This is a genomic window from Gammaproteobacteria bacterium (genome assembly GCA_029881255.1).
Taxonomy (GTDB): domain Bacteria; phylum Pseudomonadota; class Gammaproteobacteria; order S012-40; family S012-40; genus JAOUMY01.
Map to the genome: position 1 here is coordinate 1 of JAOUMY010000011.1, position 57,671 is coordinate 57,671.

The 57,671-nt window shown below is 45.9% G+C and carries 46 protein-coding genes, 1 tRNA gene and 1 riboswitch (1 of these 48 running past the window's edge); of the genes, 7 read left to right on the forward strand and 40 right to left on the reverse strand.

The window, feature by feature from the left end:
• Positions 1 to 360: 360 nt before the first annotated feature.
• The 10 genes from OEZ43_17045 to OEZ43_17090 all read right to left on the reverse strand — a co-directional run bounded on the left by OEZ43_17045 (position 361) and on the right by OEZ43_17090 (position 11,943).
• Positions 361 to 624, reverse strand: a complete 264-nt coding sequence (locus OEZ43_17045) for a hypothetical protein (protein MDH5547294.1) — start codon at positions 622 to 624, stop codon at positions 361 to 363.
• Between the two features lie 338 nt (positions 625 to 962).
• Positions 963 to 2,273 carry a HAMP domain-containing histidine kinase gene (locus tag OEZ43_17050; GenBank protein ID MDH5547295.1) on the reverse strand — a complete coding sequence of 437 codons (1,311 nt, stop codon included), beginning with the start codon at positions 2,271 to 2,273 and terminating at the stop codon, positions 963 to 965.
• Positions 2,273 to 2,962 carry a response regulator transcription factor gene (locus OEZ43_17055; protein ID MDH5547296.1) on the reverse strand — a complete coding sequence of 230 codons (690 nt, stop codon included), beginning with the start codon at positions 2,960 to 2,962 and terminating at the stop codon, positions 2,273 to 2,275. The genes OEZ43_17050 and OEZ43_17055 overlap by 1 nt, the downstream gene beginning before the upstream one ends.
• A 26-nt stretch (positions 2,963 to 2,988) precedes the next feature.
• Positions 2,989 to 3,432, reverse strand: coding sequence for a Spy/CpxP family protein refolding chaperone (locus OEZ43_17060; protein ID MDH5547297.1), 444 nt, complete (start codon positions 3,430 to 3,432; stop codon positions 2,989 to 2,991).
• A gap of 535 nt (positions 3,433 to 3,967) precedes the next feature.
• Complete coding sequence (gene fba, locus OEZ43_17065; protein MDH5547298.1) at positions 3,968 to 5,005, reverse strand: fructose-bisphosphate aldolase class II; 1,038 nt, start codon at positions 5,003 to 5,005, stop codon at positions 3,968 to 3,970.
• A gap of 45 nt (positions 5,006 to 5,050) precedes the next feature.
• Positions 5,051 to 6,499, reverse strand: a complete 1,449-nt coding sequence (gene pyk / locus OEZ43_17070) for a pyruvate kinase (protein MDH5547299.1) — start codon at positions 6,497 to 6,499, stop codon at positions 5,051 to 5,053.
• A 51-nt stretch (positions 6,500 to 6,550) separates the two neighbouring features.
• Complete coding sequence (locus OEZ43_17075; protein MDH5547300.1) at positions 6,551 to 7,732, reverse strand: phosphoglycerate kinase; 1,182 nt, start codon at positions 7,730 to 7,732, stop codon at positions 6,551 to 6,553.
• A gap of 241 nt (positions 7,733 to 7,973) precedes the next feature.
• On the reverse strand, positions 7,974 to 8,978 hold the full coding sequence (gap, locus tag OEZ43_17080; GenBank protein ID MDH5547301.1) for a type I glyceraldehyde-3-phosphate dehydrogenase: 1,005 nt from the start codon (positions 8,976 to 8,978) through the stop codon (positions 7,974 to 7,976).
• Between the two features lie 143 nt (positions 8,979 to 9,121).
• On the reverse strand, positions 9,122 to 11,116 hold the full coding sequence (gene tkt, locus OEZ43_17085) for a transketolase (protein ID MDH5547302.1): 1,995 nt from the start codon (positions 11,114 to 11,116) through the stop codon (positions 9,122 to 9,124).
• 266 nt (positions 11,117 to 11,382) lie between these two features.
• Positions 11,383 to 11,943, reverse strand: a complete 561-nt coding sequence (locus OEZ43_17090; protein MDH5547303.1) for a thioredoxin family protein — start codon at positions 11,941 to 11,943, stop codon at positions 11,383 to 11,385.
• A 104-nt stretch (positions 11,944 to 12,047) separates the two neighbouring features.
• Between OEZ43_17090 and metK the strand changes: the two genes are divergently transcribed.
• From metK to metF, 3 genes are all read left to right on the forward strand, one after another.
• Positions 12,048 to 13,208 (forward strand): methionine adenosyltransferase, encoded by a 1,161-nt coding sequence (gene metK, locus OEZ43_17095; GenBank protein MDH5547304.1) that lies wholly within the window; start codon positions 12,048 to 12,050, stop codon positions 13,206 to 13,208.
• 123 nt (positions 13,209 to 13,331) lie between these two features.
• A riboswitch (S-adenosyl-L-homocysteine riboswitch) is annotated at positions 13,332 to 13,448 on the forward strand.
• Between the two features lie 31 nt (positions 13,449 to 13,479).
• Positions 13,480 to 14,898: an adenosylhomocysteinase gene (gene ahcY / locus OEZ43_17100; protein ID MDH5547305.1), complete on the forward strand. Its 1,419-nt coding sequence runs from the start codon at positions 13,480 to 13,482 to the stop codon at positions 14,896 to 14,898.
• A 189-nt stretch (positions 14,899 to 15,087) separates the two neighbouring features.
• Positions 15,088 to 15,942 carry a methylenetetrahydrofolate reductase [NAD(P)H] gene (gene metF / locus OEZ43_17105; protein ID MDH5547306.1) on the forward strand — a complete coding sequence of 285 codons (855 nt, stop codon included), beginning with the start codon at positions 15,088 to 15,090 and terminating at the stop codon, positions 15,940 to 15,942.
• A 27-nt stretch (positions 15,943 to 15,969) separates the two neighbouring features.
• Here metF and OEZ43_17110 read toward each other — a convergent pair whose 3' ends face one another.
• Together OEZ43_17110 and OEZ43_17115 are read right to left on the reverse strand one after the other, a co-directional pair.
• The gene (locus OEZ43_17110) at positions 15,970 to 16,584 is read right to left on the reverse strand and encodes a DUF1566 domain-containing protein (GenBank protein MDH5547307.1); all 615 of its coding nucleotides are present in this window, start codon (positions 16,582 to 16,584) and stop codon (positions 15,970 to 15,972) included.
• Positions 16,585 to 16,597: 13 nt separating this feature from the next.
• Positions 16,598 to 18,223, reverse strand: a complete 1,626-nt coding sequence (locus OEZ43_17115) for a DUF1566 domain-containing protein (protein MDH5547308.1) — start codon at positions 18,221 to 18,223, stop codon at positions 16,598 to 16,600.
• Between the two features lie 303 nt (positions 18,224 to 18,526).
• Between OEZ43_17115 and OEZ43_17120 the strand changes: the two genes are divergently transcribed.
• From OEZ43_17120 to OEZ43_17130, 3 genes are all read left to right on the forward strand, one after another.
• Positions 18,527 to 19,873, forward strand: a complete 1,347-nt coding sequence (locus tag OEZ43_17120) for an adenosylmethionine--8-amino-7-oxononanoate transaminase (protein MDH5547309.1) — start codon at positions 18,527 to 18,529, stop codon at positions 19,871 to 19,873.
• The gene (locus OEZ43_17125) at positions 19,870 to 20,538 is read left to right on the forward strand and encodes an ACP phosphodiesterase (GenBank protein MDH5547310.1); all 669 of its coding nucleotides are present in this window, start codon (positions 19,870 to 19,872) and stop codon (positions 20,536 to 20,538) included. The genes OEZ43_17120 and OEZ43_17125 overlap by 4 nt, the downstream gene beginning before the upstream one ends.
• An 85-nt stretch (positions 20,539 to 20,623) precedes the next feature.
• Positions 20,624 to 23,509 carry an Ig-like domain-containing protein gene (locus OEZ43_17130; GenBank protein ID MDH5547311.1) on the forward strand — a complete coding sequence of 962 codons (2,886 nt, stop codon included), beginning with the start codon at positions 20,624 to 20,626 and terminating at the stop codon, positions 23,507 to 23,509.
• A gap of 182 nt (positions 23,510 to 23,691) precedes the next feature.
• On the opposite strand, the gene OEZ43_17135 is transcribed toward OEZ43_17130, so the two are convergent.
• The 18 genes from OEZ43_17135 to OEZ43_17220 form a co-directional block, all read right to left on the reverse strand.
• A complete protein-coding gene (locus tag OEZ43_17135; protein ID MDH5547312.1) occupies positions 23,692 to 27,723 on the reverse strand; it encodes a S8 family serine peptidase in 4,032 nt (1,343 codons plus the stop codon).
• Positions 27,724 to 28,066: 343 nt separating this feature from the next.
• Positions 28,067 to 28,142: transfer RNA gene (locus OEZ43_17140), tRNA-Thr, on the reverse strand.
• A 48-nt stretch (positions 28,143 to 28,190) separates the two neighbouring features.
• Entirely contained in the window at positions 28,191 to 29,186 is a 996-nt protein-coding gene (locus tag OEZ43_17145; GenBank protein MDH5547313.1) for a hypothetical protein, read from the reverse strand.
• Entirely contained in the window at positions 29,183 to 29,929 is a 747-nt protein-coding gene (locus OEZ43_17150; GenBank protein ID MDH5547314.1) for a type III pantothenate kinase, read from the reverse strand. Before OEZ43_17150 ends, OEZ43_17145 begins: the two co-directional genes overlap by 4 nt.
• A 73-nt stretch (positions 29,930 to 30,002) precedes the next feature.
• Entirely contained in the window at positions 30,003 to 30,962 is a 960-nt protein-coding gene (birA, locus tag OEZ43_17155; protein ID MDH5547315.1) for a bifunctional biotin--[acetyl-CoA-carboxylase] ligase/biotin operon repressor BirA, read from the reverse strand.
• Positions 30,963 to 30,966: 4 nt separating this feature from the next.
• Positions 30,967 to 31,305: a hypothetical protein gene (locus OEZ43_17160; protein ID MDH5547316.1), complete on the reverse strand. Its 339-nt coding sequence runs from the start codon at positions 31,303 to 31,305 to the stop codon at positions 30,967 to 30,969.
• A 276-nt stretch (positions 31,306 to 31,581) separates the two neighbouring features.
• A complete protein-coding gene (locus OEZ43_17165; GenBank protein ID MDH5547317.1) occupies positions 31,582 to 33,411 on the reverse strand; it encodes a PDZ domain-containing protein in 1,830 nt (609 codons plus the stop codon).
• 21 nt (positions 33,412 to 33,432) lie between these two features.
• Positions 33,433 to 34,176: an ankyrin repeat domain-containing protein gene (locus OEZ43_17170; GenBank protein ID MDH5547318.1), complete on the reverse strand. Its 744-nt coding sequence runs from the start codon at positions 34,174 to 34,176 to the stop codon at positions 33,433 to 33,435.
• Between the two features lie 88 nt (positions 34,177 to 34,264).
• Positions 34,265 to 34,690: a universal stress protein gene (locus tag OEZ43_17175; protein MDH5547319.1), complete on the reverse strand. Its 426-nt coding sequence runs from the start codon at positions 34,688 to 34,690 to the stop codon at positions 34,265 to 34,267.
• A gap of 120 nt (positions 34,691 to 34,810) precedes the next feature.
• Complete coding sequence (locus tag OEZ43_17180; protein MDH5547320.1) at positions 34,811 to 37,285, reverse strand: EAL domain-containing protein; 2,475 nt, start codon at positions 37,283 to 37,285, stop codon at positions 34,811 to 34,813.
• Between the two features lie 50 nt (positions 37,286 to 37,335).
• Positions 37,336 to 38,634, reverse strand: coding sequence for a hypothetical protein (locus OEZ43_17185; GenBank protein ID MDH5547321.1), 1,299 nt, complete (start codon positions 38,632 to 38,634; stop codon positions 37,336 to 37,338).
• Between the two features lie 15 nt (positions 38,635 to 38,649).
• Positions 38,650 to 39,897, reverse strand: a complete 1,248-nt coding sequence (locus tag OEZ43_17190; GenBank protein MDH5547322.1) for a regulator — start codon at positions 39,895 to 39,897, stop codon at positions 38,650 to 38,652.
• A 15-nt stretch (positions 39,898 to 39,912) separates the two neighbouring features.
• Positions 39,913 to 41,004 carry a regulator gene (locus OEZ43_17195; protein MDH5547323.1) on the reverse strand — a complete coding sequence of 364 codons (1,092 nt, stop codon included), beginning with the start codon at positions 41,002 to 41,004 and terminating at the stop codon, positions 39,913 to 39,915.
• Entirely contained in the window at positions 41,001 to 41,309 is a 309-nt protein-coding gene (locus tag OEZ43_17200; GenBank protein ID MDH5547324.1) for a cytochrome c, read from the reverse strand. The genes OEZ43_17195 and OEZ43_17200 overlap by 4 nt, the downstream gene beginning before the upstream one ends.
• Positions 41,310 to 41,409: 100 nt before the next feature.
• Positions 41,410 to 42,258, reverse strand: coding sequence for an outer membrane lipoprotein-sorting protein (locus tag OEZ43_17205; GenBank protein MDH5547325.1), 849 nt, complete (start codon positions 42,256 to 42,258; stop codon positions 41,410 to 41,412).
• Positions 42,259 to 42,461: 203 nt separating this feature from the next.
• A complete protein-coding gene (locus OEZ43_17210) occupies positions 42,462 to 43,607 on the reverse strand; it encodes a hypothetical protein (GenBank protein ID MDH5547326.1) in 1,146 nt (381 codons plus the stop codon).
• A gap of 345 nt (positions 43,608 to 43,952) precedes the next feature.
• Positions 43,953 to 44,573, reverse strand: a complete 621-nt coding sequence (locus OEZ43_17215; GenBank protein MDH5547327.1) for a histidine phosphatase family protein — start codon at positions 44,571 to 44,573, stop codon at positions 43,953 to 43,955.
• Between the two features lie 10 nt (positions 44,574 to 44,583).
• The gene (locus tag OEZ43_17220; protein ID MDH5547328.1) at positions 44,584 to 45,333 is read right to left on the reverse strand and encodes a 1-acyl-sn-glycerol-3-phosphate acyltransferase; all 750 of its coding nucleotides are present in this window, start codon (positions 45,331 to 45,333) and stop codon (positions 44,584 to 44,586) included.
• Positions 45,334 to 45,462: 129 nt separating this feature from the next.
• Between OEZ43_17220 and OEZ43_17225 the strand changes: the two genes are divergently transcribed.
• Complete coding sequence (locus tag OEZ43_17225) at positions 45,463 to 45,627, forward strand: rubredoxin (protein ID MDH5547329.1); 165 nt, start codon at positions 45,463 to 45,465, stop codon at positions 45,625 to 45,627.
• A 28-nt stretch (positions 45,628 to 45,655) separates the two neighbouring features.
• Here OEZ43_17225 and OEZ43_17230 read toward each other — a convergent pair whose 3' ends face one another.
• The 10 genes from OEZ43_17230 to OEZ43_17275 form a co-directional block, all read right to left on the reverse strand.
• The gene (locus OEZ43_17230) at positions 45,656 to 46,054 is read right to left on the reverse strand and encodes a response regulator (protein MDH5547330.1); all 399 of its coding nucleotides are present in this window, start codon (positions 46,052 to 46,054) and stop codon (positions 45,656 to 45,658) included.
• A 270-nt stretch (positions 46,055 to 46,324) separates the two neighbouring features.
• Positions 46,325 to 50,218: a phosphoribosylformylglycinamidine synthase gene (gene purL, locus OEZ43_17235; GenBank protein MDH5547331.1), complete on the reverse strand. Its 3,894-nt coding sequence runs from the start codon at positions 50,216 to 50,218 to the stop codon at positions 46,325 to 46,327.
• Positions 50,219 to 50,355: 137 nt separating this feature from the next.
• Positions 50,356 to 52,383, reverse strand: coding sequence for a methyl-accepting chemotaxis protein (locus OEZ43_17240; protein ID MDH5547332.1), 2,028 nt, complete (start codon positions 52,381 to 52,383; stop codon positions 50,356 to 50,358).
• 72 nt (positions 52,384 to 52,455) lie between these two features.
• Complete coding sequence (locus tag OEZ43_17245) at positions 52,456 to 52,980, reverse strand: cell wall hydrolase (protein ID MDH5547333.1); 525 nt, start codon at positions 52,978 to 52,980, stop codon at positions 52,456 to 52,458.
• 128 nt (positions 52,981 to 53,108) lie between these two features.
• Entirely contained in the window at positions 53,109 to 54,782 is a 1,674-nt protein-coding gene (gene ggt / locus OEZ43_17250; GenBank protein MDH5547334.1) for a gamma-glutamyltransferase, read from the reverse strand.
• A gap of 60 nt (positions 54,783 to 54,842) precedes the next feature.
• Positions 54,843 to 55,097, reverse strand: coding sequence for a YfhL family 4Fe-4S dicluster ferredoxin (locus OEZ43_17255; GenBank protein ID MDH5547335.1), 255 nt, complete (start codon positions 55,095 to 55,097; stop codon positions 54,843 to 54,845).
• A 42-nt stretch (positions 55,098 to 55,139) separates the two neighbouring features.
• Complete coding sequence (coaD, locus tag OEZ43_17260) at positions 55,140 to 55,619, reverse strand: pantetheine-phosphate adenylyltransferase (protein MDH5547336.1); 480 nt, start codon at positions 55,617 to 55,619, stop codon at positions 55,140 to 55,142.
• Between the two features lie 116 nt (positions 55,620 to 55,735).
• A complete protein-coding gene (gene rsmD, locus OEZ43_17265) occupies positions 55,736 to 56,338 on the reverse strand; it encodes a 16S rRNA (guanine(966)-N(2))-methyltransferase RsmD (protein MDH5547337.1) in 603 nt (200 codons plus the stop codon).
• Positions 56,307 to 57,632 (reverse strand): insulinase family protein, encoded by a 1,326-nt coding sequence (locus OEZ43_17270; GenBank protein MDH5547338.1) that lies wholly within the window; start codon positions 57,630 to 57,632, stop codon positions 56,307 to 56,309. Before OEZ43_17270 ends, rsmD begins: the two co-directional genes overlap by 32 nt.
• Positions 57,628 to 57,671: the 3' portion of an insulinase family protein gene (locus tag OEZ43_17275; GenBank protein MDH5547339.1), read on the reverse strand. The gene runs 1,273 nt beyond the window's last position; 44 of the gene's 1,317 nt are visible here — the last part of the coding sequence; its start codon lies beyond the right edge, outside the window — the gene reads right to left on this strand; the stop codon is at positions 57,628 to 57,630. The genes OEZ43_17270 and OEZ43_17275 overlap by 5 nt, the downstream gene beginning before the upstream one ends.

Below are 57,671 nucleotides of genomic sequence, written 5' to 3' on the forward strand. Positions count from 1 at the left end.
ATCATCAAAATGGACAATGCCAATTAGAAATTGGAAATCGGCGCTGAATCGGTTTACGATTGAGTTCGAAGATCGGTTGATCAACTATGTTTAACAACTGCAGTTACACAGAATGGTTTACAGTCTCGTCAGATCAGCAGCTCCATGAGCCATTTAGATGCCTCTGCGCAAAAAACCGCGTCTTCATCCGAAAAACTAAACACGCTTTCTAGTGAATTGCTTGTCTATGCTCGACAACTAAAACAATCTCTGGAATATTTTAGACAAACAGGAACTGATGAGTAGGATAATTACTAATTTCTTATGCGAACGGTTAATCTTGGACGCATTGCAAGAATATACGCCGTCCTTGGAGCACATCTATTCGAAGCTAATCGTAACGTCAGTTTTTCCAAGAATGAGTGTGCCGTCCAGCGAGGTATTGGCGAATTGACTGCCTTTATTAGTTTCTACAGATAAGGCCTGTGAGTGACCAGTCTTAAAAGTAGTCGCCCCGTCTTCTGCATTAAAAATAAACTTCGCCGTGTCAGCAACAATTACCGCACCGATCACAGCACGAGCCGTCGCGGCCTGAGCGCTTCCCATAACGGCAACTAAAACAACCAAAAATACTACAATACGCACAGTGGATTTCCTCATTCTTTGTTCTTTTAGCGTCCTATAAAAACTAATCCACGTTAAGAAAGGTTTCATGCGAGTAACGAAGTGTTTCTTACATAAGAGAAACCGAATTAACGACTGGTAGATTTTTCTTCTAGTGAGGAAATGATAAGTGATAACAACGCATTTTCAAAGTCATACTTCTTCTGTTGGAAAATTTATGTTGCCACTGCTTTTTTCAGCGATAAATACATTCTCATCCGAATTTCCTCATTATTTCCCTTAATATTTCAGCTAAATAAATGACTTCAACGTTATATGTTACATTGCGTTACAAAGCAATTCTTTCTAATACTCGGTGATTATTCATTTACTATTGGAAGCTCAACCGTAAATCGCGTGTATTGCTCACCGTCACTTTCCAGTGAAATCGTACCTCCATGAAGCTCGATAATATTTTTCGCAATATTTAGGCCCAAACCATATCCGGGAATCGCATGATTGCGCGATGGATCAAGACGTGTAAAGGCGTTAAATATTCTCGACTGATCTGCGACCTTTATCCCTTGACCATAATCTATTATATCTATACATACGATTTTCGAATCACCGTGCAACTTGATCTCTACATGTCTTGTCTGGTGCATGGAGTATTTCAAGGCATTTTCAATTACATTTTGCAATGCCGTACGAATGCGCTTGATATCAGCATCTATGTAAATAGGTTCTTGCGGCAAAGACAATTCTATCCCTGGGATTACATTACCATTGCGTCGAACAATAGACTCTAGCAAATCCCCAAGATCGAACTTAGAAAAGTACAATTCAATTCTTCCGCTTTGCAACCGTGACGACAACAATATATCTTCGATCAACTCATTTAAGATCCTGACTTCTTCATTGATGGAGTCCTTTAAACGTTGATCATCTAACATTTCACTCGCTAGCTTGATACGCGTAAGTGGTGAACGTAATTCATGGCTAATGTCTCTCAGTAGCTGTGTTTTAGCAGAAAACAAGGCATTCAGTTCACGCGTCATGTCATTAAAAGAGTGTGTCAGCCGCCCAAGTTCATCGCTGGAGGTAGGCGTGATTTCATACCCCAAATTTCCCGCGGCGGCATTCGCGAAACCTTGATTCAACGCCTTAATAGGACGAAACAAACGACGCACCAGTAGATAACTAAACGCGATAACAATGCTGATAACACTGCTGACTACAATTAGCACCAAGAGACTATTTCCGGCCAATCGACGATGGTTAACAATAAATATATAGGTATGATGACCGACCACCATTTTTGCCCCACTAGATCCGCGATAATGAGCTATAGCAAGAGGCTGACTTTTGATGTCATGAAAGTCATAATTGGATACATCGGTGTTACCCGAATTCTTGCTTTTGTATTGGGCTTCTTTGGAATAGACGAATACTTTTAATCCTGTCTTCTCTGCCACTTGATCAATATTTTCCTGTTGAGGAGGATTGCCTATATCACTAATCAAGTAGCCGATATATTGATTCACATTTGCCATCAACTGAACATGAAACTGGGACTCTTCTTCAGCGGCCCACCGCAGCCCCATCGCCAAGAGAACGATAAGCAGTATTCCGGTTAGAACAAAAATTGCCAGCAGTTTTACAAATAGAGATTGACGAATACGTGAGAACATTATTGAATCTCAGCGATAAATTGATAGCCACGACCAAACACAGTTTTGATAAAGCGCGGTTGCTTCGGTGGGTCTCCGAGCTTTGCACGCAATCGACTGACGGTGACATCAATACTACGATTAAATGCATCCCAATCGAGGCCTCTGCTAGCCTCGAAAAGATCGTCACGACTCACAACAGCTCCCGGGCGCGTCACTAAAATACGTAACATGTCAAACTCCGCGCTGGTAAGTACGACGTCGATACCATCGACCTTGACTTGTCCTTTTTCCAGACTTATCTCTATATTTTCAAATTCTAAACTTGAGTCAGTAGAATGATTTTTCCCGCTACGTTTGATAATACTGTTGATCCGCGCAAGCAATTCCCGTGGTTCGAAGGGTTTGGGAAGATAGTCGTCGGCACCTAGCTCCAGACCAACAATTCGATCAGTAGTGTCTCCACGTGCGGTCAACATGATTACAGGTATTTGTTTTTGGCGACGTATGCGACGTAGAGTTTCAAAACCGTCAATCTCAGGTAACATTACATCAAGAATAATCAAGTCGAATACCTGTTGCGATATAAGCTCCAGCCCCTGAATAGGATTCACCGATCTTACAAGCTTGAAGTTAAACCGGGAGAGATACTCCTCAAGCAACTCTCCCAGTTTAACGTCGTCATCGATTAGTAATAATTGCTTAGTCATGGAACGCGTCAGAAAATAATTGAGACTTAGTCCTCATCGTGATGGTATTTCATGAACTTTTCCAGCTTTTTCGCCAGTTTCCTCTTTTGCTCCTCATTCAGCGAAGCATGAAAAACACTAAGCTTGGAAAAAAACTCTGGCGCAGCTGCTGCCATAGACTGCTGATGATCATCAAAAATATCCTGAAACGCTTGAGGCTCAATCTGCTCCTGAGTCACTAGGCCTAAAAGCGTATCCATGTGTTGTTTACGTGTAGATTTTCGTTCTTTATGATGTTTTACAAATACGTCAGTTACATCCTTGAGCTTTGCTTGTTGATCCGCACCCAAATCAAGTTTGCGTGTAATCTTCTTATTTAACCATTCAGCCTTTTCTTCCGGGTCATGTCGATGATGTCCGCAGGCAGACAGAATCAAAATCAAGGCCCCTGTGATAAAGGTTAAGGCGGAAAAACCAAATATCTTCTTCATGTCAAATCTCCAATAGTTCAAATAACAGTATCAATACTGCCATGTTGACCCCTGGGAGTCTTTTCTGATTCCTTAAATGTTGTTACAACTTGTAACAGGTGCCCACCCAATTTCCCTCGTGACGATTTAGACACAGACTTTAATTCCTAAACTATCGAATACCCGCCGGTCTTAAATCATCTGATAAAGACTGAGCATACACCTTATCCTTAAACGGTTGTCGTCTAAGCCAGATGTCTAGGTAGAATTCAGGGTGCAGACTAAACAACTCTTCAACTTGAAATTCTGCCTCTCCTATATTACCCATACGTTGCAGCACTATAATCTTGAACACATTTGCCTGTAAACGCGATGGGTTAATTAACGAGGACTGATGCGTGAACCACGGCGTCCGAGCATAGCTTGGCCTCTTAAAAAAACAATCGTAGGCATCAAAAGACTGGGTATAGCATCGCTGCTCACGGCGAGAACGAAAATCTTAGCGCAAAAAAAAGCCCGCCATTCGGCGGGCTTTTGACATCAATTTCAAGTAAAACTACTTGTAGAAACCAATCATGGTTTCCAGTGACTTAGCATTGATTTTAGAAGCATGACCAGCACATCCAAAGGCTTCGTAGCGAGCCTTACAGATTTGCATCATCGCTTTTGTCGATTCCTTCAGGAATTTACGCGGGTCGAAATTGGATTTGTTTTCAGCCAGGTGCTTACGTATTGCGCCCGTAGAAGCCATACGCAAGTCTGTATCGATATTTACCTTACGAACGCCAGACTTAATACCTTCAACGATTTCTTCGACCGGTACGCCGTAAGTTGTACCCATGTCACCACCGTAGTTGTTGATGATTTCCAACCAGTCCTGAGGCACTGAAGAAGAACCATGCATAACCAGGTGAGTGTTAGGAATCACTGCGTGAATTTCTTTGATACGGTCGATACGCAGAACCTTACCTGTAGGTGGCTTGGTGAATTTGTATGCGCCGTGAGAAGTACCGATGGCGATAGCTAGCGCGTCAACTCCAGTCTTCTCTACGAAATCTTTGGCTTCTTGAGGGTCAGTTAACAACTGAGAATGATCCAGAACGCCTTCAGCGCCATGTCCATCTTCTTCACCCATCATGCCGGTTTCAAGCGAACCCAAGCAACCCAGTTCACCTTCAACCGAAACACCACCTGCATGTGCCATTTCACAAACTTTCTTGGTGACTTCTACGTTGTACTCGTAAGAAGACGGTGTCTTCATGTCAGGCATGAGTGAGCCATCCATCATTACTGATGAGAAGCCAGACTGGATCGAGCGCAAGCATACCGCTGGCTCAGAGCCGTGATCCTGGTGCATAACGATAGGAATGTGTGGATACATTTCGATCGCAGCAGAGATCAGGTGACGCAGGAAAGGCTCGCCCGCGTATGAACGCGCGCCAGCAGAACCCTGCATGATGACAGGTGAGTCAACTGCGTCAGCAGCCTGCATAATTGCATGAACCTGTTCCATATTATTTACGTTGAATGCTGGCAAACCGAAGCTGTTTTCAGCCGCGTAGTCCAACAATTGACGCATTGAGATAAGTGCCATTTCAGTCTCCTGTATATTACCTAATTACTAAAAATTTCTTCCAAACTAGTCTGCATCGGCAGGGGCCAGATCACCAACTCGTACAACCTTCAGTGCATTTGTGCCACCGTGCACACCCATAAAATCACCCTTGGTGATGACGACAAGATCGCCATCACGTACCGCGCCTCTTTGCACAAGTTCGTCAATAGCGCGCTTATTTACCGTCGCGTGATCCTTGGTTTTGGTATCAAACGCAATCGGATAAACACCTCGATACAAGGTTACCTTGCGACGTGTTTTTTCATGCCGGGTCAGGGCATAAATCGGACGATCCGAGCTGATACGTGACATCCACAATGCTGTCGCACCAGATTCGGTCAAAGAGGCAAGTGCTTTCACACCCAAGTGGTTAGCGGTGTACATCGCAGCCATTGCGATTGCTTCATCGATGCGTGAAAACTGTTCATCTATTCGGTGATCGGAAACACGCGCGAGATGTTGTTTTTCCGCTTCACGACATACACGATCCATAGCAGCGATCGCTTTATCGGGATACTTTCCTGTCGCTGTTTCCGCAGACAACATTACGGCATCTGTTCCATCAAGCACGGCATTAGCAACATCGAAAACCTCCGCACGGGTTGGAATCGGGTTATATATCATTGATTCCATCATTTGCGTGGCGGTGATTACGATGCGATTCAATTCACGCGCGCGGGAAATCAGCTGCTTTTGTACAGCTGGCAGTTCCGCGTCGCCGATCTCTACACCAAGATCTCCACGCGCAACCATCACTGCATCAGAGGCAAGAATAATTTCATCTAACACATGTAGCGCTTCCGCTCGTTCAACCTTGGCGATCAAACCAGCATCGCCACCAGCATCTAGCATTAACTGACGTGCTTCATGCATATCCGCCGCTGAACGTGGAAAAGAAACCGCTATATAATCCGCCTGAAGCTTTGCCGCAGTCTTGATGTCTTTGCGATCTTTTTCGGTCAAGGCCGGCGCCGACAACCCACCACCTTGTAAATTAATACCTTTTCGATCAGACAAAGTGCCACCGTGCACCACACGACACTGAACGGCGGTATCAACAACTTCTTCCACCCACAATACTATGCGGCCATCGTCCAGCAACAACGTGTCACCACGTTTTACGTCGTTAGGTAATGCCTTGTAAGCAATACCAACGCGCTCCTCGTTACCCGCGTCAGAACCTAGCTCACCGTCGAGGATGAAAATACTGCCTTCAACAAGTTCAATCTTTCCATTTTTAAAGCGTTCAATTCGAATCTTCGGTCCCTGAAGATCGACAAGCACGCCAATTTCACGACCATGCGCTCGCGCACGATCTCGTACCATATCCACCCGGGCCGTGTGTTCTTCCACACTACCATGAGAAAAATTGATACGCACAACATCAAGACCCGCCTCAATCAGCTTGTCCAAAACCTTTGGATCATCTGTTGCCGGCCCCAGGGTTGCCAATATCTTTGTACGTCTGAGCATAAACTCTCTTAGAAAAAGTTGGCCCATGATCTACATGGGCCGTGAATCCAGTTAACCGTTGGCGCGTTGCTCCAAAATTTCAACTGCTGGCAATTTCTTGCCTTCAAGAAACTCTAAAAAGGCGCCACCGCCCGTGGAGATATAGGAAACCTTGTCAGCAATCTTGTACTTGTCGACCGCTGCCAATGTGTCACCGCCACCCGCAATGGAAAACGCAGAAGATTCCGCAATCGCCATAGAAAGCGCTTTCGTTCCTTCACCAAACTGATCAAATTCAAAAACACCTACAGGACCATTCCACACGATCGTGCCTGCGTTTTTCAGAATCTCTGCCAGTTGCTTGGAAGTTTCCGGACCTACATCAAAAATCATATCGTCGTCAGTAACATCTGCGACATTCTTAAGTTCTGCTGGCGCAGACTCTGAGAATTCCTTGCCGCACACAACATCAACAGGAACAGGAATAGAACCACCGCGTGACTTAGCGTCGTTAGACAGCTTGGTTGCCGTTTCGATCAGATCAGCTTCATAAAGAGATTTACCAACATTATTTCCGGCCGCCGCGATAAAGGTATTGGCAATACCACCACCGACAATAAGCTGATCAACTATTTTTGACAATGACTCAAGAACCGTAAGCTTAGTCGAAACCTTGGAACCGCCAACTATGGCAACCATGGGACGGGCTGGATTGTTCAGCGCCTTACCAAGTGCATCTAATTCGGCCGCAAGCAAAGGACCTGCACACGCAGTCGTTGCATACTTAGCAACACCGTGTGTAGATGCTTGTGCACGGTGAGCTGTACCAAATGCATCCATCACGTACACATCACAAAGTGACGCATATTTTTTAGACAAATCGTCGGCGTTTTTCTTCTCGCCAGCGTTGAAACGAACATTCTCGAGAATAACTACGTCACCATTGGCTAGATCAGGCTCACCTGTTAAATAATTTTTCACCAATTTAACTTCTTTGCCCAACAGATCAGAAAGATAGGTTGCAACCGGTTGTAAAGAGAATTCGTCAGCAGGCTCTCCTTCCGTAGGACGTCCCAGGTGAGACATCAACATTACCTTGGCACCAGCTTCCATCGCGTGCTTGATAGTTGGCAGAGACGCCTTAATTCTAGCGTCAGAAGTAACCTTGCCATTTTTTATGGGGACATTCAGATCTTCACGAATCAGTACTCGCTTTCCCGCAAGATCCAGATCAGTCATTTTAATAACAGACATGTATGACTCCTAGTTTGAAAGTTAAAAATTATTTGGCAAGTGCCCACACTTGACGAATAACTCTTCTCTTAAAGTATTGGACGGATTGTCGAAAACAATCCGTCTACACATACAGCAATTTTAGAGAGATTTTGTTCGAGGGGTAGGCACACGTTGATTTTCAAAGCGGAGTTTACAATTAGTAAATGAGCATTTGAAAATCGACGCGCAACACCCCCCTCGGGCAAAAGATCCTGAAATTTTAATTGGCGGCAACGTGGCGGACAAACCGCATCATATTACAGGTATAACCATACTCATTGTCATACCAGGCAACCAACTTAACGAAAGTACCATCGAGAGCGATACCCGCTTCTGCGTCGAAAATTGAAGAATAGCCAACGCCACGGAAATCAGTAGAAACAACTTTCTCATCGGTATATGCCAATGTTTCGCTGATCGCACCAGACTCAGAAGCTGCTTTCATTGCCTTACAAATGTCATCGTAAGAAGCTTCTTTTTCCAACTCGACAGTCAGGTCGACAACAGATACGTCAGAAGTAGGCACACGGAAGGCCATACCAGTCAGCTTGCCATTCAAATCAGGAAGTACTTTGCCAACGGCTTTGGCTGCACCAGTGGAAGAAGGAATGATGTTTTCCAAAATTCCACGGCCACCACGCCAGTCTTTCGCAGAAGGACCGTCAACAGTCTTCTGAGTAGCAGTCGCTGCGTGAACAGTAGACATCAAACCGCGCTTGATACCAAAGTTTTCGTGGATAACCTTAGCCATAGGCGCCAAACAGTTTGTAGTACAAGAAGCCGCAGAAACAATCTTCTGGCCTTTATATTTTTCATGGTTTACGCCATAAACGAACATTGGCGTGTTGTCTTTGGAAGGAGCAGATTGAACGACTTTCTTTGCACCAGCATCAATGTGCTTTTGGCAAGTTTCTTCGGTCAGGAAGAAACCTGTACATTCCAGAACAACATCAACTTCCACGTCGCCCCAAGCCAGGTTCGAAGGATCGCGTTCAGCGGTCAGACGAATCTTCTTTCCGTTAACAATCAGGCTGCCATTATCAGTAGAAACGTCACCATTGAAACGACCGTGAACAGAGTCAAATTTCAGCATGTATGCCAAGTAGTCTGCGTCTAACAAATCATTGATCGCAACAACTTCCATATCAGGAAAGTCTTTAGCGATAGCACGGAAAGCCATACGACCGATGCGGCCGAAACCATTAATACCGACTTTAATAGCCATTTTCTTTCTCCAAAAGTTTATAAAAAAATCTTTTTACTTTTTTCAACGAAAACATCTCTCACCCAAAGTATTCGCTGACTCGATTCACCAGCGCATTCAGGAATCCATTTCCAGGTTTAGGTGTATGTTCGCTGAGCTATGCCTTACATGACTTCTTCAATCGTTTTCACAACGTTTTCAACGGTGAATCCGAAGTGTTTGAAGAGTACTTTATCAGGTGCTGATTCACCGAAGCTTGTCATACCAACAACTTTACCGCTCAGGCCAACGTATCGATACCATCCTTGCGTGACACCGGCTTCGACCGCTACCCGCGCAGTTACGCCGGAAGGTAAAACAGCCTCTTTATAGGCAGCGTCCTGTGACTCAAACACTTCTACAGAAGGGATGGAAACCACACGGATATTCTTGCCTTTGCTAGTCAATTCAGCCGCAGCCTGGATAGCAAGATCGACTTCAGAACCGGTAGCAATCACGATTGCATCCGGGGAACCTGCGCAATCCTTCAGGATGTAACCACCACGCGCGATATTGGCAATTTGAGCCGCATCGCGGTTTTGGTGAGCGAGTCCCTGACGGCTAAAAATCAGACAGCTTGGGCCGGTGTTCTTTTCAATCGCAGTTTTCCAGGCAACCGCTGTTTCAACCGCATCACATGGACGCCAAACACTCATGTTCGGGATCATTCGTAATGTCGCTGTTTGCTCGACAGGCTGGTGAGTCGGGCCATCTTCGCCCAGACCGATGGAGTCGTGGGTATAGACAAAGATCGAACGCTGTTTCATCAATGCCGCCATGCGCAATGCATTACGAGCATACTCAGAAAACATCAGGAAGGTGCCGCCAAAAGGAATGAATCCACCATGCAAGGCGATACCATTCATGATGGCTGACATACCGAATTCACGCACACCGTAGGAAATGTAGTTGCCATCGGCGACGGTATTGTTAATAACCTTGCAATCCGGCCACGACGTCAGATTCGAAGGTGTCAGGTCAGCCGACCCCCCGAGGAACTCCGGCAATGCAGCAGCATAAGCAGTGATTGATCTCTGCGATGCTAGACGAGTAGCAGGGCTCTCGGCCTTGGTGTTAACCGCGTTGACATAATCTTCGGCAACCTGTGCCCAGTTTGCAGGTAGCTCGCCATTCATACGGCGGACAAATTCTGCCGCCAATTCAGGATATGCAGCCTTGTATGCACCAAACTTAGCGTTCCAGTCGGATTCGGACTTAGCGCCCTTTTCCTTTGCATCCCAACCCGCATAGACTTCAGATGGAATTTCAAAAGGTGCATGACTCCAACCCAGGTTGTCACGAGTCGCCGCTATTTCATCATCGCCCAGTGGTGCGCCGTGGCAATCATGACTGCCACACTTGTTCGGTGCGCCATAACCAATAACGGTTTTGGTACAGACCAGTGTCGGCTTGTTGTTTACAGACTTGGCTTCGTGGATAGCCTTGTTGATCGCATCGGCATTATGGCCATCGACGTCACGAATGACATGCCAGCCATAGGCTTCAAAACGCTTGGGGGTATCATCGGCGAACCAGCTTTCAACGTGCCCATCGATTGAGATGCCGTTGTCATCCCAGAAGGCAATCAGCTTGCCCAGACCCAATGTTCCAGCTAACGAGCATGCCTCGTGGGATATGCCTTCCATCATACAGCCGTCACCCAGGAACACATAAGTGTGGTGATCAACGATGTGGTGACCGTCGCGATTGAACTGGCCTGCAAGCGTACGCTCAGCTAATGCCATACCTACGCCATTGGTAATACCTTGTCCCAACGGGCCGGTAGTAGTTTCAACACCAGGCGTATAGCCATACTCTGGATGTCCAGGCGTTTTGGAATGTAGCTGACGGAAATTCTTCAGCTCATCCATAGGCAAGTCGTAGCCTGACAGGTGCAGCAAAGAATAAATCAGCATGGAACCGTGACCGTTGGAAAGCACGAAACGATCGCGATCCGCCCACTTGGGGTTAGCCGGGTTGTGTTTCAGATGGTCGTTCCACAGAACTTCCGCAATATCGGCCATCCCCATAGGTGCCCCAGGGTGTCCGGACTTGGCCTTTTGCACAGCATCCATACTAAGAGCACGGACCGCATTGGCGAGGTCTCTACGTGTTGGCATGAATCATTTCCTCTCTATAAAGGTTTTAAAACAGAAATCGTTACGTACTTCTTCTAGTGAGCGATATCGGTCGCGATATTGGTTGCTAAGTTTACAGCTGAGAATGGAGGTATCTCGTAGATACCTGCGCCCTGTGGGCGTGCGCTAGCGACCTTCCCTCTTCGGAAAAAGGCCGTATTTTCTCTTAGTTACCGTTCTCGGGCAATAGGCAAATCACGACACACCAATTCACTCTCTAATAATTCTTTTATAATCAATATATTAAATTATTCTTCCTTCCACTTAATAGAACATCCCATGCTTGGGATTTGCTCTTCCGGCCCCTGTCCAGTTTCCGCAACCTGCTTCATCGCCAGAAATAAGTCGCGACGAGCATCCACCGGCGCCGTTTCCTTCCGGCTAGCGTCCAGCCTACCGCGATATTGCAACTCACCACTACTGTTATACCCAAAAAAATCAGGGGTGCAAACTGCCCCGTAGTCCTTAGCCACCGTTTGACTCTCGTCCATCAGATAAGGAAATGGAAAATCAAATTCCTGTGCGATCTTCTGCATATTCTCAAACGAATCCTCTTCCCTGAGTGACGGATCATTCGACATGATCGCCACGGAATTGACACCGAATTTTTCCTTTAGCTCACGAGTATCACGCACCAGTCGTTCACGTATCGCCTTCACGTACGGGCAATGGTTACAGATAAACATTACCAATAGTCCGTTCTTACCCATGCAATCCTGAACGGTGTATGTCTTACCATCAACTCCAGGCAAACTAAAATCGATGATAGGCTTTCCGAATTCACATACAGGCGTTTCAAGGCTGACCATTCACATACACTCCAAGGCTAAAATATCGAAAAATTGGGCCGCCTAGTGTACACTTGCGCGTCAAATATCCAAAGCCCATGATTTTTAGCAGAAAAGGAAGGGAAATGAATAGAGATTTCGTCTTTACCTCGGAATCAGTATCTGAAGGCCACCCTGATAAGGTTGCAGATCAGATTTCCGATGGCGTACTGGATGCCATTCTGGCACAAGATCCTCGTGCACGCGTCGCGTGTGAAACACTGGTCAATACCGGTATGGTGATATTGTCAGGTGAAATCACCACTTCCGCATGGGTCGACATGCAGGACATCGTACGTAAAACGGTAAAGGAAATCGGCTATAACTCTTCCGAAATGGGTTTCGATTATGCGTCTTGCGCGGTCATTACTTCGATTGACAAACAGTCAGCGGATATTGCCATGGGTGTGGACGAATTTGACAACCACGAACAAGGCGCCGGCGACCAGGGATTGATGTTTGGTTATGCCTCAAATGAAACCGATGTATTAATGCCCGCACCAATTACTTATGCACATCGCCTGGTCAAGAGACAGGCGGAAGTACGTAAAAATGGAGAACTTCCATGGTTACGCCCCGATGCTAAAAGCCAGGTGACATTCCGGTACGAAGACGGCAAACCTGTCGCGATCGATGCGGTGGTATTGTCAACACAGCACCAGGATGGTATCGCGCAAAAAGACCTCGTCGAAGCCATTATGGATAGCATTGTAAAGCCGGTACTGCCTGCTGAATGGTTGCACAAAGACACCAATTATTTCATCAATCCCACAGGTCGCTTTGTTATCGGTGGCCCGGTAGGTGACTGCGGTCTGACCGGGCGCAAGATTATTGTCGATACCTATGGCGGCATGGCTCGTCACGGTGGCGGCGCATTTTCGGGTAAGGATCCATCCAAGGTCGATCGTTCCGCAGCATATGCCGGTCGTTACGTTGCTAAGAACATCGTTGCGGCAGGACTGGCGGATCGTTGCGAAATACAGGTTTCCTATGCAATAGGCGTGGCCCAACCAACTTCGATTTCTATCGACACCTTTGGTACAGGCAAAATTAGTGACAAGCGAATTATAGAACTCGTTCGTGAGCACTTTGATCTGCGTCCGAAGGGCATCGTTACCATGTTGGACCTGCTTCGTCCGATTTATCAGCAGACAGCTGCCTATGGTCACTTCGGTCGCACCGAGAGCGATTTGACCTGGGAGAGAACAGATAGAGCTGAAGCGCTAAAAGCGGCAGCGGGACTGTAATCTATATTAAATGCACAGTGTATTCACAACTGTGTTTGGGTGAATGCGGCCATTTCAGTCTATTTACGGCGAAATGGTCGCATCTCATAAGTTAATTCTTACTCTAATATCAGTTTTTCATCCGCCTGTGAGGGGCGCTGCAGCAGGTTCAATCCTGTCAGGCTCAGAGGGGATGACTAACGCAGCTGCTTTCTTTTCTTGTTTGCAAACAGCTGTCTGGAACAACGGCGCTCACCCTGTATTTAGTCAACACATATATAGGAGTTGAGACATGAGTAAAGTACCTGCGGGTTTTACTGACTATAAAGTTGCCGACATCAATCTCGCCGATTGGGGTCGCAAAGAAATCGCTATTGCCGAAACCGAAATGCCTGGTCTGATGGCCCTACGGGAGGAATACGGCGCATCTAAACCACTCAAAGGCGCCCGCATCATGGGCAGCTTGCACATGACCATTCAAACAGCCGTACTGATTGAAACACTGGTCGATCTCGGTGCCGAAGTTCGTTGGGTATCGTGTAACATTTTTTCCACACAGGATCATGCAGCAGCGGCTATCGCAGCCCAGGGAATCCCCGTATTCGCGTGGAAAGGTGAAACCATTGAAGAATACTGGTGGTGTACCGAACAAGCGTTCAACTGGCCCGGCGGTCAATTGCCTAACATGATACTGGACGATGGCGGCGACGCGACGCTGTTAGTACACAAAGGCGCAGAATTTGAAAAAGCCGGTGCGGTACCCAATGCTAAACCCGGCGACAATGAAGAATGGAAAGCCATCCTTGACGTGCTCAAACGCAATCTGACAAGCAATCCCGGTAAATGGAGTGCGATTGCCGAAAGCATCAAGGGTGTTACCGAAGAAACCACAACAGGCGTACACCGCCTGTACGAGATGGAAAAAAACGGCAGCTTGCGTTTTCCCGCTATGAACGTCAATGACTCGGTAACGAAATCCAAATTCGATAATCTCTATGGCTGCCGTGAGTCGCTCATAGACGGCATCAAACGCGCAACCGACGTCATGATCGCAGGAAAGATCTGTGTCGTTCTCGGATATGGTGATGTAGGCAAGGGCTGCGCACAAGCGTTTCGCGGTATGGGTGCAACTGTTTGGGTTACTGAAATCGATCCCATCTGTGCGCTACAAGCAGCGATGGAAGGCTATCGCGTTGTTGATATGGACGATGCCTGCAAGCATGGTGATATCTTCGTTACCACAACAGGTAACGTCAATGTCATCGATCATCACCACATGCAGGCGATGAAAAATGAAGCCATCGTCAGCAACATTGGACACTTCGATTCTGAAATTAATATCGCCTCTCTTGAAAAATATGAATGGGAAGAAATCAAACCACAAGTCGATCATGTTATCTTTCCAGATGGTAAGAAGATTATCGTATTGGCGAAAGGTCGCCTGGTAAACCTCGGGTGCGCCACCGGACATCCAAGCTTCGTTATGTCGGCTTCTTTCACTAATCAGGTAATGGCGCAAATCGAGTTTTTTAATCATGCCGAAAAGTACGATAACAAGGTCTATGTGCTACCTAAGATCCTTGACGAAAAAGTCGCTCGACTGCACCTGCAAAAGATAGGCGCTTTCCTCACGCCGCTTTCCAAGGAACAGGCAGACTATATCGGCGTACCAGTGGACGGACCATATAAACCGAACCACTACCGCTATTGATTTAGTAATGCATAGAACACCGGCGTCGACTTGCGGCGCCGGTGTTTTTGTTTGCCAGATACGGAGCTAGTCTTTCGGTAACCGAGCAGAGCTCATTGTGCATTTCTAGCATTTACGTGTTCGAAAGCCAGTCGTTATATCTTCTTAATTGCCGAATTACTCCTGTTCAATTCAAATTGGAATACTCGAATGAAAACGCAAAAGTTGACTGATAAAACTTTCAGCATGGAATTCTTTCCTCCGAAAACAACCGAAGGCGCATTCAAGCTGCGTGAGACAACAAAGGCTTTAGCGAAATTAAGCCCTGCCTATATCTCGGTGACTTTTGGCGCAGGCGGAAGCACCCAGGATGGTACATTGGAGACCGTCATAGACATTCAGCGAGAAGGAATTGATGCGGCACCTCACCTATCCTGCATTAGCTCCACAAAAAACCAGATCCGTAAATTGCTGCAAACCTATCACGCAAATGGAATTAAACGCCTAGTCGCTTTACGTGGCGACATGCCCTCAGGGACCGGCGGGGTTACCGGGGAATTACGTTACGCCAACGAATTGGTAGCGTTTATTCGTGAAGAGACAGGTGACTATTTCAAAATCGAGGTCGCAGCCTATCCGGAATTTCACCCTCAGGCGGCATCTGCGTCTAACGATCTGAAAAATTTTAAACGTAAGGTCGATGCAGGCGCTGATTCGGCCATCACCCAGTACTTTTTTAATATCGATGCCTATCTACGCTTCATCGACAGTATCGAGAAAATGGGCATTTCGATACCGATTATTCCAGGCATTATGCCAATCACAAATTATAAACAACTCGCTCGTTTTTCCGATACCTGTGGCGCAGAGATTCCTCGCTGGCTACGCTGGCGACTCCAGGATTTTGCGGACGATACTGTTGGGTTAAAAGCGTTTGGACAGGAAGTGACTACGAGATTGTGCGAAACATTGCTGGAAGCTGGCGCGCCCGGATTACATTTTTACACCATGAATCAAGTCCACCCAACGATGGCAATCTACAAGGCCCTATCACTAGGTGAGTGAAAGATTCACATTGAGAGAGTGACCAAATCAGGGAAGTGGGTGCTCTCTCACAAGACGTAGATAGACAACATCGCTATCAGGCGCCAGAGGCATATTTAATACATTTGCATCGCTAAAATCGACCACTCTTGCCTGCGTCTCATTGGGCAAGTTACCCCCTGGCGTATGAATGAAAGGCGTATTGGTCCATACTTTGGCAGACATCGCGCCGGCAAAAATTTCATGGTTAATTGTGGCTACTGGCGGAGAGCAGGAATACTCCAGCAACGATGCAAGTTCCTTTACATTTGGCATTCGCCAATCTGTATATCCTTGATTTACAGCGGGGGAAGCATTAAAGGTGGCTATGTGGGAAAGCGCACTACTCCAACTAAACGGCGTTGCAAGCGTTGTATCAAAACAGGCAGACCCATCGGCACTATCAAAATAGGAACCTACCAAACAACGAGTCCACATCAAGCCGGTTTTCTTATCAATTACTACATCGTGGCTAGCAATACCGCCGCTACCATCTCGTAGAAACTCAAAATTCTCTGTCGGCGTACTAGGATTGAGGGCAGGTTGGCCAGAACAAACACCTTCCGCACTTACATACGTAATCGGAAAAATGCTCAGTAACGAAATCCAAATTATTTTTTTCATCGTATTTACAAGTTTATTGCTGGTCATTGACGAGCCTCGCAATGGGAACACTTCTCGATTTATTGCTATGGTCAACTACAGGATTGTCACCAAATGTCATCGTATATGCGTCTGTCTTCCATTCCACCGACGTGGTCGAGCTCCAGAACTTCATTCCAACTTTTTCAACCGTCGGAAAATAGCGATAATCAATAGCGACTGGATCCGAGTTTCCCGTTGAAATGGCATACGATCCATAATCACCGAGAGAACGCAATTCCTCTATCGTAGGCAATCGCCATCCCGTCATGCCGCACAGTTTCATCAAATTGATTTGCGCAGCATAGAACAGGGTATTACAGTCCCTGGTCTCGCAATCTTCTTGCAGGCTAAAAGACGAGGCGCCACTAATAGAGCCATTGGTCTTGTTATCGCTGTCATACCAGTAAACGTTATTGCGCGCATACTGCAAAGTTCTAAAACTGTCTTTCACTTCCCAAATCAACCCAGTGACTTCGTCACGAACACAAGACCATTCCTTTTCGGGCGTAGTACTATCCCATGGAGTATTTTGGTCCGCTAGCGCTTGTCCATTTTGATTGAGCTTAGTATATGAGAAACCCGCTCTACCATCAGCGTCGGAATTGGCTGAGCTATCCCGTCCAAAAGCTTGGTCCTGCTGAGCTTCAACTACAGATCCCAACGATGGCTCAGCACGCGTAGACCCCGTATCATTCAAGGTCATCATCCCATGCCCAGACTCACTGTTTGCCAGAATTTTAAGAGACAATTTTTGTGATTCGTTGACCAATTTCAGGTCTTCGCTATCCGTGGAAAACAGAGTTAGTTCCAAGGTTTCATCTTTTTCATCGATACCATCATCGATAATTTCCAAAGTTAAATCAGCACTTATGGTTTTGGGAGGAACAACGAAACTATCGCCTGTAAAAACCTGACGCCCGTCCAAGTCAAACAAGGTATAGTCCGCGCGAAAAATCGCAAACGCATCGGAACCATCGAATTGCTCGAAAGATACCCAGCCAAGCCGGAACGGTGAGTCAATACCACTCGGCTTATCAAGAACCACCCTGATTGTGCGCTTCTCATTTGCTCGTTCTTCAATATTCTTTTCGCCAACAACGCTAAGTGTCGCATTTGGCGCATCATCATCATTATCTATAAGAACGACATTGTATGGATTATCCAGTTCGACACTGGTATTAGATAACTTCAATATGATGAACTCACGTCTCTCGTAAAGCTCGTCACCTTTGATAGACAACGTAATAAAAGCGTCTTTTTCACCCGCTTCAAACTTAAGCGTGCCCTTAGGTAAGCTGACATAGTCGTCGTCAGCTGTGGCTTCCTGAACCCTATTCAAATCCAATGTTTCTTGTGGTGACAGACTTTCGCTTTCCTTTAGCTGTGCAAGTGCTGACTCTAGAGAAACAATCTCATAGTCGACCTCAATATCACGCTTACGGACGGGGACTAGCGTTACTTTGACTTTTACCTCAGTCAGATCGCTATCACCCTCAATGACTTCTGCCTTATCTATGTAAATTCCGGGAACTTCGGGGGGAAGAGGTATGCGCGTACAGTCGAGCAAGCAAAAACTTATTAAAGCGAATATGCTTATCTTTATGGTTGTTCTGATCACAAAAGACCTCGCGCTGTATCGACTTCACCACTCGGGGTGGCTTGTAAAACTTATTGTTATAAATCCAAAAGGCCGGAAACTATACCATAATTAACTTGTTATTGCCTAATCACCGTTTTACCCTGGACAAACTCGGAAACTTACCATGTTTCAATAGCTTGGGTATAAACAGCAACTGAATAAAACTAACCATCAAGCACATTTCAACCTAAATTATGAGGATTAAAACAAGCTTTTCAGATACCCCAATAGCCGGATTTTTTTATATCCTATACACGTTTTTTTTTCAATCGCATATACATAATGAAAAACAATGACTTAAATAATAGAGACCTGCGCCATTTATGGCATCCGTGTACTCAGATGAAAGACCACGAGTGGCTGCCTGTTGTCCCTATCCGCTCAGGCAAAGGGGTATGGCTAGAGGATTTTGATGGCAAGCGCTATCTGGATGCCATTAGTTCCTGGTGGGTAAACCTGTTTGGTCACAGTAATCCGCGAATAAATGCCGCCATTAGGCATCAACTGGAAACGTTGGAGCATGTCTTACTCGCAGGTTTTTCCCATGAACCTGCAATAGCTCTTTCAGAAAGACTGGTTGAAGTATGCCCCCCAGGGTTAAACCGAGTTTTCTATGCCGACAATGGGTCCTCCGCCGTTGAAGTCGCTCTGAAAATGAGCTTTCACTATTGGAAAAACCTCGGTAGGAAGAAAACGCGCTTTGTCACCTTGAGTAACAGCTACCATGGCGAGACACTGGGTGCCCTTTCGGTCGGCGATGTCGCATTATATAAACAAACATACGAACCTCTTCTACTGCAAACTATTACCGTTCCCAGCCCTGATTGTTTCCTGCGCAAAGAAGGTATCGACTGGAAAGAACACAGTACAAACATGTTTTCGCACATGGAACAGACTCTGACGAAACACGCTAATGAGATATGTGCGGTCATCGTTGAGCCGCTAGTTCAATGTGCTGGTAATATGCGCATGTACCATCCGGTGTATTTATCGCTCTTGCGCGAAGCTTGTGATCGGTATGACGTGCACTTAATCGCGGATGAAATAGCGGTCGGCTTCGGTCGAACAGGTACGATGTTCGCCTGCGAACAGGCACAAATCACTCCCGATTTTATGTGTCTATCCAAAGGCTTAACCGCTGGTTATTTACCGTTATCAGCGGTAATAACTAGCGAGCAAGTCTATGAAGCTTTCTATGATGAGTATGAGAATCTCAACGCCTTTCTCCATTCACATAGTTACACCGGTAACCCATTAGGTTGTACCGCCGCGTTAGCCAGCCTCGATATCTTTGAACAAGACAAGGTAATCTCCAACAATCAGCATCTTGCAGCGTATATTGATAAAAGTACGCGCCACCTTCACGAGCATCCTAACGTAGCCGAAGTCCGTCATTGCGGCATGGTAACCGCCATTGAGATGGTTAAAAACAAAGCCACTCGTGAAGCATATGATTGGCGGGAACGCCGGGGACTCAAAGTTTACTCTCACGGGCTGGAGCGTGGAGTATTATTAAGGCCGCTTGGTAATGTTGTCTATTTCATGCCACCCTATGTGATAGGCAAAGAAGAAATCGACTTCATGGTTGAGGTTGCCAGCGAAGGAATAGAGATAGCGACACGTTCATGAACTTTCTGGCCCATTTCCATCTTAGCCACGACAATGCCGACTCGGTTATTGGAAGCCTACTCGGGGATTTCGTAAAAGGAAAAAAACTCGATGATTATCGGCTGCCTGTGAGTCAAGCCATCCAACTGCACCGGCGCATTGACGGATTCACTGATAGACACCCCTTAATCCTGCAAAGCAAGACCTACCTTCAACCCCCATATCGCCGATACGCCGGAATAGTTGTTGATATTTTATATGATTACTTCCTTCATCGACACTGGTCTACATTTTCAGATGCGCCGATTGGTGTGTTTACACAACAAATATATTCAAACTTAGCTCAGCAGAGCGAACAATGTCCGGATCATGTAAAAACTTTAATTACTCGGATGCGTCGTTATGACTGGCTCGGCTCGTATGCCGATTTAGAGGGTATATCAAGGGCGCTGCAAGGGGTAGGAAAGCGGCTGGGGGATAGGGTTCCGCTCGAAAAAGCGATACACCAACTCTCCCCCCATATGAACGATGTGGAACAAGACTTCCTTAATTTCTACCCTTTACTGTCTAAGTTTGTTCTGCAAGAAAAATCCAAACAAAGACCGTACGGCTATAATAATATCGAAAACAGTCGGCATTTAGATAAAACAGGCGGTGAACTGGGGGACGGGAGCAATGACAATTAGGCGACCGCTAGTCGCTACGATATGTCTATTCATATTTTGGCTCGCTTCGGCTTGTGGCGGGGGATCGCTAGATGAACCTCCTCGTATGCGCTCGCTCAAAATTGCCTCCCAAGACACCTCCTTCACCTTACGTATCGGCCAGACATTACAGTTAAACGCTGTTGCGAACTACAGCGACAATAGCAATAAAGTGTTAACAACCAGCGTCTCGTGGAAAAGCAGCAACGACAAGGTAGTTGCCGTCAATCAACTCGGAGAAATAAAAGCACTATCGTCTGGAAGCGCTGAAATTTCAGTCGTTGTACCCGGTACAAACAACCGCTTCCGCGACAAAGTAAAATACAGCGTGTCACCAACACTAAAGCGTATTGAAATATTGACGCCTGATGAAGCCCTACTGGAAGAGTCGACGATACGAATGCATGCCGTCGGGCACTACAGCAATAACACAACGGCCGATATTTCAGAAGTTGTTGCCTGGACGAGCGACTTTCCAGAACTCGCCACGTTTGAAGAAGGAAACGTGCTGCGCGGATTGCAGCTGGGAGAGGCTAGAGTCCGTGCCACCTATGAAAAACATGTTGGTGAACTATCGCTTGACATAGAACCCCTGTATGAACGGATAGAGCTAAAAATTGAGCGTAACATTTATAGAAAAAATGAACAATTCAATGCCCTCGTTATCGCACACAGAATTGATGGTACATCGCTAGACATAACAAATTACAGCGCCTTCGAAATCGAAAATGAATCTGAGAATTCAAACAATGTCATTATCGCTGACGAAGGAGATAACAACCATTTTTATGCAATAAACGCAGGTTCAACGAAAGTTCGTGCCTTATTCAAAGGTCGACTATCGGAAAGAACTATTATTGTACAACGAGAATTTAATCTTTACGTCAACGAAACACGAAACAACCGTATTGAACTACTTTGGGATCACGAAGCTGGTGAAACGTATACGCTCTTCTGGGATACCCAAAAAAACATGGTCAGTAAAACCGCCATTGAGGACATTCCCCTTGGACAATATGTACATGAGAATGTAGTCGACAGTAAGGTATATTATTATCAGGTCGTATCAAGCGATGGAATCGAAACGCCAGTTACCAAAGTAGTACCCTTTAAAAACCAATGGCGACAGCCTTTCAATCTGGAAAAAGGGAACATGCGTCCAGCGGTTGCCACTGTTGGTCTGGAGTCTTTCGTGATCGGCGGACAATCCCAAAACGTGACAGGTAATCCACTTACTTCAGCCCAAATCAGTTCACTACAACTTCCCTATCGAACAATTAATTCCTATTCTTCGCTCACATCGGGGCTAAGAGATGCCGTGGCATGTTCACATGACAACATTATTCACGTATTCGGTGGCAGCACCGAACAGGCCACTTCACAAGCTTTTGGCGAAATGCTTTCGCCATTGGCCAATAACAATATCCAGCGCTTTGATACCAGTACGCTAACCTGGCTACAAGCTTATAGCATGGAAATCTCGGCAACCTCTCGCGCTTGCGCTGTTCTTGGTGACACGATATATATTTCTGGAGGAAACAACGAGACAACAACGCTGGCAAACTTTTCAGCTTATGCCACATCAGACGGCACGATTAGCGCGCGTACACCTATGCCACAAGCACGTTCAGGCCATACCCTACTCGCGATTGACAATAAAATTTATGCGGTCGGCGGCCGTCACTTCGATGTCGTTTGGAATTTTTATACAGACGTTTCCTCTTATGATCCCGATAGTAATCAATGGAACAAAATCGGGGATTTGGCGACTCCTCGTTCAGATGCCGGAGTTACAGTGGTTAACGGCTTGATTTACGTATTTGGAGGAAGAAACGAGAACGGAGCACTTGTAAATGGAGAGGTTTTTAATCCCGTTGACGGTACTTCAACATCGCTACCAGACCTGCCTCGTCACCGTTATGGACACGTTGCCCTGATGAAAGACAATGTCGTTTATTTACTAGGGGGTGGACGCAGCGAAAACGCACTGTATCAGGACGTAGAGCAATTTAATCTCGAAAACCAACAATGGCTCATTAAGTCGGAGATTCCCTATTTGAATGATGGGGTCCAGCTTTACGAAAGCGCGTCTACAGAAAACAAACTCGTCGTCTTTGCCCGGTATGGTAGCTCTACAGGTTTTGAAGATCACATAGATATTTACGACAGCAAAAAGAATTCCTGGTCTACAGGACCAAGAAACCTAACATCTAGAGTTTTCATGGCTACCACGTCTCACAACAATAAAATTTATGCCATTGGTGGAAAGACAAGCAACGGTAACGATGCGAAGGATACGGTAGAAATTTATGACAGTGAATCCAATTCCTGGCATTTCGCTGAACCGCTACCCGCTGAACGAAAATTCGCTGCGGCTTGCACACTTGATGGAAAAATTTATGTTACAGGCGGCAGGGACTCAAACAATATTGTACATGCGTCTGTTTTTCGATTTAACCCAATAGACAACTCCTGGGCCGAGCTCAGCCCCATGAAGCTACCGAGATTCAATCACCGCTGCGTTGCGTTACAAGGGCGAATTTATGTTGTTGGCGGAGAAGCTCTGATATCCAATCAAGTAAACCTTTCCGCCTCGATGGAGCTCTATGAGCCTTTGGGTGATTTCTGGCAAACAGGTGCTAGCTTGCGTATTCCGAGAACAGGCTTTTCTATGGAAATGATCAATAACAATTTGTACGTTTTTGGGGGGAGGGTGAAAACTTCAGGAAATGACGCATTCACCGATACGATCGCAGTGTATTCACCTTATGCCAGAAAATGGAACGATGGTGCTAACCCGAATCCACAACCGGAAGATAACTTTTTTCCTTTCCGAACGCCAATTAGTTTCACGAAGGAAAGACTACACCCTCACGCACACTTTATTGGCAATGAGTTATTCCTCTTTGGTGGGCAGGAATACAACAGCGCTGATATAAATATTCTGCATTAAAAAAAACGGCCTCCATCAGGAGGCCACAGTCGCAGATTGCTTATGGGGTGGGTCATGTAGATAACACATTATCACCCTCCCCATACGATGAAAAGACCCATTCTGTAACACTATGTAAGAGAAAAAGACGCCCGGTTGTTCTCCAGACGTCCTGTTACAATTGCGTAAAAATTGAATTTCGATTAGTCGCTGTAACTTCTTATTGTCACACTGATTACATTCACTGCAGTATTACTATTGGCATCTCTCATTGATACATTTACGGTTCCTGTGTTCTTAGCCGTAAGTAATCCATTACTGTCAATAGTTGCTCGCGATGTATCATCAACCGTCCAAGCCAAGCTACCTGCACCTATACCAGTGAATTGCAGCGTTCTACCCACTCTAATAGACGTAGTGGATGGTTGATTAATTTGGACCTGAGATACCGTAATCACAATAGTATCCGAACGACCGAATGGATCTACTGCGGCTATCGTCGCAGTTCCCACAGCTTTTGCGGTAACCATTCCTGTTGCATCGACTGCAACGACACCGGTACCAGATTTAACCACCCAGACAATTTTTCCATTACCACCGCTAGCAGTTAACTGTGTTTTATTGACATTTACACCAAGCCAAATCGTTGTGTTTACGCTTTGGCTGATTACAACCACCTGAACGGGGGTGATCGTTAACGCAATAGTCTTGGTATTACCTAAACCGTCGGTTAGCGTGACGGTAATATCGCCCGATTTTAATGCTGTCAACACACCGGTATCTGGATTTACTGATGCCGATCCTGTTCCGGATACTGTGTAAGTTACCGCTCCACTGGCGTTCGTTGTTAATAGCACCGAATCCAATTCCGCTACAGAATAACTTGTGGCCGACAGACTGAGAACCTGCACAGTAACCTGGGTGACAGCTACATTACCAATCGTGTCCTTTACCATGACCGTCGCAGTACCGCTGCTGACCGCCGTGACTAAACCAAACTGGTCAACGGTTATTATCGATTGGTCGTTTACACTCCACACATATGGTGCGATTCCACCACTGGCGGTGAACTGAGTCGTGTTTGCACTTCCTTTCCACAAAGTTTGAATACCGTTTCCAATGAGTAACGGTGAAAGCGCCTCAACTTGTACGGCGATGCTCGTCGTATTTCCAATTTCATCAAAAGCGTATACGTTGACAATTCCCGCCGCCTTCGCATTGAGTAATCCGCCTTGGGAAATACCGGCAATTGTTGCATTATCGACGAACCAATTTACCGAACCAAATCCATTTGAAGAAAGTTGCAAGGAGTCGAAAACTCGAACTGAGCTACTGGGAGTACTAATAGCGAATTTTTTCACCGTTAGCATCATAGAAGCTGTATTTCCTACACTGTCGTTGACCGATATTTTTACATTACCTGGTTGGGACGCAGTCACCAGTCCTGTAGAAGCATCGACAGAAGCAACACTAGGATTATCTGAAACCCAAGTATAAACCGGTTGACCATTGTTCGCTGACAATAGAATTGTATTACGATTATTGTTACCTATCCAAAGCTCCGAATACGTCGTTGCTGCTATGGCTATGGGCAAGCTGTTGACTTGCAAATTCTTAGACGAAGCGGAAACCCCATTTTCATCCACCACTGTGACGACAATATTACCAGCAGAAAGCGCAGTAAGCTCCATTGTTGCAGGATTTACGCTCGCGCTACCAGTTCCAGTAACATTCCACAGAAGAGTATTACTAGGTGATAGAACGTTGAATTTTATCGTTTGCCCTGTACTCAACGCATCAACTGGTGATGAGACAAATAATTTGTTTACACGGACCTTCAATGATGCGGAATTTCCTAGCGCGTCAATAACAACGATAATTGCAGTACGAGATGCATCAGCAACACTAGACGGTGTGAAATTAACAGCCGAAACTTTACCGTTCGCGTCAACAGATACGATATCAGACGTCGCACTTATCCAATTGAATGGTGCAGCACCACCTGCAACGAATAGTTGCATTGGCGTAACATTGCCCACCCATATAGTATCTGTTACCGGCGTCTGAATTGAAATAGACGCATTATTCACTATAATAACCAAGGTATCCAATTGCCCGAGGGCGTTACTGGCGATGATTGTAGTAGTGCCTATACCTACTGCTGTTAATAAGCCTGTCTCTGAGATGGTAGCAACAGCCGTATTACTTGATGCCCAAGTGATCGTTCCTGCCACAGAGGTTGTCTGAAGTTGCAATACTTCGTTAATGAGCAAACTGGTAGAAAGAGGCGAAGCAATTGCAACACTTTGAGACGCAACAGAGATCGCAGGCGTAACGTACTCAAGTACGCTAGATGCACTAGTATCCATTACAGCCAGCTGAAAATTTCCAGAGGTTAATGCCTTAACGGATACGCTACGACTCATAGGGTCAAGCATCTGTAGGCTAACCGCATTTGCGTTCCCAAGCACTTTCCATTCAAAAGGGCCTATGCCACCAAGCACATTCACCTGGATGGTGTCGTTAACCAACAGGACCGTATTGGACGCAACGTCTGCCGAAATATCAGTAACAAACACGTGCATCACGTTACTCACTGCACCGTTTGCATCAGTGGCAACAAGCTGCGTTTCGCCAATTTTGGTTGCTGAAAACCATGTATCTACAACACTACCCACTTCCTGATTACTTGACTGCCAGGTATAAGGCGCAACTCCGCCTTTGATAATCACTTCCAGTTGCTGACCAGAGGCAATGTAAACATTGTCTGGTCCAATAGAAAAATCCGGTGTAATCAAAGGCGAAAAGCCACTAAGCACTACGTTGTCTTCTGGGAAGGTTTGTGTACCAAATTCGTCAGACCATCCATTAGACGGAGTATTTTCAATTGCAAGAGCCGCGCTTACTACTCCTGAAGTAGAAACGTTTTGGGCAAGTGCGCCAACTTTACGCGCGCTACCTAGAACCGCTTGCTTCAAGTCATTTGCTTTTAGATTGTTATCCTGCGAATAGATAAGACTGACAACGCCGGTGACGATAGCAGCAGATGCCGATGTACCACTCAATATACCGTAGCCGGCTGGGTACCCTTCCATTTTTTGATTCATAACATATGAGCTATAAATACCAACCCCAGGCGCAGCAATATTGGCTTTGTGCGCACTATAGTTGCTGAAACTTGCCATTTGCAGCGACTCATTTGTTGAGGCAACACTGATTACGTTGTCTAACTCGAAAGATGCGGGATAAATAGCATGCTCATCCAGGCTATGACCATTGTTACCTACAGATGCCACAACCAGATGACCTTCAAGCCCAGCCATTTCGATAGCATCAAACAACGCGAGCGAAAAAACATCCGTTCCCCAGCTTAGATTGGAAACAACCGCACCATTGTCGATTGCATATTCGAGCGCCTTTACTGCGGTAAAAACTGTTCCTTGACCGGCATTGTTAAGAAACTTTACGGCCAGTATTCTTGCCCTTCCATTTATACCCGCTATACCTTCGCCGTTATTGCTCCGTGCTCCAATAATTCCAGCGATATGCGTCCCGTGACCATTATCGTCTTGTGTTTGATTAGTATTTGACTGAAAATTCCACCCATTGATATCGTCAACAAATCCATTACCGTCGTCGTCAATTTCGTTTCCTGCAATTTCAGCTGTATTCACCCAGATATTTTCTTTCAAGTCAGGATGATTTAAATCAATACCAGTATCTAACACAGCTACAACTACGGGTGCACCGGTTTGTGTATCCCACGCTAGTGGTGCGTCAATATCAGGATCGACTGTGCCTTCAGGAGCGTTGCGGTCCAAATAGTATTGCAGGCTAAAGTCGACATCATTAGGAGTAGCATGGGAGTAAACAAAGACATTGCCCTCAATGGCCAATATAGAACTGTAACTTTGCGCCTTTGTCCGCGCATCGTTCAACGTGCTTGTTTCATCTTTAAGAATTACACGAAACCAACGAGGCGCAAGCTTCCCCATTGCACCCGCCTCTTTCAGTCCCAAGGCATCCAGAATTCTTGCTCGCTCGCCTTCGTCAGCGCTGACCGCCGCGTCAAACTTCAGCAGCAAACCATCCAATTGGCTATCGGCTGACTTGGCAGTTGACCTCTTCATATTAGGGAGCGGCTCGCCAAAACCACATGCGGTTAAATGCGCCAGAATTATAGACAATGCAATAATTCGGGTAGCACTGGCGATAACGTCGTAAAAAGTTTTCATGACAGTAATCCTGTTTGTTAGGTGCAAATCAAGATTATTGTTTTTGTAGGAGGCTCCAATTCCGCGGAGCAACTAGTAGGGCAACAGGGGTAAATACTGGGGTATTTTGCTTGTCGAAAATTAAGGGGGGATTAACCTTACATAAAGCACATAACAATATGTGATATATGATATTTTATCTACTTATTTTGCGGCAATCTTTACAAAATTGGGAGATTCTTAAAGCTGAGACCTATAAAGGGTAGAATGTAGTGGCTCTTCTCAGCGATATCTTACACCAGCCAATCCGCACACTTTTAGACAAAAAAGGCCTAGCATTTTCATGCTAAGCCTTTGATTTATATGGTGCCGACACCCGGATTCGAACTGGGGACCTACTGATTACAAGTCAGTTGCTCTACCAACTGAGCTATGTCGGCGAAAAAGAGCCGTAATTCTATATATTTACGTCGCGCTAAGCAAGCCCCTCACTTACATTCTATCGAATTGATTAATAAGTCTTTTTTACCTTCGATCAAGTTTTTCCATTCATTTTCCGCTGGTTCGTTGGATTTCTGCATGCGCATGTCCACGCGATACTGTCGTTCAACGTTATATCGGACAGACATTTTTGGCTGGTATCCAAGCCCTTTAACCTTAGCTACACGCTCTTCTGCCGTTTTCTTATAATGAAAAACGCCGAGAGATAAGGCCCACTTCGGCTTGGACTTGACCACAACCGCAACATCTTTTAGGCCTTTTAATTTAATTTCTTCCGCCTTGAGACGCGCCAATGCAAGACTCCGCTCAGGTTCAAGATAGACCCAATATCCGATCTTTTCACGTTTCATTTTTGTCCCAATTCTGCTCTCGATTTCACGCTTCCCCACTTGGAAGGCAAATTGGTTTGCGTCATTCTTGGTTTTGAATGGCCCAGCGCTGTAACAGACAACTTCATCGACAGACTCAGACCCCTGCTCCTCAACAACGGCTGTTGTCGGCTCTTCTACCAATTCGCTATTTTTAGGTGTCGCGCGATCTACTAAATGCGATGTGTTGGGAGATTCCACTTTTATCTTCTCGTTATGCGGAATAGCGTGATTTGTATTTTTGCTTGTCGTGTTCTCAACAGAAGGCGTTGGTTCTACAGGTTTATGAACTTTACCTTCCGATTTATGTACCTTACCTTCTTCGTGTGCCTCGTCTTTCGCTATCGGCACACCGTCAGCTTTCTTTCCTCCCATCGCAAGAATTTCGGTCTCAGCCTGCTTCATTGCTTCCGTCTTGTCGGAGTCTGCTATACCGACATCACCTTGCGATTGCTCTCCCACCAGCTTGAGTTGGTTCAAATCAGATAGCTCTGTTTTATCCTCCATATCTGTTGGCGCAGTCAAAATAGAAACAATACTTATCCCCATTACCAGCACAAGCAGTAAAAGACTCATCAACTTAAGTATTTTTCGCTTTTGACTTGCTAACATCATTGCGTTCCAGAAATGATTTCCAAAATGCCTTCAAACAACAGAAGGGGAACATGATTCACTTTTATTGGCAAATGCTTTACCACAGCGGGGGCATCGCCACCGGTAACAATACACTCAACCGGATCGCCAAAGTCCGCTTGAATAGACTTTGCTAACTTCTCAATAGTCGCTATACACGCAAGTAAGCCGGCATTCCTGACACAGGTATCGGTTGAATCGCCTGGTTCGATACTGTCAAAATCGGTTCGCGTTGTTCTCACTTCTGCGGTATTCTCATTCAAAATACTTTGCATGAGTCTCAACCCCGGAAGAATATAGCCGCCAATATGTCTGCCATCTTTGCGTAGAATATCAAGCGTGGTTGCCGTTCCACAGCTAACGACAAGTACATTTGCTTTCGCCTTCGCTCTGGCAGCAACCAACCCCAACCAACGATCAACTCCCAGAAGCTCAAATTGCTTGTATGCATTTTCTACACCGCATTGAATTGCCTCGGATTTTAGAAATTTAACATCAATGGCAAAACGTTGGCTCAAATAGGATTTAATTTGCGCATTTTCATTATTGCTTCTTACACTGGCGATCACGCACTTGGTCGGAACGACAACCAAATCATCCCACACTCTTAATAATGTTGCCTGAATATCGTTGTCTATAGGGAAAGCAGATGAGTCGAGCAAAGATAATCCGTCGCTCGTACAAAATTTTAGGCGGGTATTACCAATGTCTAAAAACAAATACATGAATAAGCAATTAGTCTGAGAAATATGTGATCAAGAGATAATAACAAGGTGTGGTGGATAGAAAAAGAGCACCTTATACAGTGCGAACCGAGACATCACCTGATAATAGTCGCTGCACTGTCCCTTCAAACTTTACAAGCAATGCTCCCGATTCGTCTATGCCTTTTGCAATACCTTGTCGGGAACTGTCGTGGTCGCAGATATCGATCGGCTTGTTGTACAGATAATCATATTGCTTCCATTGTTCTCGGAATGGCTCAAATCCGACTTGTTCAAATTCGTCGACTTTTTCGACTAGATGATCAAGTACCAAGCCAACCAATACGTTGCGGGAAATAGTACCGTTGAATATGCTGCTTAAATCTATCCAAGGCTGGTCAATCTGCTGAGAGATTGATGGCGGCATGTTTACATTGATACCTATCCCTATCACAAGATGACATGGACCAGATGCCTCACCTGCCAGCTCGATCAGAATTCCAGCAAGCTTTTGGCCTTCATAGTAGATATCGTTTGGCCATTTTATCTTTAAACCGGTTGCCCCCTGGCGTTCCAGCGCACTCACTACAGCGATTGCTACGACGAGGCTCAAGCCCTCTATCGCATTGATCCCTTTTGCAAACTGCCAGGATAACGACATATAGATATTTGCGCCAAAGGGTGAAACCCATGCTCGCCCTCTCCGCCCCCTGCCCGACGTCTGTCTTTCGGCAAGACAGGCGCTCGCTTTTTCGGGTGTATTGCCGCGTTTTTGCATTAAGTAACGATTTGTGGAATCAACCTCTTCCAAAATCGTTAGATTCAATTGGGAGTTTCGGATAAATGAGCGAATGCGTTTCTCGTCTAGTAATTCCAGCGGTTCAGCAAGTCGATAGCCTTTACCCTGAACAGAGAAAACTTCCAATCCCATTTCACGAATAGCTTGAATCTGATGCCAAACAGCCGTACGACTAATACCAAATTGTTGCCCCAGTTTCTGGCCAGACCAAAACTTTCCGTCTGCCAGCACCTTGAGTACGTCATAGGCCTTCATGAGATTAGGGTTGATTAGCGAGCGGGGAGAGAAAAACTTGCACTACTTTGTCGACGTCTGTTGGTATAGTCACTTTAATCTGCGTCGTTTCCATTCCATCTGCAAATACGGTAATGACATACAAGCCTTTGGTTCGGAAGTACAGAGTAGCCAGCCCATCAGAGCCTGTTATAACGTCATTATTATCAATACTGCTGACTTTGGCCCCCGCCAAAGCTTGGCCGTCGCTGGAATTGATTTGAACCGACATTGAGTACGCCGACCACTTACCCGCGCCTAAGCCAGCACAAGCAGAGGTAGCGAAAACAATTATCAATAACAAAACAATACGTGATATGGACAAGCTATCTCCTAAGGCCTTACCCGATAGGACCATGACAATTCTAAACCCGTCAGGCGCGGAACTATAGCACAAATATATCCATTGGAATTAGTCAAAATAAGGAAGACTGTACAGAGTCAGTCATATCAATTTCAACTTGAAAATTATGGAGTATGAACAGATATGCGACCTTATAATTTTCAATTTGGGAATATCTTTTATCTCGCAATTGGCAAAACGCGAATCCAGCCCTTCGCTGGAAGTATTCATCCTCTCCGAGCAACTCAACTCGATAAACTACTTTGTCTGATCACAAAATTCCTGTCCATCAAGCCAACTAGCCAAAATCGCATGTGATGTCGATTCTTTGAACGCCAGAACACAGGTGTCCTCCTCGGCAGCCAGAAGTATGCAATCGAACACGATCAGCTCATCTCGGCGAAAGGCATGTATAACCACTTTTTCGCCAGGGCTAAAGGTTTTTATTAATTTTTCAAAATTGTCTTGTGCAACTTTAAGGTGATCAATGGCGACAATGACATCTCCCGCAGCTAATCCACAACCGTGGGCTGCCCCGCCCTCGAACACATTGGCAATTCTTATACCCTCACCTGCGGACTGTGTTCGTATGCCAAGACTCGCGGTCGGCAATTGCGCTGGTTCCTTGTCCACGCCACCAAAGTCCGCTTGCCCGTCAGCAACTCGCAGCGTTAGAGTCACGCCAAAACTTTCAAGCGTCTCCCGTAGCGGAAGCTCTTCCGTCGAATATAAATAGCGTTTCAAAAACTCACTTACGTCAACACCGGTAGCCCGCAATACAATATTCTCCATCGCATCTTCTTCCACGCCCAGGCCTTTTTTAGCGTATTCGGTCCAAAGGATACGTACCACATCATCAAGGCTACGCGTGTGCTCACTCTCTATGCGTATATACAAATCAAGGCACAAACAAAGCAAAGCGCCTTTGGTGTAATAACTCACTATGGCGTTTGGAGCATTTTCATCTTGTTTATAGAATTTCGTCCACGTGTCAAAACTGGAATCGGCTATGGTTTGCTTCAACCTCCCCTTCGCACTCAATACACGCGAAATATTACGAGAAATGAGTTGTAGATATGTTTTTCTATCGATCAGACCCGCGCGCACAAGCGACAAATCATCATAATAAGAGGTTGCACCTTCAAACCACCAAAGCAAACTGGTATGAACTTCCTGTTCAAGCTGACAGGGAAGAAACACAGCTGGCTTGATTCGCTTTACGTTCCAGGCATGAAAGTATTCGTGGCTACACAAGCCCAGAAATCCGCAATACGCTTCTGATACCGCAACTTCGCCAACAAGGGGTAAATCTGCTCGGCTACACATTAAACTGGTCGAAGCCCTATGTTCCAGGCCGCCATAGCCAGAACCTACCACCATGACCTGAAAAAGATAGCGTTTAAACGGTGGAGGTTCGCAGAACATCCCAATATGCAGTTCACAAACCTTCAAAAGATCACGACATATTCGTTCTATATCGGGTTTACAGCGGCCGGTAATAACAATGTCGTGTCTTACGCCAGCCGCTTCAAACGAACCCGTCTGGAAATTACCGATCTCGACCGGGTGATCTATGAGCTCTTCATAATCGGCTGCGTGATAACGACCAAACTCCCAATCATCGGCATCCAATGGTGTCAACGTCGTGGCAAGCCTCCAAGAAGCTAGTGTCGCAATTGTTGGCGGTTCGATTTCCACTGCGCATGATTGCCTATCTTTTCCATGAATTCTTACAAAGACGCTACTTCCGTTGAAATAGGCGTGAGTCATATCAAAATGCGCGGTTCGTACTGACAAATCCCAGGCATATACTTCATAGCTGATCGTCAACATCTCTGCGGTCGATTCGGATTGCCAGGTCTGCTTATCCAGCTTTTTAAGACTCAACAGAGAGCCGCCAGCATAGGCATGTATTTGGATAATGTTTTTCGCAAATTCGCGAATCATATAGCTACCAGGTATCCAGGCTGGAAGCGAGAACACTTGGCCGTTTGGGTCAGGATTCCTAATCGTGCAGCTTACTTCAAAGATATGTGCCGCTGGGTCTTTCAACTTCAGCACATAGGTGACATCAAATTCTTCGTTCATGCCTATCCATAGTCAGGTGATCTATCGGCTAGCCCGTTCGAGTATCGCGACAAGCGTGTCCTCTCGCATACGCTTGGCTAGACTAATTGCTGTATCACCATCTGAATTCTTCAACAATGGATCGGCACCATTTTTCAATAGCAGTTGCACTATCCCTTCCTGAACATCACTTACAGCAATAAATAGCGCCGTATATCCCGAGTTTGTTTGAGAGTTCACATTTGCGCCAGCTTTGATCAATTGCTTAATGATACCGTCGTCGCCTCTCGCGCACGCCGCTATCAGCGCGGTATCACCCAATGCTGACGCCTTATTGGGATCGGCACCTTTTTTTAACAGCAGCTCAACGATTTTCGCATGCCCATCCTGCGCCGCCAGCATCAACGCAGTAACCCCTTCATAGCGTTCAAAAACAGCATTAGGATCGGCACCTTTATCAAGAAGCACTTTAACAACGGGGATATCACCGCTTCCCGCTGCCGTAATAATTAGAGGTGCGCCAAAACGATTTTTCGCGTTAGGGTCGGCTCCCGACTGTATCAACAACTCAGCGATATTGATCTGCCGCTTAACCAATGACAAAAACGTTACCGGGTCACCGTCTTTGTTTTTGGTATTCGGATCTGCGCCTTCTTTTAATAGCTGTTTCACCCGGTTCACATCACCAGACTCGGCAGCGACAAGCAAACGTCCATCCGCAAACGCGAGGTTTGAACTCGCAGAAAAAAATAGAACAATAAAGAAAACAAGCAGCTTGTTTTTCATCTTATGCGACTCTTGACTTAGGGAATTCATCAATGTCCATTCAAACACCATACGCCACAGCTTATGCCAAGCCTATGCCAGTTTACTGTTAGTGCACCCTCACCATGTAGATATCACAGGGAGTCCCATGCAGAACTGCACTTGCAGTTGAACCCAGCAGTCGAGCTATTCCATGACGTCCATGCGTTCCCATTACGATTAAATCGACTTTTTCCTGCTCTATTTTCTGAAAGATTTGCCCTTTTATTGAGCCGACTTCAACGAATACTGCGACGGAATTCAGACCATTTCTTTTCAACAAATCCGCGAGAAACTTCTCAGCACGATCCACCAAAGCAGCCTCCAAATCGACATAAACATCCGGCAATACGTAATTGGAATCTGTGATGACGGGTTCCACCACGTGAATTACACTGATAGCCGCACCGGATTGGGCCGCTATCTCTTTTGCCTTTTCGATTACTTGTTGGGACTCTGGAGACAAGTCCAGCGCTACCAGAATACTAGTTGCCATATCTATTCGCTCTACTTGATCGTTCACCAGAAAGAAAACGCGTTCCCGACTATAAAACTGGAAACCGAGGAATCAGCAATAATAGCTCAAAAACGTTCGTGGAATCTATCTCCAAAAAAGTTAGTGCAGACTCACTATATTATGATTTCGTTCCACCCAATGTAATGCATCTGAGATAGGTAATGGTGGGCTGATATAAAACCCTTGTACTGAGTCACATCCGAGGTTTCTAAGCAGTTCATAGGCTTCTCTGGTTTCGATACCTTCAGCGACAACTTTTAGACCTAGCTCGTGCGCCATATCAATAGTAGATCGCATGATGACGGCACTATTGCCATCGCTCATCAGAGACATCCCAAATGACTTATCGATTTTAAGTTCATTAACGGGTAACTGCTTTAGATATGACAAACCGGAATAACCAATTCCGTAGTCATCAATTGACAAACGCAAACCCATGGAATTGAGCTGATTCAACGTACGTATGGTTTTTTGTGGGTGCTCCATTAAAGCCGTTTCAGTTATTTCGAATTTGATCTTTCCAGCAGGTACATGGAAATCGTTAAGTACCGCTGCGATATCGTCAATAAAACGTGAATCGGACAAATCACGCATCGACAAATTTACAGACAGTCTCAATTCATTCATGTCAGTTAGAAAATCAGCGCATTCTTTGAGTGCCAATCGCAAAACACAAAGACTAAGCGAACGAATCAAGCCCGATTGCTCAGCAACCGGCACAAACTCTTCTGGCAACAACATTCCTAAATCTGGGTGTTGCCACCGAACCAAGGCCTCAAACCCATTTACTCGATTGTCTCGCAGATTTACTTTTGGCTGGTAATAGACTTTCAGTTCATCTCTTTCAATTGCGGCTCGAAGATCACTACTTATAGATAAATGTCGAAGACTGTGTTGATCCTTGTTGGAATCGTAGACACTAAATCCTTTGCTTCCCCTCTTTGCAACATACATTGCCACATCAGAGCGCTGCAATAAGATCGCCGGATTATCACCGTGCTGAGGATATACAGCAATTCCTATACTTGCACCTACAGTCATCGTCTGACCTTCAAGCGAAACCGGTTTCTCTACTGAGTTAATTATTTTGCGAGCCGTAAACATAGCCTGATTTGTGTCCGCATACGGCAATAGAACGCAAAACTCGTCGCCACCAAGCCTGGCTACAGTGTCTGATTCTCGCAAAACCATGCGAAGACGGTGAGCAATTTGCTGCAGTAATTTGTCACCCACATGATGGCCAAGTGTGTCATTGACTTCTTTAAAACGATCTAAATCAAGCAACAAAATTGCTACATCGTTTCGTTCACGCTCAGCCGACCGAAGTGCCTGTTGCAATCGGTCCATTAACAAGGTGCGATTTGGCAAATCTGTCAAGGCATCATGCATAGCCTGATACCTCAATGCCGCTGTACGTGCCTTACGACTAGTAATGTCGCGAATAATACAGATGTAAAAACGCTCTTTACCAACCAGCATCTCACTTAAAGCAACATCCATTGGAAAGACAGTACCATTCTTACGCCGACCGGAGATTTCCCTAGCTATGCCTAAAAGACTAATCTCATCTGGCACGCCTGGAACACCAAGAATGTTGTCATCACTCGGATTATTCTTTTCCGGTACCAATTTATCTATATGCTTACCTAACAAATCAGTTTCCGTATATCCAAATATCGTTGTTACCGCTGGATTGATGCCTTCTACAAGTCCGTTGTCTTTAAGAATAACAATGCCATCAACAACATTGTCCATTACCGCTCGGATACGAGTTTCACTATCACTCAGCGCCAATTGCATTCGATTGAACGACTCAGCCAGCTGTCCAAGTTCATCACGACGATAGACAGGTACTTTTGTGCCCTTATCACCCAAACTCACACGATGAATTGCATCTCGAAGTTGGTGTATCGGTTTCAATACATTCCAACGAAGAAAGAACCACAAAACCAAAACCAAGAGCAAAACCACAAAGAATGCGCCGCCCCATAAAGCGGTGCGCATTTCATTTATTCTTGTCGCCGTTTTCTGATTAGAAAGAGAAAGACGAAGAACTCCACGAAACATGGACTGATCATATCCATGGCAACTCAAGCATTCTGTTTCTGCTTGTATCGGCATGGTTATAGAAATATCACCGGTAGAAGCAAACTCATGAACAATTTCACCATCCAGTGTTTTTTGCATGGTGGAAACATCAACGGCTTCAAATTTTAGGGGAGGCTCATTCGCATTGCGGTCAAAAACTCTTTTTCCGAGGAAATTATTTACTAGATCGACGGTCGATAAGTCAGTAAACGCTGGTTGTCCATCTCTACGCAATACTTCAATATTGCTAATACCTGCAACACCCTGCAATCTACCTAACCACTCTTTTGCCAACGTACCATTGCCGTTTAGCATAAGTGTTTTCAGACTTCCTAGTACAGTCTGTGCATGAAGTTCCGCCTGCTCGACCCCCTGTTGCTCAATAGCCTGCGTTAGCTGCTTCTGAACATAAAAACCGACGATCAGCATAAGAAAAAATAGCACCGACGCAATAATTATAGCAATGCGTACATTCAGACTCGTCATAGTTCAGCTCAATTTTGACATATCGGTATTCCAGATTGCTATTGTCAGAATTATCGATTCTGAGTCTGCATTTCACCGACAAAAAGAATTTTAGGAAAGGTTCGTTGAAGAGAATTACTATAAAAGCCAGTCATCATTGCCCCCTGACTAAAAGAGACAACATCGCCCTTCAATACCTTGGTTACTGGACCAGCAATCCAATAACTTTCCCCCCCATCTTCCACTAGAATGTAAGTATATTGTTGTGTATCTATCACGTCGATAGCCTTGCCAAGGTTCGGCAAACGTGAATCTACATCTTCTTTTAATGTATCAGGTAGACGCACGATGGATGCCGCCTGGCCGCGCGTTCCCCAAACCCCGAGACCACCCTCGTTGTTTACCTGTGCGTAATAAACACTATTGTGATATTGGCTAGAACCGGTTCCTCCAATCACATATATAGCATCATCATATTCTATCGTCGAAAAGTTCGCCATTGCCACAGGAAGATCTGTCGTGTATTTCCAGACTCCGCTTTCTTGCGAAAAATATTCAATCGAAGAAAAATATTTTGCCCCGCTAATTCCACCCATTGCAAATAAATAATTGCCTGCCACTATTGCAGAAAGTGCATAACGTCCCTGTTGCATAGGATGCATTGAACTCCAATGGTCAGAGGAACGATCAAGCCGCTCTACACTTGCCAGTCCCGTCCCCTGTTTCTCGTGGTGTCCGCCGAGCACAAAAATACTATTACCCGCGCTCTTTAGCGCATTTACATAACGGGGAATGGTAAGAGTCCGTGAATCCATTTTCCATACGCCCAAATTTCCTTCCTTGTCAATTTCACTGTATTCCAAACTATCGAGAAGTGATCCGGCAAAACCACCAGCCGCATATAGTCTTCCATTTAGAGCAAACACTTTGACACAGCGTCTTGGCAAAGACATTGACGACTGTTGTTTCCAATCACCCAACTCACCTTTCGCGTTTATCTCGGCACTAAAAACAGTTGCTAATAAATTTTGGCCATTCGCGCCGTTCGCGCCACCGACAACAAACAATCGATTGCCAACGATTAGTGCGTCGAAAAAACCTCTGGCGTCTGGAAGATTTCCTACAACTTTCCAGCGTTCCAGCTCACCATCTTTGCGAATAATCGAACGCTCAATTGATGACAGGAAATTCTTTCCATCCACGCCCCCAAGAACAAAAAGATACTTTCCATGTCTCACGCCAACTCCGCCTGCGCGAGGAATGTTCAGTGGAGAAAGTTCTTTCCATGCATGAATCCATTGTTGACCGCCACTGCTACACGCAACAGTTAAAACTAGTGCAAAAATGAGTTTTATGGATTTAAACGTCACCCGGGAAATATTTCTCTAGATCGCTCCGTGCAAGCGTGCCACGCCGCCAAAGCTACCTACCCAAATACTGCCATCTGTTGCTTTGGTCATAGAGAAAACATTATCAGAATATAGACCGTCATTTCGGGTAATTACGGTAAACGTACTATTGTCTGAGTTGATTTTCGCCAATCCATGGCTAGTGCCTGCCCATACAACACCGTCTTCGTCCATGTATAACATAAACACGTGATTAGATGGCAAGCCATCCTTTACAGTAAAATTTTTCCAGTTTTTACCATCAAATCTGGCAAGACCTCCACCCCAGGTTCCCCCCCAAACATTTCCATGCTCATCCACTTTTAGTGAAACAACATAGTTTGGGTTATATGCAACATTCACGTTAGCAATACCCTGTTCTTCTTTTTGTCGTGCGTGATGCCGTGAAGCCTTTCCTGGATCATTCTTGAATTTGATATCATCCTTTACTAGCTCCAACGGAGCACCAATTCCGTTCTCATGGTTCCAATTTTTCCAATTTCCATCTTTAAATTGCGCAATGCCATTCTCCGTAGCAAACCACATCGAACCATCAGGTGCCTGCTCAAGACCATATACCCAGTCATTAGGAAGGCCTCCATGAGTATTTTCTAGATTATATGTTGTCCAGTTTTCATAGACGTCAAATTTTCCATCTTTAACGTGATTGACGCCGGACCATGTTGCAATCCAGATATCACCATTTTCAACTCGCTGCACATCATATACGAACTGATCTGCAAGACCGTCTGGGATATTGTAATTCTTCCAACTCGATTTTTCTGTATCGTATACCGACATACCTCCGCCATAAGTTCCCACGATAACAAGATTATCAATTGTGCTCACGTGAAAAACGCCGTTGGAAAGTAGACTGCCACTGGCTACATCAAACAATTTATAGTCATCGGTATTCAAATCATAACGAATCATGCCGCCAGAGGTTCCCACCCACACAAAATCCTTAGAAGAGGCCATTCCTTTGACGTTTCTATTCCCCACACGAAAATGATTGAATTTAATTGGCGATTGAACTGCCCCTTGGCTATGACTAGACGACGAAGAAACATCGCTTTGAGATTGCGAATTATATTGAGTATTTAAAGACGAAGCGGGGGCTACCAACTTTGCAGCGTTTGAAATAGTTGCAGAATTATTTGAAGCACCTAGCATATAGGCTCCCGCAACTAACAAAAACATAATGACTGACAAGACTGCCAGTCCTTTAATATCTATTTTCAACATTCACTCCCGCAAAAGTTACATTGTTCTAATTTTTACAACGCCGTGTGCTGTTCCTGCCCAGACATCTCCGGATGGCTCAGCCAGCACCGCATAAACGTGATCATCTAACAATCCGTCGTTAATCGTCAGACTCTTCCAGTTCTGACCGTCAAATCGACTAATGCCTCGGTTTGTACCAAACCAAAGGTGTCCATCGGGCCCTTCGTCAATAGAATAGACGATATTGCCAACCAAACCATCGTCAACAACAAAGTTTGTCCATTTCGTTCCATCATAGACTGATGCACCGCCACCCCAGGTTCCCACCCAAACCCTATTCTTTTGGTCCACCTCGACACAAAAAACATAGTTAGGATTGTAAGTTTCTTTACCCAAAGCCACTACACTCAAATCATGACGAGAACGAGTTCCAAGTCCTGTATTTGAACTAAAAGGGAGATTTTTTGTATTCGGCGCTCCTATACCATCTTTATGCGTCCAAACATACCATCGTTCGCCATCAAACATATTGACGCCGCCTTCAGTACCTATCCACACCTGGTCTTTGGAATCTACGTCTATGCCGTAAACCCACTCGTTGACTAGTTCTTTCAAGAATGTAGTAAGTTTGCCATTTTTCGCTTCGACTCGTGTTAAACCAGCCCAAGTTCCTATCCACATCTCACCAGATGCCTGCTCTCCAAACGAATATACCCAGTAGTCAGCGAGGCCATGCATAGGAAATAGTGTTTTCCATTTCCCGTCCTGTAAAGTTGAGACTCCTCCGCCATTTGTACCTAGCCAAACTTGGCCATTAACTCCAACCTTGGCGGCAAATATATATTCGTTTGCTAATCCATTTTCTCTGGTGTAAGTGTTTACCAATTTTCCGGTTTTGCCATCAACCTGCAACGCTCCCACCGATGTCCCTATCCAGACTACTCCACTTTTTTCTAAAGCAAGTGCTCGAACAACAACGCCTTTACCAACTTCGAATGTATCTGTAATAACAATTTGTGCATTTTTTTCGGTAGACCCTACCGATGATACTTCAGGTCCAGAATTCTCAGAGCATGACAAAGCCAGGGATAGAACTATCCCTGTAGACATAATAAATCTCAGTGTCACAACAAAGTCCTGAGAAACGCAACCACGTTTTCTATATCTTCTTCTTCCAATATGCCGTAAAACGATGGCATCACTCCGTTCCCGTCTTTTACGGCATCTATAAGTTCGCGATCCGTCCGAATAAGCCTGTCACCTCGAGCAAAATTTGGCATACCTGGCATCATGCCTTCACCCGCAGGGCCGTGACAACTCAGGCAATAGCGTTGATAGATGACTCTTCCATCACCAATAACGTCTTTAATTTCTTTCGCGTTAGCTGGGAAATTTGCTATACAAAACACCATAAAAAGGAATATGTTTCTCATACGAACTACCCCTGAACAACAGATTTCAATTTTACCAAGATAAGAAAAAAGGGGCAGCAATATGTGCCCCTTTTTTTAAGTTAAGCTCACTGTCTTTTAGCTAATCAATCCCTAACCGTAGCCGTCTTTCAGTAAACCACTCATCATCCAATCCACTGTTGATCTTAACTTTCTCAACCTCGAAAAAAGAAGTGTGGAAAGTCTGAGCATTCTGCACATACACCTTTTCCCACACCCAGGACTGATCGACTTTTTGCCACTTTATCATCTGGCGTTTGAGCAACGAACCTTTACGATCAAAATAGTCTACTCGTACTTTTACACAATCCTGGGGATCTGCAGTCTTGTGGTACCAAGACATTGTCTTACTATACAAAGAGTTATCACCTTTAGGCTTACTTACGATCACATAAAACTGATTATTGCTTTTATCCTGATCGATTCTTACAAATTCATGCTGATCATCTTCGGGCAAACGCAATGAAATGTCCCCATAAGTCAAATCGGAACCAAGAAAACTATCTCCGAGATCTCTAACAGAAACTCGACGAATCTTCCTTAGTTTAGGCAAATAAATCCATTGCTCAGCATTTTTTTCCTTCTCTTTGAGGTATGCCCAACGCATAAAACCCGCGCCTTTTGCGTCTGGCGGGAAAAGCGTAAATAAAACCATCTTATCTACAACGCCTTCCTCGCCCTTCAGATCTTTCCAAAGTCTCAAATAGACTGTTTTACGTTCGTTACCAGATCTGTCCTTAAGCGTTATCGTTAATTGCGACTGCTGGTCGTCACCGGGATATTTATTATCGCACTGCCGTACGATATCAAGACCACTGATAGCTGTCGTTGTGTTATCAACTATTCCTCGCTGTTCCTCAGCGTACACAGGGAAGACTGCAGCACACAAAAAAAGCGCTACTAGTAATAGTTTATATAGGTATGTTCTCATCCCGCCGCCTCCAATACGACAAGCTCTCCAGCTTTATTAACCACTTTTATTTGAGGAAAAAAGAAAGTCACGATTCGTGCCGTGCAAACCACGTTTCACACTAACATAACACAATTGAATTCATACGGAAGATCATAGAGTTAAAAAAAAGGGGCTCATAACGAGCCCCTTTTTTCACTAAACATAAACCTGGAGTTTATGAATTACAAACGACCGCCAGATGGATCTGCCAAAGTCGGCGCACCTGAACTGTTTCCCAAAATTGGGTTACCGCTCGAATCTACACCAGTTTGGAAAGTCAGATTAAATGGTGAAGTTGTTGGCCATACTTTAGTAGTATCTGGACCATCAGAGCTTGTGAGGTCAAACGCATAAGCAACGTCGCCAGTTTTTATCGCCATATCGGCAACAGGACCAGTCGTGACACCCTTGTTCTCAAACGAGAGATAGCTGAAAGAACCACCAAGACCAGTACCTGTGGTATCAGTCATACCAACATTAACAGTCTGGCCCAGCCATACCGCTTTAATGTCCTCATTGGCGTTATAGCTGATACCTTTTCCAGCAACAGGATTACCACTTGCGTCGATCCCATCTGGCGTGACTGCTACTACGCCACCAGTCGCTGTGTAAGAACCAGCACGCTCACGATATGTGAACGATTGTACATCGTTCGCAGAATCGGCACCTGTTGGATCAGCAGTGGTTGAAGTCTGCAAACCAGCAATCTGGTCGATTTCCATGATAAAGCCATTACGGACGCCGCTACCATCAGTCTTAGCCTGATACATGAAATCACTGACAAAATCGTCACCAGAAGTAACTGCTGTACCGCTACTGCCGTATTTGCCATTATCGAGCTTTTGCCCAATCTGAATAGAAGCGCCAGTCGTATCGGAGAAATTTGTTCCCGTAGACAGCAGCACATCGGAAGTAAACGAAACACCGTCGGAGGTATTAACGCCTGATTCAAAAATACTCTGTTTTGCGGCTATACCACCGTTGGTGTCTGTATTAGAGCCACCCTGTGAAAAAACCGCCTTGATATAGCTTTCGTCTTTGAAAACCGCAGTTTTCACTTGACTAGTGCCAGTACCCGTAACGATTTCCTCAGACACGATAGTACCTACATAGGTATCACCCGTGTCATTGTTCTTCGCCATAAATTGTACAAAGCCAGTACCGGAAGCAATAACATCACAGCCATAACCTGTTTGACAGTAACCAGTTATCTGACCGCCAGTGTTAGTCCACTGATCAAACGCTGGATGACTTCCGCCAAATGACGACCCGGATACAGCCATTGCTACTGCACCCGCAATCGAAGCAATATTGAACCCCTTACGCATAGCAATCTCCTCTTTATAAGGTTTTTATGGAATCAGCTGCCGGCATAAAAAACAGCCACCCCACGTGTATCTTGCCCTTGAAACCAAAATTTTATTTCTGACCGCCCCTATATAATATGAATATCATTTCATACTATCTAAGTCAAGGTAACGACCGTATTCAAGCGCACTGAAATCAACAATTTCCCCACACGTTTAGATCAGCAACATATATACCGTTCGTGAAACTAAGAGCTATGCGGGCATGTTATTTAAATTACATACCAACAAGCTTTTATTTCAGTAGGTTATGCTCCCTAATTTTCTTATTAGTATCTAAACGGTCTGATTATACTTCAACTCTGATTAATATCCTACAACATTCAAGTTTATGAGATTGTTTTTTGACACCCCGTAGTCGATGGTTGTAATACTGGCGTAGTCAATCCGGATCTGTCTAAATTGGTTTAGCGGTATATCGAAAGCGGACAAAACGAGCGCTCGGATGGCGCCAACGTGGGAAAATACGGCGATTTTCCCGCCGGGATGCGTAGCAATCATCTGGCTCAGACCATTTTTCAACCGCTTAAACAAATCATTCATCGATTCCCCACCCTCCGGGGTGTATTCCACCTGGTTCGACTTCCATTCCAGATATTCGTCGCCAAACTGCTCTTCTATTTCATGAAAGTACAAACCTTCCCACTTTCCAAAACGCCGTTCACGCAGCGTATCCAGATAGGTAACTGAATAGTTAAGTTGACTGGCAAGTGGTTCTGCTGTCTTTTTTGCGCGAAGCGAGGGGCTTGAATAAATAGCATCCAGCCCAGAATTCGCCAATATTTTGACTACCGAGCGCGCCTGCTCTTTACCCTGCCCTGTCAAGTCAGGGTCTTCCAGATCATCACAGTAAATTCTATCGGTTGGGAACTTCGGCTGACCATGCCGAATAAAATAGATGGTCGTACTCTTTTCCTTCTCTCGCATCGCGACTCTCTTAGAGTAAGTACTTGTCCTGCCATTTTAGATAAAGCTGGTGAACATAATTCATATATTCTTCTTTGTCGTCAAACTGTTTTGGATCTATAGGATCAAAAACGTAGTAATTTGCTCTGTTATTACGCGAAGTCATGAAATGCCATAATTTCTGAGGCAATATCTGAGGAGAACGCCACTCAAAATCATCTTGCGCTTCATAGTGTAAAAATACGGGTAAAATAGGGATACCAGTCCTCAGCGAAATATCGAAGGCACCATAACGAAAATCTTTGAAAATACGCCGGCCTTTACACCCCCCCTCAGGGTAGAGCGCAATGTTTTTGCCTTTTTGTAGGGCCTGTTCGATCTCTTCTGCTGCGGCATTGCGGGATTCGCGCGATTCTCGGTGCACATAGAGCGTCCCAGCGGCCCAGCTTATGCGGCCAACCAGCCACCAGTCCTTCACTTCGATCTTCGCCAGGGAAAAAACATCAAACAAGGCTGGTACGCCAATATCCTCGAAGGCTGAAGGATGGTTGGCAATCAAAATGAATTTTTCCGGCAATATCCCTTCGTACTTTTGGTGTAAACGCAAGTCGACACCCAAAGTATGGACAAAGGCATTACACCAAAATTTGAAAAGTCTGGGATAGAAACGGTCGAGCAGTATCTTAGGTAAAAAAGTAAGGACATACATCATTAATGTCAAAACGATGAAGTCTACCCCCAATACGACAAAGCGCAGTATCCTGAAAAGATAATAGATCACGAGAAAACCCTGTTATACGTCCCTGGTCTAGGTATTCGTACCGATCATTAGATTCCTTTAACTATCAGAAATTCTGGCTAAAAGAAATTCTTTTGTTAAAATCCGCTGTGTTGGTTAAAGGAGGGTGTTATGCGGGTTTGGCAATGTATCGTTTGTGGATTTGTATACAACGAGGAAGAAGGACTTCCAAATGAAGGCATCCCTCCGGGAACCCGCTTCGAGGATATCCCGGATGACTGGTCTTGCCCAGAATGTGGAGTCAGCAAAAGCGACTTCCAATTAGTCGAATTCTAAAACCTGCGATAGGGCAAGACTTTCAGGCCTAGCTTTCTGCAACGGCTAAAGACCAAATATCGCGTATCTGATTTGATAGTGTCAGTGGATCGAATGGTTTTGCAATGACATCGGCTGCGCCGATTTGGCGAAAGTGCTGAACTTCATAAGGCTGGACCTTTGCTGTTACAAATACGACCGGAATATCGCTAAACCCTTCCATACCTTTCAGTTCAGTTAGCGTAGAGGGCCCATCCATTTCAGGCATCATTACGTCTAGTAACACCATATCAGGCATAAATTCGGGAATAACTTTCAAGGCTTCCTTCCCGTTATCGCAAACTCTCACTTCAAAACCGCCAATTTTTTCAAGAGACAGTTTTACGATCTCCGCAATATCAGGCTCGTCATCAACATAAAGAATGCGTTTTAGATTCTTATCCTCAATCACTAGCGTCTACTCTCTTGGTAATGCTTCCTAAAAACAGTGACTACGCCCAATCCCTACTACGATAAACCAGGAGACAACTAACGTGCCGTTTGTATCTAAAGGCACACTATTTACCCATTAAATGATCGATGACAATTGTTTTAATTCCGTTGCTAGCACAATCCCGCCATATGTGCGGCAAGGATGTAGAAAACGTAGAGTTACCCGAATAGGATAAATGCATCAGATACCTACATCAAGGACCTTGCTCGTTTTTGGCAAATATCTCTAGTCCAACCACATGCGCGCATTTCTAAACATACGCATCCAGGGACCATCTCCTTGCCACTCATCGGGCGCCCACGAATGCTGTACTGAACGAAACACGCGTTCGGGGTGAGGCATCATAATGGTAAACCTCCCGTCTTTCGTAGTAAGACCTGTTAGGCCACTAGGTGAACCATTGGGATTAAATGGATAGCGCTCTGTAGCGTTACCGTTGTTGTCAACAAAACGCAAACTTGCCAAACGATTCGCCAGTAGATTCTCGAGACCTTCACGTTGATCGAAAACAGCACGCCCCTCTCCATGAGCTACCGCTATCGGCATGCGAGACCCGTGCATGCCTTGAAGAAAGATGGATGGAGAATCCAAAACTTCCACCATGGCAAATCTTGCTTCAAACTGTTCAGAGAGATTTCGTCTAAAACGAGGCCAATTTTCCGCGCCTGGGATTAATTCCCTTAGTTGCGACATCATTTGACAGCCGTTGCACACACCAAGGCCAAACGTATTTGCACGCTCGAAAAAAGCCGCCATTTCGTCGCGAGCTCTGCCGTTAAACAAAATCGACTTCGCCCAACCTGAGCCTGCGCCCAATACATCACCATAGGAAAAACCGCCGCAGGCCACCATGCCAGCAAAGTCGTTCAATGACACGCGCCCTGCTAAGATATCACTCATATGCACGTCAACGGCGTGAAATCCTGCGCGATCAAAAGCGGCGGCCATTTCTACCTGGCCATTCACACCCTGCTCCCTAAGCACGGCGACTCTGGGCCGTGCACCGCAATTGATATAGGCAGCGGAAATATCTTGATCTGGATCAAAGGTAAGTGAAGGACTTATTCCCGGGTTTTTCCCATCTAACAAATTATCGAATTCCTGCTGTGCACAATCCGGATTGTCTCGTAAGCGCTGCATCTGGTACGAAGTCTCGGACCAGGCCCGCTGCAGATTGGTACGTGTATCGCCAAACATCAGGTGTTTTGCCCTGTAAAAACGAATCTCGTCTTCATTATTCAACTGACCAATGACTACACTGTGTTTGCCTAAGCCTGCCTCGCGTAAAATTTCGAGTACTGCATCGGTATCGCTATGACGAACCTGGATGACTGCGCCTAGCTCCTCATTGAAAAGACCTGCGATTGAGTCCTCGCCCAGGTCATCGAGTTGTATATCGACACCTACATGACCTGCAAATGACATTTCACAGATAGTTGCCAGCAAACCGCCATCAGATCGATCGTGATAGGCGAGCAACAACTTTTCCTGGTTCAAATACTGAACCGTAGTGAAAAACGATTTGAACGACTGAACGTCGTCAAGATCCGGCGTGTGGTGACCAATGGATTTATAAACCTGCGCTAAAGCAGAGCCACCTAATCGATTTGCCGATTTACCAAGATCGATCAAGATCAAATCGGTGTCTCCAGCATCTCGACGCAATTGCGGAGTAAGCGTTTTGCGCACATCGGATACCGGAGCAAATGCGGTGACTATCAACGACAATGGCGCAGTCACCGACTTGGTTTGATGCCCTTCCTGCCACACCGTCTTCATGGACATGGAATCCTTCCCCACGGGGATAGCAATCCCTAGCTGTGGACACAATTCCATACCCACCGCTTTGACTGCCTCGTAAAGCCCGGCATCTTCACCGGGATGACCGGCTGGGGCCATCCAATTGGCCGACAACACAATCCGAGAAATATCTTCGATGGGTGATGCGACGATATTGGTCAATGCCTCGCCTACTGCCATGCGCGCAGAGGCTGCATGATGAAGTAGCGCAATCGGTGTACGCTCGCCCATGGCCATGGCTTCACCGGTTGTTGAGTGAAAATCGGTGATTGTTACCGCAACATCAGAAACAGGTACTTGCCACGGCCCAACCATCTGATCCTGTGCTATCAGACCGGTAACGGTTCTGTCGCCGATAGTAATGAGAAATGTCTTGTCTGCGACAGAGGGTAACCGCAATACACGATAAACAGCTTCTTTTATATCGATGCCATCAGTTGCGAACTCATTCTTGGCAAACGAGTGATGTTTGACATCGCGCAACATTTTGGGTGGTTTGCCAAGCAACACATCCATCGGAATATGGACTGGATAATTATCAAAAGCACCGTCGCCAACGATCAGCTCTCGTTCCTGTGTCGCTTCGCCAATGACCGCATAGGGGCAACGCTCGCGTTCACATAAGGCCTGAAACTCAGCCATACGATCATTAGAAATCGCCAGAACATAACGCTCCTGCGACTCGTTTGACCAGATTTCCATTGGCGACATACCAGGGTCATCACTCAGAATAGCACGCAGTTCGTATCGACCACCACGACCTGCATCATCGACTAACTCAGGCATCGCGTTGGACAAACCACCTGCGCCGACGTCATGAATGCTGATAATGGGATTGTTCTTGTCCATCTGCCAGCAACGGTCTATCACTTCCTGGCATCGACGTTCGATTTCCGGGTTACCACGCTGAACTGAGGCGAAATCCAGATCTTCACTGCTGGCACCTGTCGCCATTGAAGATGCGGCGCCACCGCCCAGGCCGATTAGCATCGCAGGGCCACCCAACACGACTAACTGAGCACCAGCAGGTATCTCATTTTTTTCCACCTGGTTGCGCAGAATATTTCCTACCCCACCTGCCAACATGATGGGTTTGTGGTAACCACGCACCTCTTCACCCGCAGGCCCGTTTACCTTTTCTTCAAAGGTTCGAAAATAGCCACCAATATTGGGGCGACCGAATTCATTATTGAAAGACGCGGCACCAATCGGACCTTCGAGCATGATATCCAGTGCTGAAACAATGCGCCCTGGCTTTCCATAATTCGTTTCCCACGCTTGCTCATAGCCAGGAATCCGAAGGTTAGACACGGAAAAACCACAAACTCCGGCCTTGGGTTTACTTCCCCGCCCTGTTGCGCCTTCATCCCGTATTTCACCACCTGAGCCCGTCGCAGCCCCCGGAAAAGGTGAAATCGCAGTTGGATGATTATGGGTTTCCACTTTCATCAGGATATCTATCTGGTGTTCGTGATAACCGTATTCGCCGGTTTTGCTGTCAGCGTAAAACCACTGACCATCAAATCCCTTGACCACTGCGGCGTTATCTTTATATGCGGACAACACGTCGCCGGGGTTCTTTTCGTGGGTATTACGAATCATTTTGAACAGCGACAACGGCTGTGGCTGACCATCAATTACCCAGTCGGCATTAAAAATCTTGTGCCGACAATGCTCGGAATTGGCTTGAGCAAACATCATAAGCTCGGCATCGGTTGGGTTTCGATTGAGTCTTAGGAAATTGTCGACCAGGTAGTCAATCTCATCTTCGGCCAGGGCCAGTCCCCACTCGCTGTTTGCACGCGCTAGCGCGTCACGACCACCTTGTACCACATCCACAGTTTTTAAAGATCGTGGCTCGTGCTCAACAAACAGACTGTCTACCTCGTCGAGCGACCAAAACACCGATTCAATCATTCGGTCATGGAGCGATCTCGCCGCTAAATCGAGCCGCTTGTCATCCAGGGTCTGATCGGCTACCAAAAAGTATTTAATACCGCGCTCTATTCTCTTGACTGAACTCAGACCGCAATTATGTACGATATCCGTCGCCTTACTTGACCAAGGAGAAATAGTCCCGGGCCGCGGCGTGATAATCAGTTCATGGGCGTTCCCAGGACTGGTAAATTCCTCGCAACCATCATTAAGTATCTGCTGAAGACGCTCACGCTGCTCACTGTCCAGCGATTGTTCCAGCTCGGCGAAATAAATGAATTGAGAATACACTCCCTTGATTTCCGGGATGTTTTCCTGGAGGGCCGTTAATAGTTTTTTGAGACGAAAGGCGGAATGGGCGGTTGCCCCAACTATCGGATACATATCACTCGCTCAGGCCATAGGACTCGGGGCGGCTATGATACTGTATCGTCGGGGGGTAGGCCAGTTTGGAAGTGGGTTAAGAACGTGAGATTCTTCAGCCTGTTGCTGCGATTTCTGTTGGCACCGCGCCGAGCCGACTAAACTTTGAATCGTCCCATCAAGGAACGTAGCTCGGCCTCAAACTGCGTCAATTCATTCGCTGCCGAGTGGGTTTGCTGCGCGCCAGCCGCGTTTTCCTCTGCGATTTCGATGATTTTGCTGATATGGTTTCGGACCTGTTCGGTCTTTATTTCCTGCTCACGCGCCATATCCGCGATCATCGAATTCATTTCCATGATGGTGCTAACTGAACTTACTATCGACTGTAGTGAATCACTGGTGTTTGCAGCTTGTTGAACACCGCTTTTGGCTCGTTCGAGCTCCGCATCCATTACGTCAACCGCTTGCTTGGCGCCGCTTTGCAAGCGGTTAATCATCGCTTCAATCTCGGCTGTTGATTCCTGCGTGCGAGTCGCAAGCGTACGCACCTCATCCGCAACCACAGCAAACCCGCGTCCTTGCTCACCTGCGCGTGCGGCCTCAATAGCGGCGTTGAGCGCCAGAAGATTAGTCTGTTCCGCAATCCCCTTGATAACATCCAACACCTGACCAATGTTTTCACTTTCCTTTTCCACCGAGTGGATAACATTGCCGGCATTCTCCACGCTGGAGGCCATGTTCTCGATCGCACTTATCGTCTGGGTAATAACCTGTTTTCCGCGCTCGGAGGCATCGTTCGCAGTTTGTGCCGCGTCCACAGCTTGTTCGGCGTTTCGCGATACCTGATTTACAACACGTGTGACTTCTTCAATCACGCGCGCAACTGTCTCAGTTTCCTGTTGCTGCAAATCAGCGCGTTTCTGGGTTTCCTGTGAGACCAATTCCAATCGCGCGATTTTTTCGTGAAACTGCTCCAGGAATTTAATCGTGCGCGAAACAAGATCGTGAATTTGATTTGAAAACGCGTTAAAACCTTTAGCGAGCTGCCCCAACTCATCATTGCTCTTAGCGGATAGCCGTTTGGTTAAGTCTCCATCGCCATTGGCAATGTCATTCATCGCCTTGACGGAACGGTTTAAAGGCCGGGTAATTGATCGCTGCAATAGAAAGACACCACCGACTCCCACGCCGATAGCAACAATCAACAAAAATGAAACAATACTAATATTGCCGGTAATTTGCCCTTTCAGTTCCTCAGAAACCAACTCAATACCACTTTGCTGTTCGTCTACCAGCGTTTTGAGCTTTTTCTCCATATCCGCCAGCAAGGGACCGACCTGGCTGCGCAGAATATAGACATCCATTCTTGCCTGTTCGCCTCGAAAGAGCTCCTGCAAGCTGTCAAAGCGTTCACCGAAAGACTCAAAGCCGTCTGTAAATTGGGAAAAATATTCTTCTTGTTCAAACGTAAACAGCGAAGATTTCTTTTTGATCTTTTCAATTAGGTCTGCGGACAAATCTACATAAATCTTAACGTTTTCAGTAAAGTCTTCATCGCCGGCGATTAAATAGCTCCGGATATTATTCATGACATAGGCCCAGGCGAATCGCAATTCTCCCAGCAACAACGCGAGCTCTTTTCGGGTCTTATTCGCCTTCTGCCCTTTCTCCTCGATCATCATATTGCCGATGGCCTGAATCATTTCGCGGCTGGCGGGGTCAATCTCGCCAGATGCATAAGACAATGCCCGAAAGTTTTCGGACTGATTGTCAGCAATTTCAAGCAACTGATCCTTTATCTCTGAAAACTTCTGGAATTCTTCTCGGATACTGGCTATTTGTGCCACGACTTTTTCATCTTCAAGCGAGGCAGACGCTTTCTCAAGCATTACCAGATTCTGTTCTGCTTCGTGCATGCCTTCCTGGATTGTCGTCTTATATTCCTGATTCTTACTAAGAATATAAAAACCCAAGGCATTAGACGACAGGTGAAGGTTATTGGCTAAATCAAGTGACTGTAGTGCAAGAGGCTGGTGTTCAACCACAACTCTATTAACGGTTTTCTGGCTTTGAAACAGGCCAACGATGGTTAAAACGACGATTAATAGCGATACGAATAGAACAACTCCGAACCCACCAAAGAGTTTTTGCGTTATCCCCAGTTTTGTTAATATTTTTACGGCCATTACAGTGCGAGTGATTTGTCTATACCACCACTGTGTCGACCATTGATATGACATACTTAAATTATGTTTGAATCAAGGATAGAAAATATGGGCGCCAATGTGGGCGATAGATTTCTTCTTTTTACCCCAGGTTGGCAATATGTTATCTGCGTGATAAAACAGGGCTTTAGTTAAATCCGGGTGACGAGTGCCGCTTAGCACATTTCTACTGATGGTTACGGCCTTTTGCCAGGCTTCCACATCGGTTGGCGCATCATCTATCTTATCGCCGGTCCAGGAAAAATGACTGATATGACGCTGCAATTTTGGATTCCAGGCGTATTGTCTTACGACGTCGCAAATCGTATTGGGAAATCGTCCTGACGCAACCCGGTTCATGGTAACGGTTGCAACCGCCAACTGTCCTTCCTCGGATTCCCCCCTAGCCTCGTGATAGATATTGAGCGAAAGACAGCGTATATCACGAACTTCGCGTTTATCGGAAACCATACCAAAGACGAGAAATGCCATCAGCCCAACGATTAGCAAGATCGTGAGCAAAAACCATCTCATTCCACGACTTAAATCATGCCAACGATCGACAATTGAATGAACCACCTGAACTACCTTTTTCTTCGGACCAGCTTCTTTCTGTATTGAAAAGCACCCAATTGTTTATGAACGGCTTACGTATGTACTCCCCAACACACGTGAGCGGATGTTATCGATATCGGTTTATGAAACGCTTATTCAACAACTTTTGACTCCCCCACTGCACGCGGGTCAGAGGCCGCATAGACTTTGTTATCTTTCTTATCCCAAAGTATGGCTTGCATATTACCGTAACGAAATCTGGCCTGTTCTAATTCATGACCTCGCTCTTGTAGTTGGTCCAACTCTATTTCATCAAAGGCATTGTCTTCATAGAATATTTTGTCTGGCAGATATTGATGATGAAAACGCGGCAAACTCACCCAGGATTGTGGCTTGTTTCCCGAGGCATGATCGAGCAGACCTAACAGAACCATCGTAATAATGCGACTGCCACCGGGTGTCCCTATGACAGCAACCGAATCCGGACTCTCGACGAAACTCGGTGTCATGCTGGAAAGAGGGCGTTTACGCGGCGCGATTGCATTGGCAGCAGCACCTACCAAACCATAGGCGTTTGGTACTCCCGGTTTTGCGGAAAAGTCATCCATTTCATCGTTGAGCAAAACCCCTGTACCCTTAGCCACAAACCCTGAACCAAATGGATAGTTAACCGTGACCGTGGCGGCTACACGATTTCCAGCCTTATCCATAATCGAAAAGTGGGTTGTATGATGACTCTCGGCCGGCGCCGGTTCACCCGTAAGCAGATTGCTTGGCGTGGCCTTTTGTGGATTGATACTACTTCGCTGACCAGCCGCGTATTGCGCACTGGTTAGCGTATCAACCGGTATCTTTACGAAATCCGGATCGCCCAGATATATCGATCGATCTCGGTACGCGCGACGCATCGCTTCAACAATGAGATGTGTACGCTGCACACGTTCCATTTTTTCCAGATCGTATGCGGACAAAATATTCAACATATCCACCAACACGATACCACCAGAGGAAGGCGGCGCAGCTGTCGTGATTTTATGCCCTTTATACTCTCCACGTATGGGATCTCGCTCGATTACTTTGTAGGCCGCCAGATCTTTCATCGTCCATATGCCGCCTGCCTTTTGTACTCCATCGACTAGCATCTGCGCTATGCGTCCCTGGTAAAAACCACCATTACCTTTCTTGGCTATAAAGTCCAGAGTTTGCGCGAGATCTTTCTGCTTAATGAGATGCCCTACCGGAGGAACATCACCATTTTTAAGAAAAAGCTTTTCACCTTCCGGCCAACGTTTGATTACATCTTTGCGAAATCCTGCAAGACGCTGGTAATACTCATCTACGGCGAATCCCTGTTTCGCCAGTTTTATTGCGGGGGCAAGCGTCTGCCTCAATTTTAATTTGCCGTATTTTTTCGAGAGGTGGACCATCGCCGCTGGCACGCCGGGGATTCCCGCTGACAACGGGCCATTCATGCTGAGATCGCTATTCACTTCGCCGTTCTTGTCGAGATACATATCCTTGTGTCCAGAGGAGGGCGTGGTTTCTCGGCCATCAATCATGGTTTCAAACCCATCACTCGCCCGATGAATCAACCAGAAGCCGCCTCCTCCCAGGCCGGAGCTATAGGGTTCGACAACTGCCAAGGCAGCGGTAACAGCAACTGCCGCGTCGAACGCATTACCACCTTGCGCGAAGATTTCCATCCCCGCTGCCGTCGCCAGTGGATGCGCAGAGGCAATAGCATTAGCGGGTGGTGTGCCTGCTCTTAAACCTGTTGATGCGAATACTAAGAACAACAATAAAAGATGTATCTTGCGAATAATCATCCAGCCATCTCCGACAAAAAAGGCCCTATCAGGGCCTTTATGTTTTTCAAAATTTTCCGCTCAGGAATTCTTTTCCATGAGTTTTTTATATTTATCCAGCAGTTGATCTTTTGTTTCCACTCGATCTGGGTCTTTAGGGATGCAATCGACCGGGCAAACCTCAACACACTGAGGCGTATCGTAGTGCCCCACACATTCCGTACACAAATCGGGATTTATCTCATAAATTTCATTGCCCTGAAAAATTGCCGCATTAGGACATTCAGGTTCACAAACATCGCAATTAATACATTCGTCAGTAATTTTTAAGGCCACAAAAACACTCCAACTGCTTGCCTACGGCGCGTGGGCGGCATCTTATCGCAATCTGTCCTGCAATGCAGCCATGACGTTTGAGTGGACAAACTTACTCACATCGCCACCATGAGAGGCTATTTCCCTTACCAGACTAGAGGATATATAAGCCACTTTTTCAGATGGCGTCATAAACACAGTTTCGATGTCCGGATCGAGACAACGGTTCATACCCGCAAGCTGAAATTCATAGTCAAAATCTGACACTGCGCGCAATCCTCGCAGAATTACCTGCGCAGAATTATCTCTGACGAAATCAACCAAGAGGGAATCGAACCCGGTCACCACCACATTTTCGACGCCAGTCAGCACTTGCTTCGCCAGTACCACCCGTTCATCGAGATTGAAGGTGGGTCGTTTGCTAGGATTCGCTGCAATCGCTACGATCACCTGGTCGAACAAACCCGCCGCTCGTTTAATCAGGTCGGAGTGTCCATTGGTTATAGGATCAAATGTCCCGGGATAAACCGCTTTCACCGACATAACATTGCGCTCCTGTTACAACGTAGTCCGTAGTGAATCATAAAAGATAGTTGCTAACAAATTTTAGACCGGTTTCACAATTTACCACCGCTAGCACTTTGAATTTGCGAAAAATGCTATCTATTCGTCACGCCAAAGCCTTGATCGGCTATAGCCAAACCGTAATTGACAGCACCCGCACGCTTGTTCCGAATAAGCTGCCAGTTATCCGGAAGTACAAGTTGCTCTAGTGAATACTCGGCTTCAAGATAGATATGTGCCGAGGGTAAAAGAATTGCAGATTTGGCCAACTGAAGACAAACGTCCTGTAACAAGTCTCTATGAAAGGGCGGATCGAGGAAAACCAGATCAAAGCCACTACCCTTATATTGAGCAAGAAAACTCAGCGCGCTCCCGCAGTGGATGCTTGCCGTATCGACTTTGAGTAACGACAAGTTTTCCTTTAACTGACGGCAGACAGATTTTTCCTGATCAACGAAAGTAACATTTGCAGCGCCGCGTGAAATACACTCAAATCCTAGTGCACCACTACCGGCAAACAGATCTAGACAATTCGCGCCAGCGACATAACTCTGCAACCAGTTAAACAATGTTTCCCGGTTGCGGTCCGTGCTTGGCCGTAAACCCTCGCTATCTACAAACGCCAAGCGACGCCCGCGAAATTCGCCGCCGATTATGCGTACGGAATTAGTTTGCTGCTTGCGCCGGGGTTTGGGCACCAACTATCACCGTCAACATGTTTTCTGGGTTTACTCGACGCATAAAGGCGTCTTTTATCTGATCAACAGAAACAGCCTGCACGCGTGCAATATAGGTATCCAGATAATCGAGTTCCAATCCATAAAAACCTATCGACGCCACTTGGTCGATGATCTTTTTATTGCTATCCATGCGCAAAGCATAACCGCCTACGATATTCTTTTTCGCCGACTCCAGTTGACGTGCCGATGGTCCGTTATTGATAAATTCGCTGAGTGTTTGGCGCATTACTTTTAACGCTTCTTGCGCCTGATCATTGCGTGTTTGTAATCCCATGATAAAAGGACCTTGCACTCGCATAGGCGCAAAATAGCTGTATGAACTATATGAAAGCCCACGTTTTTCCCGAATCTCATCACTCAATATCGATACCAGTCCGCTGCCACCGAGAATATGATTTCCCACATACAGTGCAAATTCGTCTGGATCAGAACGTTTCATCCCAGGTAGTGCGATACTGATATGACTTTGCGTCGAGGGAAAATCAACAACTACTTCTTCTGCCTGTTGACGATCTTTTACCTCAGGTAGAGGCTCCGCCGCTTTTCCAGGTTCAAGCTCGCCAACTATCGTCTTTGCCAGCGCTTCCGCGCTTTTTCTATCCATTGCACCGACGATTGCAACAATGGCATTGTTGCCCACCATGTATCGTCGATAATAGGCCATTAAATCGGTACGCTTTAATGCTTTGACGCTTTGTTCGGTTCCTTCTGGAATTGACGCATAAGGATGACCGCGATACAAATTTTCAAATAACTTTTCACCACTGATAGATTCAGGAGACTCTTTGTTCTGTTCCAGGGAAATCAACAAGCGCTTGCGTTCTCTTTCAAACGCATCTGCTGGAAAGGTAGGCTTACTCAATATGGTTGCAAACGTTTTGACAGCTGTGCCCATCCATTCCTTTTCAGACAACGTTCGTAGATTGAACACCGACATATCACGATGAGAGGAATTACTGAACTGCGCGCCTACGCTATCAAAGCGTTCGGCAATATTGTCCGCATCCCATCCGCCTGCGCCTTCGCTCATCATGCCATTCGTCATTAGCGCGATACCTGGCATATCGCCATCTCTAGCAGCGCCTGCGTCAAACACTACGCGCACATCGACCAGCGGTAACTCAGCGGCCTGTACAAAGTAAACGCGAGCACCATTATCGGTCTTCCAGTGTTGGATATTCGGCGTCGCGAAAACGACCGAAGTCGCTACGCACAACACAGAAAAAAGAGCTGTTGTCACTAGCTTATTAATGCGCACTACGTGTCCTCCTCGCTGGCTTGGCATTGCCTA

Bases quoted from the DNA above. Each gene is read 5' to 3' on its own strand.
- OEZ43_17050 (MDH5547295.1), bottom strand. From the start codon at position 2,273: ATGTTCTCACGTATTCGTCAATCTCTATTTGTAAAACTGCTGGCAATT.
- OEZ43_17055 (MDH5547296.1), bottom strand. From the start codon at position 2,962: ATGACTAAGCAATTATTACTAATCGATGACGACGTTAAACTGGGAGAG.
- OEZ43_17060 (MDH5547297.1), bottom strand. From the start codon at position 3,432: ATGAAGAAGATATTTGGTTTTTCCGCCTTAACCTTTATCACAGGGGCC.
- fba (MDH5547298.1), bottom strand. From the start codon at position 5,005: ATGGCACTTATCTCAATGCGTCAATTGTTGGACTACGCGGCTGAAAAC.
- pyk (MDH5547299.1), bottom strand. From the start codon at position 6,499: ATGCTCAGACGTACAAAGATATTGGCAACCCTGGGGCCGGCAACAGAT.
- OEZ43_17075 (MDH5547300.1), bottom strand. From the start codon at position 7,732: ATGTCTGTTATTAAAATGACTGATCTGGATCTTGCGGGAAAGCGAGTA.
- gap (MDH5547301.1), bottom strand. From the start codon at position 8,978: ATGGCTATTAAAGTCGGTATTAATGGTTTCGGCCGCATCGGTCGTATG.
- tkt (MDH5547302.1), bottom strand. From the start codon at position 11,116: ATGCCAACACGTAGAGACCTCGCCAATGCGGTCCGTGCTCTTAGTATG.
- OEZ43_17090 (MDH5547303.1), bottom strand. From the start codon at position 11,943: ATGGTCAGCCTTGAAACGCCTGTATGTGAATTCGGAAAGCCTATCATC.
- metK (MDH5547304.1), top strand. From the start codon at position 12,048: ATGAATAGAGATTTCGTCTTTACCTCGGAATCAGTATCTGAAGGCCAC.
- ahcY (MDH5547305.1), top strand. From the start codon at position 13,480: ATGAGTAAAGTACCTGCGGGTTTTACTGACTATAAAGTTGCCGACATC.
- metF (MDH5547306.1), top strand. From the start codon at position 15,088: ATGAAAACGCAAAAGTTGACTGATAAAACTTTCAGCATGGAATTCTTT.
- OEZ43_17110 (MDH5547307.1), bottom strand. From the start codon at position 16,584: ATGAAAAAAATAATTTGGATTTCGTTACTGAGCATTTTTCCGATTACG.
- OEZ43_17120 (MDH5547309.1), top strand. From the start codon at position 18,527: ATGAAAAACAATGACTTAAATAATAGAGACCTGCGCCATTTATGGCAT.
- OEZ43_17125 (MDH5547310.1), top strand. From the start codon at position 19,870: ATGAACTTTCTGGCCCATTTCCATCTTAGCCACGACAATGCCGACTCG.
- OEZ43_17130 (MDH5547311.1), top strand. From the start codon at position 20,624: ATGCGCTCGCTCAAAATTGCCTCCCAAGACACCTCCTTCACCTTACGT.
- OEZ43_17135 (MDH5547312.1), bottom strand. From the start codon at position 27,723: ATGAAAACTTTTTACGACGTTATCGCCAGTGCTACCCGAATTATTGCA.
- OEZ43_17145 (MDH5547313.1), bottom strand. From the start codon at position 29,186: ATGATGTTAGCAAGTCAAAAGCGAAAAATACTTAAGTTGATGAGTCTT.
- OEZ43_17150 (MDH5547314.1), bottom strand. From the start codon at position 29,929: ATGTATTTGTTTTTAGACATTGGTAATACCCGCCTAAAATTTTGTACG.
- birA (MDH5547315.1), bottom strand. From the start codon at position 30,962: ATGAAGGCCTATGACGTACTCAAGGTGCTGGCAGACGGAAAGTTTTGG.
- OEZ43_17165 (MDH5547317.1), bottom strand. From the start codon at position 33,411: ATGAACGAAGAATTTGATGTCACCTATGTGCTGAAGTTGAAAGACCCA.
- OEZ43_17170 (MDH5547318.1), bottom strand. From the start codon at position 34,176: ATGAAAAACAAGCTGCTTGTTTTCTTTATTGTTCTATTTTTTTCTGCG.
- OEZ43_17175 (MDH5547319.1), bottom strand. From the start codon at position 34,690: ATGGCAACTAGTATTCTGGTAGCGCTGGACTTGTCTCCAGAGTCCCAA.
- OEZ43_17180 (MDH5547320.1), bottom strand. From the start codon at position 37,285: ATGACGAGTCTGAATGTACGCATTGCTATAATTATTGCGTCGGTGCTA.
- OEZ43_17190 (MDH5547322.1), bottom strand. From the start codon at position 39,897: ATGTTGAAAATAGATATTAAAGGACTGGCAGTCTTGTCAGTCATTATG.
- OEZ43_17200 (MDH5547324.1), bottom strand. From the start codon at position 41,309: ATGAGAAACATATTCCTTTTTATGGTGTTTTGTATAGCAAATTTCCCA.
- OEZ43_17205 (MDH5547325.1), bottom strand. From the start codon at position 42,258: ATGAGAACATACCTATATAAACTATTACTAGTAGCGCTTTTTTTGTGT.
- OEZ43_17210 (MDH5547326.1), bottom strand. From the start codon at position 43,607: ATGCGTAAGGGGTTCAATATTGCTTCGATTGCGGGTGCAGTAGCAATG.
- OEZ43_17215 (MDH5547327.1), bottom strand. From the start codon at position 44,573: ATGCGAGAGAAGGAAAAGAGTACGACCATCTATTTTATTCGGCATGGT.
- OEZ43_17225 (MDH5547329.1), top strand. From the start codon at position 45,463: ATGCGGGTTTGGCAATGTATCGTTTGTGGATTTGTATACAACGAGGAA.
- purL (MDH5547331.1), bottom strand. From the start codon at position 50,218: ATGTATCCGATAGTTGGGGCAACCGCCCATTCCGCCTTTCGTCTCAAA.
- OEZ43_17240 (MDH5547332.1), bottom strand. From the start codon at position 52,383: ATGGCCGTAAAAATATTAACAAAACTGGGGATAACGCAAAAACTCTTT.
- ggt (MDH5547334.1), bottom strand. From the start codon at position 54,782: ATGATTATTCGCAAGATACATCTTTTATTGTTGTTCTTAGTATTCGCA.
- coaD (MDH5547336.1), bottom strand. From the start codon at position 55,619: ATGTCGGTGAAAGCGGTTTATCCCGGGACATTTGATCCTATAACCAAT.